The 57,671-nt window shown below is 45.5% G+C and carries 54 protein-coding genes and 1 tRNA gene (1 of these 55 running past the window's edge); 22 read left to right on the top strand and 33 right to left on the bottom strand.

Translation table 11 applies throughout. The features are described 5' to 3' along the window. Positions 1 to 67 carry the 5' end (the start) of a glycosyltransferase family 2 protein gene (locus tag Q0307_RS06525; protein WP_298658323.1) on the bottom strand. It extends 1,421 nt beyond the left edge of the window, so 67 of the gene's 1,488 nt are visible here — the first part of the coding sequence; its start codon is at positions 65 to 67; its stop codon lies off the left edge, out of view. Between the two features lie 188 nt (positions 68 to 255). Between Q0307_RS06525 and Q0307_RS06520 the strand changes: the two genes are divergently transcribed. After that, on the top strand, positions 256 to 453 hold the full coding sequence (locus Q0307_RS06520; RefSeq protein WP_298658320.1) for a cation transporter: 198 nt from the start codon (positions 256 to 258) through the stop codon (positions 451 to 453). Continuing rightward, the gene (locus Q0307_RS06515) at positions 453 to 2,669 is read left to right on the top strand and encodes a heavy metal translocating P-type ATPase (RefSeq protein WP_298658317.1); all 2,217 of its coding nucleotides are present in this window, start codon (positions 453 to 455) and stop codon (positions 2,667 to 2,669) included. Before Q0307_RS06520 ends, Q0307_RS06515 begins: the two co-directional genes overlap by 1 nt. A gap of 56 nt (positions 2,670 to 2,725) precedes the next feature. Here the strand turns inward: Q0307_RS06515 and Q0307_RS06510 are convergent, their stop codons facing one another. Both Q0307_RS06510 and Q0307_RS06505 read right to left on the bottom strand, forming a co-directional pair. Further along, positions 2,726 to 3,343, bottom strand: a complete 618-nt coding sequence (locus Q0307_RS06510) for a DUF302 domain-containing protein (protein WP_298658313.1) — start codon at positions 3,341 to 3,343, stop codon at positions 2,726 to 2,728. 124 nt (positions 3,344 to 3,467) lie between these two features. After that, positions 3,468 to 4,649, bottom strand: coding sequence for a transcriptional regulator (locus tag Q0307_RS06505; protein WP_298658310.1), 1,182 nt, complete (start codon positions 4,647 to 4,649; stop codon positions 3,468 to 3,470). 392 nt (positions 4,650 to 5,041) lie between these two features. Here Q0307_RS06505 and Q0307_RS06500 point away from each other — a divergent pair, with 392 nt between their 5' ends. Next, positions 5,042 to 5,599 carry a cytochrome b gene (locus Q0307_RS06500; protein WP_298658308.1) on the top strand — a complete coding sequence of 186 codons (558 nt, stop codon included), beginning with the start codon at positions 5,042 to 5,044 and terminating at the stop codon, positions 5,597 to 5,599. A gap of 10 nt (positions 5,600 to 5,609) precedes the next feature. Continuing rightward, positions 5,610 to 6,188 carry a YceI family protein gene (locus Q0307_RS06495; protein ID WP_298658305.1) on the top strand — a complete coding sequence of 193 codons (579 nt, stop codon included), beginning with the start codon at positions 5,610 to 5,612 and terminating at the stop codon, positions 6,186 to 6,188. Positions 6,189 to 6,315: 127 nt separating this feature from the next. Here the strand turns inward: Q0307_RS06495 and hppD are convergent, their stop codons facing one another. Then, a complete protein-coding gene (gene hppD / locus Q0307_RS06490) occupies positions 6,316 to 7,395 on the bottom strand; it encodes a 4-hydroxyphenylpyruvate dioxygenase (RefSeq protein ID WP_298658302.1) in 1,080 nt (359 codons plus the stop codon). 372 nt (positions 7,396 to 7,767) lie between these two features. Between hppD and Q0307_RS06485 the strand changes: the two genes are divergently transcribed. Continuing rightward, positions 7,768 to 8,991, top strand: a complete 1,224-nt coding sequence (locus tag Q0307_RS06485) for a toll/interleukin-1 receptor domain-containing protein (protein ID WP_298658299.1) — start codon at positions 7,768 to 7,770, stop codon at positions 8,989 to 8,991. A 7-nt stretch (positions 8,992 to 8,998) separates the two neighbouring features. On the opposite strand, the gene Q0307_RS06480 is transcribed toward Q0307_RS06485, so the two are convergent. Then, entirely contained in the window at positions 8,999 to 10,627 is a 1,629-nt protein-coding gene (locus tag Q0307_RS06480) for a GMC family oxidoreductase N-terminal domain-containing protein (RefSeq protein ID WP_298658296.1), read from the bottom strand. After that, positions 10,608 to 11,825 carry a mandelate racemase/muconate lactonizing enzyme family protein gene (locus Q0307_RS06475; RefSeq protein ID WP_298658293.1) on the bottom strand — a complete coding sequence of 406 codons (1,218 nt, stop codon included), beginning with the start codon at positions 11,823 to 11,825 and terminating at the stop codon, positions 10,608 to 10,610. The genes Q0307_RS06480 and Q0307_RS06475 overlap by 20 nt, the downstream gene beginning before the upstream one ends. Before the next feature lie 268 nt (positions 11,826 to 12,093). Here Q0307_RS06475 and Q0307_RS06470 point away from each other — a divergent pair, with 268 nt between their 5' ends. Beyond that, a complete protein-coding gene (locus tag Q0307_RS06470) occupies positions 12,094 to 12,618 on the top strand; it encodes a MaoC family dehydratase (protein WP_298658290.1) in 525 nt (174 codons plus the stop codon). A 120-nt stretch (positions 12,619 to 12,738) separates the two neighbouring features. Here Q0307_RS06470 and Q0307_RS06465 read toward each other — a convergent pair whose 3' ends face one another. After that, positions 12,739 to 14,163, bottom strand: a complete 1,425-nt coding sequence (locus tag Q0307_RS06465; RefSeq protein WP_298658287.1) for an aldehyde dehydrogenase family protein — start codon at positions 14,161 to 14,163, stop codon at positions 12,739 to 12,741. A gap of 258 nt (positions 14,164 to 14,421) precedes the next feature. Here Q0307_RS06465 and Q0307_RS06460 point away from each other — a divergent pair, with 258 nt between their 5' ends. From Q0307_RS06460 to Q0307_RS06445, 4 genes are all read left to right on the top strand, one after another. Next, positions 14,422 to 16,143 (top strand): ABC transporter substrate-binding protein, encoded by a 1,722-nt coding sequence (locus Q0307_RS06460; protein ID WP_298658284.1) that lies wholly within the window; start codon positions 14,422 to 14,424, stop codon positions 16,141 to 16,143. A 126-nt stretch (positions 16,144 to 16,269) separates the two neighbouring features. Continuing rightward, positions 16,270 to 17,202 (top strand): ABC transporter permease, encoded by a 933-nt coding sequence (locus tag Q0307_RS06455; RefSeq protein ID WP_298658281.1) that lies wholly within the window; start codon positions 16,270 to 16,272, stop codon positions 17,200 to 17,202. Positions 17,203 to 17,212: 10 nt separating this feature from the next. After that, on the top strand, positions 17,213 to 18,109 hold the full coding sequence (locus Q0307_RS06450) for an ABC transporter permease (RefSeq protein WP_298658278.1): 897 nt from the start codon (positions 17,213 to 17,215) through the stop codon (positions 18,107 to 18,109). An 11-nt stretch (positions 18,110 to 18,120) separates the two neighbouring features. Then, positions 18,121 to 20,211 carry an ABC transporter ATP-binding protein gene (locus Q0307_RS06445; protein WP_298658275.1) on the top strand — a complete coding sequence of 697 codons (2,091 nt, stop codon included), beginning with the start codon at positions 18,121 to 18,123 and terminating at the stop codon, positions 20,209 to 20,211. Positions 20,212 to 20,337: 126 nt separating this feature from the next. Here Q0307_RS06445 and Q0307_RS06440 read toward each other — a convergent pair whose 3' ends face one another. Next, positions 20,338 to 20,691 (bottom strand): CU044_2847 family protein, encoded by a 354-nt coding sequence (locus Q0307_RS06440; RefSeq protein ID WP_298658272.1) that lies wholly within the window; start codon positions 20,689 to 20,691, stop codon positions 20,338 to 20,340. Positions 20,692 to 20,730: 39 nt separating this feature from the next. On the opposite strand from Q0307_RS06440, the gene Q0307_RS06435 reads away from it, so the two are divergent. Continuing rightward, positions 20,731 to 25,230, top strand: coding sequence for a caspase family protein (locus Q0307_RS06435; RefSeq protein ID WP_298658269.1), 4,500 nt, complete (start codon positions 20,731 to 20,733; stop codon positions 25,228 to 25,230). A 13-nt stretch (positions 25,231 to 25,243) separates the two neighbouring features. Here Q0307_RS06435 and Q0307_RS06430 read toward each other — a convergent pair whose 3' ends face one another. From Q0307_RS06430 to Q0307_RS06415, 4 genes are all read right to left on the bottom strand, one after another. Continuing rightward, positions 25,244 to 25,510 (bottom strand): hypothetical protein, encoded by a 267-nt coding sequence (locus Q0307_RS06430; protein ID WP_298658266.1) that lies wholly within the window; start codon positions 25,508 to 25,510, stop codon positions 25,244 to 25,246. Further along, complete coding sequence (locus Q0307_RS06425; RefSeq protein WP_298658263.1) at positions 25,511 to 25,672, bottom strand: hypothetical protein; 162 nt, start codon at positions 25,670 to 25,672, stop codon at positions 25,511 to 25,513. It abuts the gene before it with no gap. Next, positions 25,641 to 25,874 carry a hypothetical protein gene (locus tag Q0307_RS06420; protein ID WP_298658261.1) on the bottom strand — a complete coding sequence of 78 codons (234 nt, stop codon included), beginning with the start codon at positions 25,872 to 25,874 and terminating at the stop codon, positions 25,641 to 25,643. The genes Q0307_RS06425 and Q0307_RS06420 overlap by 32 nt, the downstream gene beginning before the upstream one ends. A 124-nt stretch (positions 25,875 to 25,998) precedes the next feature. Continuing rightward, entirely contained in the window at positions 25,999 to 27,303 is a 1,305-nt protein-coding gene (locus Q0307_RS06415; protein ID WP_298658258.1) for an FAD-dependent oxidoreductase, read from the bottom strand. A gap of 141 nt (positions 27,304 to 27,444) precedes the next feature. Between Q0307_RS06415 and Q0307_RS06410 the strand changes: the two genes are divergently transcribed. From Q0307_RS06410 to Q0307_RS06395, 4 genes are all read left to right on the top strand, one after another. Beyond that, positions 27,445 to 28,065 carry a TetR/AcrR family transcriptional regulator gene (locus Q0307_RS06410; RefSeq protein ID WP_298658255.1) on the top strand — a complete coding sequence of 207 codons (621 nt, stop codon included), beginning with the start codon at positions 27,445 to 27,447 and terminating at the stop codon, positions 28,063 to 28,065. Positions 28,066 to 28,128: 63 nt separating this feature from the next. Continuing rightward, positions 28,129 to 29,703: a trimethylamine methyltransferase family protein gene (locus tag Q0307_RS06405; protein ID WP_298658252.1), complete on the top strand. Its 1,575-nt coding sequence runs from the start codon at positions 28,129 to 28,131 to the stop codon at positions 29,701 to 29,703. Between the two features lie 12 nt (positions 29,704 to 29,715). Continuing rightward, on the top strand, positions 29,716 to 32,133 hold the full coding sequence (locus Q0307_RS06400) for an FAD-dependent oxidoreductase (protein WP_298658249.1): 2,418 nt from the start codon (positions 29,716 to 29,718) through the stop codon (positions 32,131 to 32,133). 3 nt (positions 32,134 to 32,136) lie between these two features. Next, positions 32,137 to 32,952: a PhnD/SsuA/transferrin family substrate-binding protein gene (locus Q0307_RS06395; protein ID WP_298658247.1), complete on the top strand. Its 816-nt coding sequence runs from the start codon at positions 32,137 to 32,139 to the stop codon at positions 32,950 to 32,952. On the opposite strand, the gene Q0307_RS06390 is transcribed toward Q0307_RS06395, so the two are convergent. Beyond that, positions 32,924 to 33,808, bottom strand: coding sequence for a fatty acid desaturase (locus tag Q0307_RS06390; RefSeq protein ID WP_298658245.1), 885 nt, complete (start codon positions 33,806 to 33,808; stop codon positions 32,924 to 32,926). The two genes, Q0307_RS06395 and Q0307_RS06390, sit on opposite strands and share 29 nt — an antisense overlap. Positions 33,809 to 33,961: 153 nt before the next feature. Here Q0307_RS06390 and Q0307_RS06385 point away from each other — a divergent pair, with 153 nt between their 5' ends. Continuing rightward, a complete protein-coding gene (locus Q0307_RS06385) occupies positions 33,962 to 34,807 on the top strand; it encodes a helix-turn-helix transcriptional regulator (protein WP_298658243.1) in 846 nt (281 codons plus the stop codon). Between the two features lies 1 nt (position 34,808). On the opposite strand, the gene galU is transcribed toward Q0307_RS06385, so the two are convergent. From galU to pilM, 10 genes are all read right to left on the bottom strand, one after another. Beyond that, complete coding sequence (galU, locus tag Q0307_RS06380) at positions 34,809 to 35,723, bottom strand: UTP--glucose-1-phosphate uridylyltransferase GalU (RefSeq protein ID WP_298658240.1); 915 nt, start codon at positions 35,721 to 35,723, stop codon at positions 34,809 to 34,811. 76 nt (positions 35,724 to 35,799) lie between these two features. Then, positions 35,800 to 36,273, bottom strand: a complete 474-nt coding sequence (ybaK, locus tag Q0307_RS06375; RefSeq protein ID WP_298658237.1) for a Cys-tRNA(Pro) deacylase — start codon at positions 36,271 to 36,273, stop codon at positions 35,800 to 35,802. Between the two features lie 208 nt (positions 36,274 to 36,481). Next, positions 36,482 to 37,630 carry a deoxyguanosinetriphosphate triphosphohydrolase gene (locus Q0307_RS06370; protein WP_298658234.1) on the bottom strand — a complete coding sequence of 383 codons (1,149 nt, stop codon included), beginning with the start codon at positions 37,628 to 37,630 and terminating at the stop codon, positions 36,482 to 36,484. Between the two features lie 12 nt (positions 37,631 to 37,642). Further along, on the bottom strand, positions 37,643 to 38,719 hold the full coding sequence (aroB, locus tag Q0307_RS06365) for a 3-dehydroquinate synthase (RefSeq protein ID WP_298658232.1): 1,077 nt from the start codon (positions 38,717 to 38,719) through the stop codon (positions 37,643 to 37,645). Further along, a complete protein-coding gene (gene aroK, locus Q0307_RS06360) occupies positions 38,700 to 39,242 on the bottom strand; it encodes a shikimate kinase AroK (RefSeq protein WP_298658229.1) in 543 nt (180 codons plus the stop codon). The genes aroB and aroK overlap by 20 nt, the downstream gene beginning before the upstream one ends. Positions 39,243 to 39,312: 70 nt before the next feature. Next, a complete protein-coding gene (gene pilQ / locus Q0307_RS06355; protein ID WP_298658226.1) occupies positions 39,313 to 41,691 on the bottom strand; it encodes a type IV pilus secretin PilQ in 2,379 nt (792 codons plus the stop codon). Positions 41,692 to 41,724: 33 nt separating this feature from the next. Further along, entirely contained in the window at positions 41,725 to 42,177 is a 453-nt protein-coding gene (locus Q0307_RS06350; RefSeq protein WP_298658223.1) for a pilus assembly protein PilP, read from the bottom strand. Between the two features lie 107 nt (positions 42,178 to 42,284). After that, on the bottom strand, positions 42,285 to 42,968 hold the full coding sequence (locus Q0307_RS06345; protein WP_298658222.1) for a type 4a pilus biogenesis protein PilO: 684 nt from the start codon (positions 42,966 to 42,968) through the stop codon (positions 42,285 to 42,287). Then, entirely contained in the window at positions 42,949 to 43,533 is a 585-nt protein-coding gene (locus Q0307_RS06340; RefSeq protein ID WP_298658219.1) for a PilN domain-containing protein, read from the bottom strand. Before Q0307_RS06340 ends, Q0307_RS06345 begins: the two co-directional genes overlap by 20 nt. Then, positions 43,533 to 44,585: a type IV pilus assembly protein PilM gene (pilM, locus tag Q0307_RS06335; RefSeq protein ID WP_298658216.1), complete on the bottom strand. Its 1,053-nt coding sequence runs from the start codon at positions 44,583 to 44,585 to the stop codon at positions 43,533 to 43,535. The genes Q0307_RS06340 and pilM overlap by 1 nt, the downstream gene beginning before the upstream one ends. Before the next feature lie 309 nt (positions 44,586 to 44,894). Between pilM and Q0307_RS06330 the strand changes: the two genes are divergently transcribed. After that, positions 44,895 to 47,525 carry a penicillin-binding protein 1A gene (locus tag Q0307_RS06330; protein WP_298658213.1) on the top strand — a complete coding sequence of 877 codons (2,631 nt, stop codon included), beginning with the start codon at positions 44,895 to 44,897 and terminating at the stop codon, positions 47,523 to 47,525. After that, entirely contained in the window at positions 47,526 to 48,128 is a 603-nt protein-coding gene (locus Q0307_RS06325) for a hypothetical protein (RefSeq protein WP_298658210.1), read from the top strand. It abuts the gene before it with no gap. Here the strand turns inward: Q0307_RS06325 and hemE are convergent. The 4 genes from hemE to fur all read right to left on the bottom strand — a co-directional run bounded on the left by hemE (position 48,125) and on the right by fur (position 50,504). Then, entirely contained in the window at positions 48,125 to 49,204 is a 1,080-nt protein-coding gene (gene hemE, locus Q0307_RS06320) for a uroporphyrinogen decarboxylase (protein ID WP_298658207.1), read from the bottom strand. The genes Q0307_RS06325 and hemE overlap by 4 nt on opposite strands. Before the next feature lie 73 nt (positions 49,205 to 49,277). Continuing rightward, complete coding sequence (locus Q0307_RS06315) at positions 49,278 to 49,724, bottom strand: GatB/YqeY domain-containing protein (RefSeq protein ID WP_298658204.1); 447 nt, start codon at positions 49,722 to 49,724, stop codon at positions 49,278 to 49,280. 27 nt (positions 49,725 to 49,751) lie between these two features. Continuing rightward, entirely contained in the window at positions 49,752 to 49,967 is a 216-nt protein-coding gene (gene rpsU, locus Q0307_RS06310; protein WP_298610043.1) for a 30S ribosomal protein S21, read from the bottom strand. 129 nt (positions 49,968 to 50,096) lie between these two features. Next, positions 50,097 to 50,504 carry a ferric iron uptake transcriptional regulator gene (gene fur / locus Q0307_RS06305; RefSeq protein WP_298658201.1) on the bottom strand — a complete coding sequence of 136 codons (408 nt, stop codon included), beginning with the start codon at positions 50,502 to 50,504 and terminating at the stop codon, positions 50,097 to 50,099. A gap of 68 nt (positions 50,505 to 50,572) precedes the next feature. Between fur and bamE the strand changes: the two genes are divergently transcribed. Then, positions 50,573 to 50,887 carry an outer membrane protein assembly factor BamE gene (gene bamE, locus Q0307_RS06300; RefSeq protein ID WP_298658198.1) on the top strand — a complete coding sequence of 105 codons (315 nt, stop codon included), beginning with the start codon at positions 50,573 to 50,575 and terminating at the stop codon, positions 50,885 to 50,887. A gap of 38 nt (positions 50,888 to 50,925) precedes the next feature. Here the strand turns inward: bamE and Q0307_RS06295 are convergent, their stop codons facing one another. Together Q0307_RS06295 and Q0307_RS06290 are read right to left on the bottom strand one after the other, a co-directional pair. Then, entirely contained in the window at positions 50,926 to 51,243 is a 318-nt protein-coding gene (locus tag Q0307_RS06295; protein ID WP_298658195.1) for an RnfH family protein, read from the bottom strand. Beyond that, positions 51,236 to 51,667, bottom strand: coding sequence for a type II toxin-antitoxin system RatA family toxin (locus Q0307_RS06290; protein WP_298658192.1), 432 nt, complete (start codon positions 51,665 to 51,667; stop codon positions 51,236 to 51,238). The genes Q0307_RS06295 and Q0307_RS06290 overlap by 8 nt, the downstream gene beginning before the upstream one ends. A 103-nt stretch (positions 51,668 to 51,770) precedes the next feature. Here Q0307_RS06290 and smpB point away from each other — a divergent pair, with 103 nt between their 5' ends. The 3 genes from smpB (at position 51,771) to Q0307_RS06275 (ending at position 53,132) form a co-directional block, all read left to right on the top strand. Next, a complete protein-coding gene (gene smpB, locus Q0307_RS06285) occupies positions 51,771 to 52,247 on the top strand; it encodes an SsrA-binding protein SmpB (RefSeq protein ID WP_298658190.1) in 477 nt (158 codons plus the stop codon). A 2-nt stretch (positions 52,248 to 52,249) separates the two neighbouring features. Further along, positions 52,250 to 53,005 (top strand): RNA methyltransferase, encoded by a 756-nt coding sequence (locus Q0307_RS06280; RefSeq protein ID WP_298658187.1) that lies wholly within the window; start codon positions 52,250 to 52,252, stop codon positions 53,003 to 53,005. Between the two features lie 51 nt (positions 53,006 to 53,056). Beyond that, positions 53,057 to 53,132 (top strand) — tRNA-Thr (locus tag Q0307_RS06275). A gap of 381 nt (positions 53,133 to 53,513) precedes the next feature. On the opposite strand, the gene Q0307_RS06270 is transcribed toward Q0307_RS06275, so the two are convergent. The 4 genes from Q0307_RS06270 to Q0307_RS06255 all read right to left on the bottom strand — a co-directional run bounded on the left by Q0307_RS06270 (position 53,514) and on the right by Q0307_RS06255 (position 57,585). After that, the gene (locus Q0307_RS06270) at positions 53,514 to 55,310 is read right to left on the bottom strand and encodes a hypothetical protein (protein WP_298658184.1); all 1,797 of its coding nucleotides are present in this window, start codon (positions 55,308 to 55,310) and stop codon (positions 53,514 to 53,516) included. Continuing rightward, the gene (locus tag Q0307_RS06265; protein WP_298658181.1) at positions 55,307 to 56,206 is read right to left on the bottom strand and encodes a toprim domain-containing protein; all 900 of its coding nucleotides are present in this window, start codon (positions 56,204 to 56,206) and stop codon (positions 55,307 to 55,309) included. The genes Q0307_RS06270 and Q0307_RS06265 overlap by 4 nt, the downstream gene beginning before the upstream one ends. Positions 56,207 to 56,308: 102 nt before the next feature. Continuing rightward, positions 56,309 to 56,509: an AlpA family transcriptional regulator gene (locus tag Q0307_RS06260; protein WP_298658178.1), complete on the bottom strand. Its 201-nt coding sequence runs from the start codon at positions 56,507 to 56,509 to the stop codon at positions 56,309 to 56,311. Between the two features lie 107 nt (positions 56,510 to 56,616). After that, complete coding sequence (locus tag Q0307_RS06255; protein WP_298658175.1) at positions 56,617 to 57,585, bottom strand: hypothetical protein; 969 nt, start codon at positions 57,583 to 57,585, stop codon at positions 56,617 to 56,619. Positions 57,586 to 57,671 lie beyond the last annotated feature (86 nt).

Below are 57,671 nucleotides of genomic sequence, written 5' to 3'. Positions count from 1 at the left end.
ACAAGGGCAAGTAAAAGCCTTCATCCTTAGCAATGGCGGCCAGTTTGATTTTGTATGCTTGAGTCATGCACAAAGTCCTTAAAAACAAGTTCAATTAGGATAGCGTGTTTAGGCTTAAGTTTCGATTGGAGCTAGGCTCTATTTTGATTTAAAACATGAGTGACTAGTCTACAGAATGCTAGAGTTTGCAAGGTCTTTCGCTTCGGCAACGGGTGATTTGTTAAGGTGTAAGTAGTTCTTGTGGAGAGATTTAAGATGAAATTTACAGTAGAAAATATGAAATGTGGTGGTTGTAGCTCAGCCGTGCACAGCAAATTAGACGCTTTAGCTGGAGTTGAGCAAGTATCAGTCGATTTAGCGACTAAAACGGTTGAAGTACACGGTCAACTTGAAGCAGAGCTGATTATTGAAACCTTAACAGAAGCAGGCTATCCGGCGGAATTGATTGACTAATGACTGCCCCCCTACGCCTTTCGATTGCCGGCATGATGTGTGCCGGTTGTGTAAGCTCAGTAGAAGCTGCCTTAAAACAGGTAGCTGGTGTCGAATCAGCAAACGTCAACCTAGCCGAGCGAACGGCTTTGGTCACAGGCAAAGTCCAACCTGAGGCTTTACTCATAGCGGTTAAACAGGCTGGATATGACGCAGCCCTGATGCAGGGTCGGCAAGCTGAACTGGAAAAAGAAGCCGCTGAAGCCGTTTATTATCGCAAGCTTTGGAAACGGGTTTGGGTCGCCGCTATTCCCGGTAGTTTTCTGATGATTGGCGATATGCTCTTACATGCTTTACCGCATCTGCAGGGTTCAGGGCGCTGGTTTTGGTTGTTGATGGGTATCATTACCTTAGGAGTTTTGATTTATTCAGGAGGCCATTTCTTCCGTGGAGCTTGGCAACAACTAAAACACTACTCCAGTAATATGGATACCTTGATTGCACTCGGTACTGGAACAGCTTGGTTCTACTCCATGCTAGTCGTGTTCTTTCCTAGTGCTTTTCCTAGTCTCGCTCAACATGCTTATTTTGAAGCGGCTTTAGTCGTGATTGCCTTGGTCAATTTAGGCCATGCTTTAGAGATGCGGGCGCGGGGGCGAACGACCGCAGCCATCAAGCATTTAATGAATTTGCAACCCCCAATCGCACATGTGCTGCGCAACGGTGAAGAACTGGATCTTCCTTTAGAAGAAGTCGGCTTAGAAGAAATACTGCGCGTGCGTAGTGGTGAAACCATTCCCTTAGACGGCAAAATTATCGAGGGCAACTCGCATGTGAATGAAGCCATGCTCACAGGGGAAGCCCTGCCAGTGGCTAAACTCAAAGGATCACTCGTCACAGGCGGGACGCAAAATGGAGAGGGCAGCTTTTTAATGAAAGTCAGCCATATTGGTGCTGATACTGTACTTGCAAAAATCATCGATATGATTCGCCAAGCACAAAGCTCTAAGCCTGCGCTGGCGCGTTTGGCCGATCAAGTCGCCTCTGTATTTGTGCCTGTCGTAGTGTCGATTGCTGTCATTACCTTTCTATGTTGGCTCTGGCTTGGCCCAGAACCCGCCTTAAGTTATGCCCTAGTCACCGCCATGACCGTATTAGTGATTGCTTGCCCTTGTGCCTTAGGCTTGGCGACACCGATTGCAATTATTGCTGGTATTGGTAAAGCGGCTCAAAATGGCATTCTGATTCGTAATGGCGATTCACTCCAACAAGCCGCTAAACTTGATACGATTGTCTTGGATAAAACCGGCACTTTAACCGCAGGTAAGCCAATCCTAAATGCTATTTATCCCGCAGAGACTTATGAGGCCAATACCGTTTTACAACTTGCGGCTTCTTTAGAAAAAGGTTCTGAGCATCCTTTAGGTCAAGCCTTACGCACTGCGGCTAAAACCGCTCATTTGAAAGATTTAAAGCTGAAAGACTTTACTAGTATTACGGGGCACGGCGTCCAAGCGAGTATTGCTGAGCAAAGTTATTTCATTGGCAATACCCGCCTGATGCAACAGCAACATTTAAATCTAGCTGCTTGGCAGGAAACGTTAAAAATCTTGGATTTCGCTGCACAAACGCCGGTATTTTTAGCCACTCCCACTGAAATTATTGCGCTGTTCGCGATTGCAGATGCACTCAAAACGGATGCTTTAAGCAGCGTACAAAGCTTACAGAAACAGGGTTTAGAGCTAGCCATGCTCACCGGAGATCGACGCGAGGTTGCTGAACATTTAGCGGCTCAGCTTGGTATTCAGCAGGTCTATGCCGAGGTGTTGCCGGCTGATAAATTAGCGGTGATTAGTCAGCTACAGCAGCAAGGTAAAACGGTAGCGATGGTAGGTGATGGCATTAATGATGCCCCTGCCCTAGCACAAGCGGATGTCGGTTTTGCGATTGGTGCAGGTACGGATGTAGCGATTGCCGCAGCCGATGTCACCTTAATCGGCAGCTCTTTAAGCGGCATTGAACGTGCGATTCGTATCTCCAAAGCCACAACTCATAACATTTGGCAGAATCTATTTTTTGCCTTTGCCTACAATGTCGTCGGGATTCCAATTGCAGCGGGCATACTTTATCCAAGTTTTGGAATCTTGCTTGACCCGATGCTAGCGGGTGCAGCTATGGCTCTGTCCTCAGTGACCGTAGTCTTGAATGCAAATCGCTTGGCACGGCTTAAAGTTTAAGCGTGTACCTTACCCCAGCTTTCCTGAGTGCTAGGGTAGATATCATACAGAAGGATTTAGAAATCGCCCTCTGCACCGCGCTTCATGATATCGGTAATAATTTCTTGTACTTTTTTAGCCTCCGCTAATAACTCAGGAGGCAAGGTTTTACCACCATAGATCATCATATCCATATCCAGCGAATACAAATTATATTTACCTTGTTTGTCTTGCACCATTGCGATTCGGCAAGGTAAATAAGCAGAATAAGCATCACTGTAATCGACCATTCGCATGGCGGTCTGAGGATTGCAGAATTGGAAAATTTTTAGGAAGCGTTGCTCTTGTCCAGTTTCTAATTTGACTTGCTCGGATAGAGGCAACTCACCAACGGCTTTGATGTTGTGTTCATTGGCGACCATTTTCATGCTTTGCTCAGCATCTGCAGGGCTAACCCCTTCAGCCAGTGGATATTTTACAATGGTAGCGTCCGCTGAATTTCCGGTCTCTTTCAGCTTATTCCACATATTCAAATAGACCTCTTTAGCTTTAGGGTCTAATTGCGCCAAAGCCTCCTGCTCAGCAGCCATCGAACTCATTTGTGTCAACATATGGCCATACTTGAAATAGGCAAAAGCAATAGCCAGCAATGCGAGTAAGCCAATTAAGGCTAGAATATTCCGGATTAAATTCACGCTTTCCTCTCCACCGAGCAGATTTGAGTTACCAACTTATTGTTTAGTAAAAACCTTTAGGCTTTATATAACTTGCTCTAGGCTACAAAGCAATCTGCTAAAAGTGATAGCGGAACACCACTTCTCAAGATGAAGAACGCTCGGGCAATAACTCAGCTAAGCGATCACGTACTAATACACTACCACGCGAACCTAAGCGCATTTTTTCCAATAGCACTGAAAAATCTCCACAAGCATCTACCGCACGAGTCATGACCGCATCCACACAATAACGCCATTCCTCTAACTCCGGTGAAGTTGAATGGGGCAGAAAAGGCCCGCGATATAACTCTACCGCCTCAGTTACCCGCCCAGAACGTAAGCGCTCCCAGACATCAATAAAGTCCGCCCAAGTCGGCATCAATAAACGATAAGGACGCGAGCCGATTTGCCCATCCAATAGGCGTCGTAAATGTGAAAGCTCTGCTTTGAGCGTCGAAATCGTAATGGGCATATCGCCATATAAAGCCGCATGGAAAGAGTCCAGCGTTAAGCCCTGTGGATTAAGGGCAAGTAAACACAAAATCTCTAATTGCCGCTGGGATAGACGCTGAACTTGACCGCGAAAAATTACTTGCGGTATACCGAGTGCATGTAATTCTAACTCGGCGCGAGGCTGCCAGATCGGTAAATGCTCCGCAATAGCCCGCGCTAACTCACACACTGCCGCTTGACCTAAAGGCGTGTGATGATTCCAAGTACTAGAAATATTTAAAACGCCCACAATCTGAGCTGTTTGTGGATGCACAATAGGTGAAGCATAGCCCACCCAATCATGTAAAAAAGGTAAATAATGCTCGGAAGAAAACACGGTGGTAGCAGCTCCTAATTTCAAACTTAAACCCACCGCATTCGTACCGGCAGCATCTTCCCGCCAATGACCACCGGCTATAAAATTCACGGCTTCTGCACGGGCTTGCATATGCGGGCTTGCAAAAGTCCAGAGTAAATGACCTTGCACATCGGCTAAAGTCGTCACCAAGGAGCCTTCACGAGCTAGTTGCATGATTTGTTCGCGCTCACGCTGTGCAGCAGCACGTAAAGGTGACTCTTGCCAACGCTGTTGGACTAGATAGTTTTCATCAAGGGGAACTTGAGTGTGTTGGCTAGGATTGAGATGAGCAGCACACCGTTGCCAAGAAGCATAGATTTCCGGGCGCACTAATTGCTCACGCACCTTAGCACTGCCAGTAATAAAGCGCGCCCATTGTGTTTCTGTGACACGACGACGCTGCATTAAATAGTCACTGGCTCTGACCGGTATCATTCCAAGCTCCTTCTACAGGATTGGCTACACAAGATCCCTTAACCTTAAGATGATTGAATAGGATTAATTTCGCTATGCTGGCTGGTTATGATATACGGCACGTCCCCCGTCGAGCAGTGCTGACGGGGTTTGTGCCCGATGAACGGGAGCCTCTCCTCCTAACGCGTACATCGTACAACAAAGCTTTTTGTTAAAAAAGGGTTAAGTTTTTTCTAGCATCAAAAAAATTTATATTTTCGATCAAAATAACAAACTCATGCGTTTTCTTAGTTTGAAAAACGCATTTATTAACTAAAAGTTGAAAATAATTAAAATTAAAGCAGCTTCCGTAACAATGAAGAATAACCTAGAGTAGTGCTCAAGATTAAAACAAGCGCACTCAAGGAATTGCGATGCAAACACGGAATACCATAGACGCATACGGATGGGTTTCTATCAGCCTGCATTGGGTCATGGCACTGCTACTCATAGCTTTGTATTTTGTCGGCGACTATATGGTCGAGCTTACTTATTACGATCCACTTTATCACACCTTGCCCTATTGGCATAAAAGTATCGGGATTGCCTTAGGTTTTGCCCTGCTATTTCGCCTTGTGTGGAATTTTAGTAACCCCAAACCTGCCACTATTCAAGGCGCACCTGCTTTTACTCATACCTTAGCCAAATTAGGCCATTTGGCTTTATATGGTTTATTACTGGTGCTGATTATTAGCGGTTATTTGATTTCTACCGCTAAAGGTAAAGGCATCGAGGTTTTTGGACTGTTTGAATTGCCAGCCCTGTTAGCAAGCAATGAGCAGCGCGGCGAAATGGCCGGTGAAGTTCATGAAATTGCGGCCAGTTTATTCATGTTGTTAGTCGCTGTGCATGCACTAGCAGCCATTTTTCACCATGTTTATTGGAAAGATAACACCCTAACACGTATGTTAGGCCGTTCATCAAAAGCTTAGGATAACTATCATGAAACGTTTATTAGCCAGCTCAGTATTAGCTTTAGGTTTATTCGGCAGTGCCGCGATTGCACAAGCCGATGACTACACCATTGACAGCGAAAATATGCATGCCTTCATTAATTTCCGTATTCAGCATTTAGGATATAGTTGGTTGTATGGCCGTTTCAACGACTTCGCAGGCACTTTCAGCTATGACGAAGCTAAACCAGAAGCCGCCAAAGTTGAAGTGACGGTAAAAACCACTAGCGTGGATAGCAATCATGCAGAGCGGGACAAGCATATTCGTAGCAAAGACTTCTTTGAGGTCGAGACATTCCCAGAAGCTAAATTCGTCAGCACTGCTTACAAACCCAACGGCGATGGCACTGGTACTTTGACGGGTGATTTAACCTTAAAAGGTGTCACTAAACCTCTAGAAGTTAAAGTACACGAAATCGGTGCAGGTAAAGACCCTTGGGGTGGTTTCCGTCGTGGGTTTGAAGGGACTGCCAAATTTGCGCTCGCTGATTATGGCATTAGCTATGATTTAGGACCTGCATCTAAAGAAGTAGAATTGATTCTATCTTTAGAAGGCGTGAAGAAATAAGCGCTTAGATTCGGTCTTGCTTGGGGTATTCAAATGAATATCCCAGCAATGCACCTGCCTCGACTCTCACCGCTTCCTTTTTTTCTCAATCAGAACTCAAGCTAAGCTACAAAACGCGTGGAAACTATTACACACCCGCCAAACTCCCCCGCCGAATCTGATCACGCTCTAGGGATTCAAACAAGGCTTTGAAATTGCCCTCACCAAAACCTTGATCATCTTTGCGCTGGATAAACTCAAAAAACACCGGCCCTAATAAAGTCTGGGAGAAGATTTGTAGCAATAAGCGCGGCTGCCCATTGGCGGTCGAACCGTCCAGCAAGATCCCGCGCAGTTTTAACTCATTCACTGGCTCGCCATGATTCGGCAAGCGCTCTTCCAGCATCTCATAATAGCTATCATTCGGCGCATTCATCAGCGGCACACCGGCTTGGCGCAAACAATCAACACTCGCTAATAAATCATCCGATAGCAGCGCTATATGTTGAATCCCTTCGCCATTAAATTGCATCAAGAACTCTTCAATCTGCCCTGTACCACCATGCCCGGCTTCTTCATTTAAGGGAATACGGATTAAGCCATCCGGTGCAGTCATCGCACGCGAAGTCAGTCCGGTGTATTCGCCTTTAATATCGAAATAACGAATATCACGGAAGTTGAATAATTTCTCATAATACGCACCCCAAAATGCCATGCGCCCGCGATACACATTATGCGTGAGGTGATCAACAACTTTAAAACCATAGCCTTGTGGATGACGTTCCACCCCTTCTAGCCATTCAAAATCAATATCATAAATCGACTTACCCTCTTCAAAGCGGTCGATTAAATACAGCGGTGCGCCACCAATGCCTTTGATTGCGGGCAAGCGTAATTCCATCGGGCCAGTGGGAATGTCAAGCGGTTGTGCACCCAACTCCAAAGCACGCTTGTAAGCTTTATGCGCATCTTTAACACGGAAAGCTAAGCCACAAGCACTGGAGCCATGTTCGGCGGCAAAATAAGCCGCTAAGCTTTTAGGTTCGCGATTAATGATGAAATTAATATCACCTTGGCGATACAGCAGTACATCTTTGGAACGATGCTGAGCAACGAGGCTAAAGCCCATTTTTTCAAATAAAGGCTCTAAGACATTCGGAGTGGGTGAGGCGAATTCGACAAACTCAAACCCCATCAAACCCATCGGGTTTTCAAATAAATCAGACATGATCAAGTCTCCACAAGTATAAGATTTCGTGACAACTAAGCGAGAGCTTATTTTGTGAAAGGTGGACTCACTGGCCGCCCGCGAATACTGCGCGCGAGGTGTTGTCCCATGATCAAGTGAGTATTGAGCACTAAGTCGGGTTCCTTATGATCAGGCTGCCTATAGTTATACAGCAGAATAGCACTAAGCGTAAAAAATATTTGTTTTCAATAAGAAATAAGCTAGGTTTACGCTTATCTACTGCTAGATGCTTTCCCGATACTTTTTCCTGCGCATTCACTTAAGCCTCTTGAAAATATACTATGCTCAAGTTGATCGTCCTTAGAAATTAATCGTTAGCTAAGCTTAACTACAATCAACAAAGGCTCAATCATGCCCCGCATTTTCATATCCTATCGACGCGATGATTCTGGTTATATTGCAGGTATGCTCGCTGAACGCTTAGAAGCGGTATTTGGCTCTGATTCAGTGTTTATTGATGTCGATGCTATTCCTTTGGGAGTCGATTTTCGCGACTACTTAAATCAAGCCGTTGCTAAATCTGAGTTAATGTTAGCCCTGATGGGGAATGAGTGGCTAAATGTTAAAAATTCGCAGGGGCTAAGACGCCTTGACGACCCCGCCGATTTTGTACGCATTGAAATTGAAGCAGCTTTGAAACGGCAAATTCCTGTGGTTCCTGTGCTGCTAGAGCAGGCGCGTATGCCATTGGAGGCTGAGTTGCCGCCGAGTTTGCAGCCTTTAGCGTTTCGGAATGCGGCTGAAATCCGCTCAGGGCGTGACTTGAATTACCATATTGAACAATTGATTCGAGGGATTAAAAATCAGTATGGCAACACGGCCTCAGTAGTTGCGGCTGATACCCAAGTACCTGAAGCTCAACCAGTAAAGGTCTCAGAGAAAACTACAGAGAAAGCTACTGAGCAGTCAGCAGAGATAGCTAATCTGAATAAGATGCCTGTTAATACGCAGCGCAAGCCTTTATTGTGGTTATTAGGTGCAGCAGGGGTTTTAGCGGTGCTAGGTTTGGGCATTAATCTCTGGTTGAAGACAGTCTCAGATCCACCTTATTCGGCGCCTAGCTCAAATAATCTCCCCATGAATAACTTAGATGCTAGCAAGGATTTGAACAGCCTGAGTGTTCAGCAAATTCCTAATGTTCAACAATCTAAGCTTCCACCTGTTGAGCAACTACCCCTACCTAGTTCATTTGATATTAACTCGATTACACCCAGCAAAGGTGGCAGCTTGCCAGCGATTACCCCTAACCTATACAGCTATTTCCAGCCTTGCCTAGCCGGCACACGGAATGTGATTGTGGGGTCTGGCTATGACAACCGTGCAGAAGCACTGGCACGCTTACAAAAATTTCGGGCTAGCTATCCGAATTATAAATTTAAGCTGCTCAATACAGTAGCCAGTGGAGCACCCTACAGCAATGAGCAAGTCGCGATTATTGTGGGACATGGCTTAAATACCGAGCAGGCTATGCAATTACAAGCGCAAGTACGTAATGCTGGAGTAGCAGCAGATGCTTATATCAGCAATCAGACCGTTAGCTCTGATTGTATTGATTTGTCTGGGGTTGAAAAATAGTCAGTGCTTAGTGGGCTTGTAAAATCAAATCCGCTGCCCGCTCTGCTAACATCATCACAGGCGCATTCGTATTGCCTGAGGTCACATTGGGAAACACCGAAGCATCCACTATGCGCAAACCTTGCACACCATGTACGCGCAAGTGGCTGTCCACCACCGAATCAGTTTCGCTTTTGCCCATCGCACAACTGCCACAGAGATGATAAATCGAGCCAGCATTAGCGCGGAAAAACTCCAGCATCTCCGCCTCAGTTTGCACGTGCAGACCCGGAATCGTTTCTTCGGTAATCACTGCTTTTAAGGCTGTTGTTTGCGTGATTTTGCGCATTAATTGGCTACCTGCAATCGCCTCTTGCTGGTCTTGTTCAGTGCTTAAATAATTCGGGTCAATCGCAGGGCGATCTTGTGGAGCATTACTCGTAGCATGCACACTGCCACGACTCGTCGGGCGACAAGCCGCAAACGCAAGTAGTACCCCGGGATAGGGATCAGTCTTAATAGCGACCTTGCCATCTTTGGGAATGGTGTAAGACAGCGGATTAAAATAAAGCTGTATATTGGGTGCAGAAAGTGTCGGGTCGCTTTTAAAAAAGCCACCTGTTTGATTCACACTTAAGGCTAAAGGGCCAGAGCGAGTGAGTAGATATTGTAAGCCCATGCGCGCTTGCCCAACGAGCGAATTGAAGCTTTCATTTAAGGTCGGTACTTTAGTTTTGTAATAGTAACTAGCACATAAATGATCTTGTAAGCGCTCGCCAACCTGCGGTAAATGTTTAACCACCGGAATGCCTAAGTTTTGCAAATGTGCAGCATTCCCAATACCGGACAGCTCTAATAATTTCGGACTATCAATCGCACCGGCACAGAGCAAAATTTCCTGACGTGCTGAATAGTGGCGCTGAGCCTCTCCTTGCAAAACTTGCACCGCAGTCGCTTTTTTGTACGCATCAAAACGAATACCTTGTACCAGCGTATGCGTGAGTAGGGTTAAATTGCGCCGCTTTAAAGCGGGTTGCAAATAAGCCCGTGAGCTAGAATCACGAATGCCATCTTCGATATTGACATCATAAACCCCGAAACCTTCCAGTTGTCCGCCATTGAAATCCGTGTTTTCGGAATAAGCTAATTCGTGACAGGCTGCTAAAAAGTGGTTGCATACAGGATGCATGCCAGAACGTAGAGAGTTGATATGGATTTTACCCGCATGTCCATGCCAGTTTGCATCGGGATTCCAATGGGTTTCGAGCTTCTTGAAATAAGGTAAAACGGAGTCATACGACCAGCCAGTATCACCTGTCGCAGCCGCCCAATCATCAAAATCGCGTGCCGCACCGCGCACATAGATCATCGCATTAATCGCACCCGAACCACCGCGTACTTTGCCACGTGGTACGTAGAGCTTGCGGTTTTCTAGTGCAGCTTGAGGCATGGTGTAGTACATCCAGTTATAGCTCGGGTTATAATACAATTTGCCATAGCCCATCGGCAGCTTGAACCACGGATGATTGTCTGTACCGCCCGCTTCCAGCAATAGCACACTAAACTCACCTGATGCACTCAAGCGCTCTGCTAAAATACACCCCGCTGAACCTGCACCGATAATAATGTAATCGTATTCAACCTTTGGCTGGAGCATGATCTTTCACGTCATAAGGGGTAGGGTGCATTTGCAGATGCAGGCGCTCGCCGGTATAAGGGCTATGGGCTTCGACGACTTCCCAGTTCACTTCAATACCTAGGCCGGGTGTCGTGGGGGGAATAATATAGCCATCTTGCCAAGCAATAGGCTTGTGTAGAATCTCGGCATAGAAACCACCCCAAGTTTCGATACTTTCTTGAATTAAAAAGTTAGGGGTAGCTGTTCCTAATTGAATACTGGCTGCAGCGCCTACCGGGCCGTTATAAAGATGTGGCGCAATTTGTGCGTAATAAACTTCGGCTAAACTGGCAATTTTTTTGCCCTCTAAAATGCCCCCGACTCGCCCTAAGTTCATCTGTAAAATGCTTGCACCACCGGCTTGTAAGAGGGCTGCAAATTCATATTTGCTAGTTAAGCGTTCACCCGTCGCAATTGGAATACTGGTTTTGCGTGCGACTTCGGCCATCGCTTCGGGCTGCCCGGGGGGGACGGGTTCTTCAAACCAAAGTGGGTCATAAGCCTCTAGGCGTTTAGCAAGCCGGATTGCAGAGGCTGGTGTCATTTGCCCGTGTGTGCCCAATAGCAAATCGCATTGATCACCCACCGCTTCGCGAATCAATTTGCAGAATAGCTCGCAGCGTTCCATTATCTCCAAGGAAAGATGATGTCCTGAATAGGCGCTATAAGGCCCTGCTGGATCAAACTTCACTGCAGTGAAGCCTTTTTGCAGATTCTCAGCAGCCGATTCTGCCGCTAAGTACGGGTCGCTATAATCGTATTCACCCGCTGCATTTTTTGGATAAAGATACGTATAGCAGCGCAGTTTTTCGTGTATTTTGCCACCGATCAATTCATAAACAGGCTGATTTGCGGCTTTGCCAATCATGTCCCAGCAGGCCATTTCCAGACCGCTCATAATCCCCATCATGCTCAAATCAGGACGTTGGGTAAAACCGCTGGAATAGCATTGCCGATAGAAACGCTCAATATGATGCGGATTATGCCCATACAAATAGCGCTGAAACACATCTTCAATCATCGGTATTTGTGCTCTGGGATGGAAGGTCGCAGAGTAAATCTCACCCACGCCTTCAATCCCACAAGCCGTTTTTAAGCGTACCACCATCCAATACATACCGCCGATATGGGGGTAAGGAGTGGCGACAATATAGGTATTTAATTCTGTTATTTTCATCAGCTAACCTGTGATAAGCACTACTATTTTTGTAAAGAGCAAAACCGCTTGATTAGATCGCTCACCTAGAACAGCTCATCTTTTGAGATGTAGGGTTGCACAATCCAATTGATAGAAAACTGCACTATGTAAACTAATAGCATATACGAACCTCTATACTTAGAAAATGGGTGCTTATCCATCTTTCCTTCTATTAGCGGGGATTAATGAAATACTATTCATGCAGAATATAATGACTCTGAATCCTACATCCTCTATTTGTTAGACTATGTTATATTTAATAATTAACCAAGACAATGCTTCAAATGTTGGAGGAGTAAATACTAAAATGATAGATAAGAGCCTATCAAATCATGCAGCTACTTTTAATGGGGTAGCCATTTATTCTGGCTATTCGTTTGAGTCATTAGTCGCTATTTCTAAAGAAGATATTTCAAAATTTGCGATGCTTTTGCAGGATGAAAATCCTTTACATCATGACGAGATATATGCAAACGCTTCACGCTTTGGTGGCATCATTGCTAGTGGTCCTCACATCATGAGTTTGTTTACCTCAATGGTAGCCTCTCATTTTTCAAAACTATGCCCTATGGTAGGTACTCATTTTGAATTTGATTTTCTTTTGCCAGTAAGATCTGGGGATAGCTTAACAATGTGTTGGACGATCTCAGCACTTGATCTTTCAAAACTATACAAGATTCCAATTAAGTTAAATGGCACAGTAGGATCATCACGTGGGGTAGTTATTAAAGGAATGGGTGAAATATTGCTATTTCCTAGCAATAACTCCTAGATGTATTTAATAGGCATAATCCAAAGTAGCATTACTTTATTGATATTAAGTATTTTACTTAAAGCTGTAAAAAAATGCAGATTTTAAATATTTTAGGCACGATTTTTGTTTTCGCTTAAGCTAAGCAAAATTCAAAGCCACCATGCGGGTTTGGGTGAATTCCAACATACCATGCTTACCATCGTCTCCACCTAAACCCGATTGTTTCCAACCCGCATGAAAACCTTGGTAAGGATCGGCTGGGGTGCGATTAATATAGAGCTCACCCGCTTCAATACTCGTGGCGACACGCATCACGTCTTTATAGCGCTGGGTGAATAGCACCGAGGACAATCCATATTGATGATCATTGGCAAGTTCAAGTGCTTCATCTAAATCTTGATAGGGCAGGATGCAAAGAACGGGCGCGAAAGTTTCCTCTTTTATCACTCGCATACTGTGCTTGACATTCGTGAGCAACGTAGCGGGATAGAAATAGCCCTTACCTTCTGGTAAATACCCCCCCACTTCACAGCTTGCACCCGCTTGAATGGCCTCTTGAACTAAAGCATGGGTACGCGTTTGTGCCTGTTTACTAATTAAAGGCCCCATAGCGTTTGGATGCTTGAAGCGATTCGCAAATTGACGCGCTGCTAAAGCTTGCCGGAGTAAAACGACCATCTGAGGATAGATACTGCTCTGAGCATAGACGCGCTCGACAGCGGTGCACAGTTGTCCGCAGTGAGTCGTTTTTGAATTCACAATGGCAGTAGCCACCGCTTTTAAATCGGCATCATCCGCCACAATCGCTGGAGTTTTTCCACCTAATTCTAAGGAAACCTTGGCAATATGCGTCTTGCTATAATCCAATACCTGCCGCCCCGCTTCTACACTACCGGTTAGCGAGATCATACCGACTTCCGGTTGACGACACAGGGTTTCACAGACCGCATGATCCATCACGGCTATCTGTACTACACCGACTGGCAATCCGGCTTGCTCCAGCGCTGTTGCCAAAGCGAGGGCTGAACAAGGAGTGTGATTGCTCGGACGGATTATCACAGTGTTACCGGTGATTAAAGCTGGGGCGAGTTTGCGTAGCAGTGTATAAATCGGATAGTTAAACGGAATTAAGCAAACCACTACCCCTATGGGTTCGCGCATCAGCAGCAGTTGCTCAGTGGGAGAGTCGCTTGGAATAATTTCACCTTCAATTTTGCGACTCCACTCGGCATGATAACGAGTGATTTCTGCACCATAGCGAACTTCCGCTTCTGCATCCGCTAGACTTTTGCCAGACTCTTGCGCGAGTACCGCTCCAATCTTCTCTGCATTCAGTAGAAGCTGATCGGCCAGTTTGTGTAGATAAGTAGCCCGCTCATAACTGGCTAGTTTGGCCCAAGCTTTTTGTGCCTGTTTAGCTAATTTAACGGCGGATAGGATTTGCGCTTTACTAACGAGATTAAACTCAGTCAGTATGGCTTCAGTGGCTGGATTATCCACTTGCAATACATTTGCTTCACCGCTCAGCCATTGGCCGCCTAAATAATGTCGGTCATTTGCCATTGCTTGCTCCTCATGCCCAATGGATGATCTACGGTACTCACTATATAAGTTTTTAGTCGTTTTACTAGTAGTAAATAGCATTAAAGAAATCGGTCTTTGGCAAAGAATTTAGGAATTTTTGTGCGCCGCACTAAGAAAAATGCTGCAGTTTTTGCTTTCTTGAACTTGTAATTTTAAAGGAGTAGCATCGAGACCATCTCTCTTCTCTGCTCTGCCGTTTTTCAATTAAATTCACTCAAAGCTGAATTGGAGCATGTTATGTCTAAATTTCCGGAAGCTGATAAGCACCCCATGATTCCCACGCTTATCGCTGACCTTGATAATAAGAAAATTTCACGCCGTGAATTTTTGCGTACTACCACTTTATTAGGAATGTCAGCAGCGGCGGCCTACACAGTGGCGGGAACTATTCTGGGTGAAAAATTGATGCCATCCGCCATGGCAGCCGAAGAGACCCCCAAAAAAGGCGGGATCTTAAAAATCTCCATGCCGGTACAAGAAATCACCGATCCAGCTTTATTTGATTGGACAGAAAAATCCAATGTAGCGCGGCAATTCTTAGAGTATTTAACCATTACTGGTCCTGATAATGTTACGCGTCCAATGCTAGCAGAAAGTTGGGAAGCGAATGCGGATTTGACTGAATGGGTGTTTAAGTTACGCAAAGATGTGAAATGGAGCAATGGTGATCAATTCAATGCGGATGATGTGGTCTTTAATTTCACGCGCTGGTTAGATCCAAAAACTGGTTCTTCCAATGTCGGTCTATTCTCTGCCATGGTGAAAGATGTCGATACCGGCGAGAAGGATAAAGACGGCAAGCCAAAAATGACCAAGCAGATGATTGAAGGTGCGGTCACTAAAGTAGATGACTACACCGTTAAGCTTAAAATGAGTTCTCCACAACTGTCTATTCCAGAGAATCTCTATAACTATCCAACCGCCATTGTGCATCGTAATTTCGAGAAAGATGGCAAGGATATGATTAAGAATCCGATTGGGACGGGGCCTTATAAATTAGATAAGTACAAAGTCGGTGAAATCGCTATTCTCAAACGTTCTGACCAACCTTATTGGGGCGGCGAGGTGTATCTTGATGAAATTCATTATATCGACCACGGCCCTGCTTCCACAGCGCAACTAGCTGCCTTCGCTTCAGGCCAAGTTGATCTGATTTATGAGTTTGATATTGCTTCCTACGCTTTAGCGGAAAGTGTGCCGAATTCGACCATTTATCCAGCGCAGACTGCACAAACGGGTTGTATTCGCATGCGGATTAGTGAAAAACCGTATGACAACAAAAAATTGCGTCAAGCTGTACAAGCTTGTGTCGATGCGGATAAATATATTTCCACTATTTATCAAGGCAAAGGCGGCTTAGTGGGTGAGCATCACCATGTTAGTCCGATTCATCCGGAATATGCTGAGCTACCTAAGCTCAAGCAGGACTATGAAAAGGCTAAGAAGCTGTTAGAGGAAGCGGGTTATAAAGATGGCGTAGAGTTGACTTTAGATTGCGGTAATACCAACGGCCCGTGGCAGCAACAGGCTTGTGAAATCCTCAAAGAACAATGTGCTCCGGCTGGAATTAAGATCAATATTAATTTGATGCCAGCGGCGAAGTATTGGGAAATTTGGGATAAAACTCCATTTGGAATCACGGCATGGACGCATCGTCCCTTGGGTACGATGGTGATGAGTGTTGCCTATCGTGCGGGCGTGCCTTGGAATGAAACCAACTATAATAATCCTGAGTTTGAGGCAGCTTTGAATAAAGCGGAAGCGCTAATTGATGTTGCTAAGCGTAAAGAGGCAATGAAGGATGTGCAGCGGATTCTGCAAGAGGATGCGGTGATTGTGCAGCCCTTGTGGCAGTCTAATTTCTTTGTCGCTTCCAATAAAGTGAAGGGTTTGAAGGCGCATCCAACGCAGTATCATCAATTTAGTACCCCATATAACAAGGTATGGCTAGACGCTTAAGTCGTAGTCGCTAACTGAAGGCCCGCTTTTTAGCGGGCTTTTGGTCTTACCACCAAAAACCACAGGAAGTCTAACTGCATGACCTAGCAGAGGGAGAGCAGCAGGCTGGTAGAGGAGTGTTAGCTTATGATCGTATTAGCTGCGAAACGGCTAGTAGCGATGCTGCTGATCATGTTGGTCGTGTCGTTTATTCTCTTTTCCCTTTTTGAAGCCGATAAAATGGCTGTCGCTGGTAAGGTACTAGGGCCTTATTCTTCCATTGAGCAACGTGAAATTTGGTTGAGTCAAAATGGTTATGATGAGCCGTTCTTAAGTCGTTATACCCAATGGGTGGGTGGGGCGTTGCACGGTGACTTTGGTGATTCCTTGCAATATAAAGTGCCAGTTTCTGAATTATTGGCTGATCGGCTGAAAAATACGGGTATTTTGGCGCTCATCTTTTTTCTGATCATGATCCCTCTTTCCCTCACACTAGGCGTACTAGCAGGGATGAAAGAAGGCTCGTGGTTGGATCGAATCATTTCAATTTTTTCAGTCTTGACGACCTCGATTCCAGAGTTTGTCACGGCTACTTTTTTAACCGGCTTATTTGTCTACACATGGCAACTTTTACCGGGAACCTCCAGCATGACGGGGGGCTTTAGTTGGCAAGAGATGATTTTGCCAGTGATGGTCTTAGTGATTTATGACTTCGGTTATGTCACGCGCATGACGCGTGCTTCCATGGCAGAGGTGATGACCTCGCAATATATCCGTACCGCGATTCTGAAGGGTTTGCCATATAAGCGGGTGATTATGCGGCATGCCTTGCGTAATGCCTTAATTGCACCGTTCACTGTGATTGTTTTGCAATTGAACTGGTTGTTGTCTGGCTTAGTGGTCGTCGAGGTATTTTTTGCTTACAAAGGCTTTGGTTCTTTATTAGTCGATGCGGCTTTATTTGGTGATATTTATGTGATTGAAGCTTGCGTGATGGTGGCGGTGTTTATTGCGGTGTTCTCGCAGTTTATCTCCGATATTGGTTACACCTTATTGAATCCACGGATTCGCTTTAGTTAGGAGCCTCGCCATGACTGATGCTGTGAAATTTGATACTGCATTGCCTGCCAAACGCGAATCTAGGCTCAAGCGCTTCTTTCAAGCCTTGGCTTTAATGCGTGAATCACCGGTAGGGATGATCGGCTTATTACTTATTTTATTCTGGGTGATGATGGCGATTTTAGCGCCGTTTTTGCCCTTGTATGATCCGAATGCAATTATGGCTCCTTTCCAAAAAATCGGTGCAACTGCTCCGGATGGCGGCATATTCTGGCTTGGTACGGATCATAAAGGTCGTGATATTTTGTCGCGGATTATTTGGGGTGCACAAAAGGTTTTAATTTGGGCAACCTTCGCCACTTTTGTTGCTTATGTTGTTGGTATGTTAATGGGGGTACTGGCGGGTTATAAAGGCGGTTGGGCGGATGAGATCGTCTCTTTCATTGCTAATATTTTCCTGTCTTTCCCCTTTATTATTCTCTGCATCATTATTGTGGCGACTTTGGGGGCAAGTGGTTGGACGGTGGTTGTGGCAGTCACTTTTGCTTCAGCCCCGCAAATCATGCGGATTGTGCGCGGTCTGGTGCTTGATTTAAAAACGCGCGATTATATTTTTGCCGCACAAACCCGTGGGGAATCGCCTTGGTACATTATGCTGGTTGAGCTATTGCCAAATGCGCGCGGGCCGTTGATTGTCGATGCTTGTTTGCGTTTGGGTTATACGGTGGTGGCGATTGCTACTTTAGGTTTCTTAGGTTTGGGGTTGCCACCACCCGATCCCGATTGGGGTTTAATGCTCAAAGAAGCTGTACCTTTAGGGGCTTTCGCGGGGCATTCGATGTATTTACCGGCTGCTGCCTTAGCCTCGTTAATTCTAGGCTTTAACTTGCTAGCCGATGGGTTACGCGAAATTTCACTACGGGATTAAGGAGCGCAAGCATGTTGCCTACTACAGCAGTGACTCCAGTTCTGGAGTGCAAAAACGTCAATATTTCCTATTACACACGAGCGGGCGAAATTCCGGCGGTGATTGATTTCAATCTCACCTTGATGCCCGGTGAGTCGATGGGAATTGTCGGTGAATCGGGTTGCGGTAAGTCCACCGTCGCGCTTGCTATTATGCAGTACATGGGCAAAAACGGGCGCGTGAAAAGCGGGCAAATCCTCTTCAATGGCCGCGATTTGCAAACCATGGGCGAGGATGAATTGCGCAGCATTCGCGGCTCGCAAATCAGTATGGTCTATCAAGAGCCAATGGCTTCGCTCAACCCGTCGATGAAGATTGGCGAGCAACTCATGGAAGTGCCGCTTTATCATGAGAGTGTCACCGAAGCTGAAGCCAAGCAGCGTTCCCTCGATATGCTTGCTGCTGTGCGTTTACCTGACCCGCAGCGGATTATGGATGCTTATCCGCATCAGATTTCTGGTGGGCAGCAGCAGCGGGTGGTCATTGCGATGGCCTTGCTCTCTAAACCCGCTTTATTACTCTTGGATGAGCCAACGACGGCGCTGGATGTAACGGTTGAAGCAGGAATTGTGCAGCTTATTAAGGATATTTCTAAGCAGTTCGGCACCTCGATGATTTATATCTCACACAATCTTGGTCTGATTCTAGAGACTTGTGACCGCATTACCGTCATGTACTCGGGTGAAGCGGTAGAGGCGGGTGCAGTGCAAAGCGTTTTCAATGAAATGCGCCATCCTTATACGCGTGGTTTGTTTGCCTCGATCCCTTTGCCCGGAACCAATAAAAACTCTCGTCCTTTAGTGCCGATTCGTGGGCAATTACCTTTGCCACAAAATCGTCCACAAGGTTGCTATTTCAGTCCACGCTGTGATTTTTTTCAAGCAGGTCGTTGTGATACTAAAGGTGGAATTAGTATGCGTCCGGTGTCTGACGAGCAACGTCACGACGTGCGTTGTGTACGTTTCGAGGACATTGACTGGGCCAATTATCGCCCCATTGGCTTGAGTGGTGACAAGGTTGAGATTGGTAAAACCGTGCTCGAAGTCAAGCACATGAAAAAGTATTACGAGCTGAAAGACAGCTCGCTCATAGCGATGATTAAGGGTAAAAAAGTTCAATATGTGAAAGCGAATGAAGATATTAACCTCGTCGCCCATGAGGCGGAAACCGTCGCTATTGTGGGTGAATCAGGTTGCGGAAAATCGACTTTCGCTAAGGTTCTTATGGGCTTAGAGGAAGCGACTGAAGGTGAAGTGATTTTAAATGGTTTAGAGTTAAGCCATACGCCAGTGCAGCAGCGTAAAGCACAAACAGTCGCACTGTTGCAGATGGTCTTCCAGAACCCCTTTGATACCCTCAATCCTAGCCATACAGTGGGTTCACAAATTGCACGGGTGATTAAGAAGTTCGATATTGAATCCGATCCCGACAAAATTAATCAGCGCGTGATGGAGTTGCTGGATTTAGTCAAATTGCCACGTGATTTTGCCTTGCGCCGTCCACGCCAATTATCTGGTGGGCAAAAGCAACGCATTGGGATTGCGCGGGCTTTTGCAGGTCGACCTTCGGTGGTAGTGGCTGATGAGCCGGTATCAGCCTTAGATGTGTCGGTGCAAGCGGCAGTGACTGGCTTGCTCACCGATATTCAACGCAATCTAAAAACCACCTTATTATTCATAAGCCATGATCTATCAGTCGTGCGCTATGTATCGGATCGAATTGTAGTCATGTACCTCGGGCATATTATGGAACAAGGCACGACGGACGAGATTTTTAATCCGCCTTATCATCCTTATACTGAAGCCCTGCTCTCTGCTGTGCCCATTGCAGATACTTCGGTGAAAAAGCGCCATATTGTGCTTGAAGGTGAATTGCCTTCGCCAGTGAATCCCCCCTCAGGTTGCCCCTTCCAAACCCGCTGCCCACGTAAAATGTGCGCGATTTGTGAAACCCAACTACCAGCACTGCAACACACCGATACGGGGCATGCGATTATGTGTCATATTCCAATAGCTGAGTTGAGAAAAGTCGAGCAGGTGTTTCAGGTAGAGGCGGCTAACTAACCTAACACCGAAAAACTACTCTCCTGATTAATCTCCCGATTACGGGAATAGAAGCCAATATTCATAGATACTGATGAGAAGGTATATTTTTCTTTAGGACATTATCAGGATTAAGCGTTACTTGAATTAATCCGTCTTTTTCTGTGCAAACTCCACCGTGACATTCACTGAGCCTTCGGCTTTGCCACTGGTGATGAAGGGAATACCAGCTTCCCCGCCGAGAGTAACTCCAAACTCCAGTGTTACCTTTTCTACATTGCCCAAAGTGGAATTCTGCACGGCTTTGGCGGCAGTGTCAGACATGGCGCGGATCAGATCACCGAGCTTGTCCACGGCTTTGGCTGCCTGTTCTTTCACGCCTTTGTGTTCAAAACCGCTGTCTTGTGTGTCGGCTGGGGTGTTAGCAAAGTGGATGTTTTCATCGACTTGCATATAAACCCTTTGTCCGTTTTCTAGTTCTATTGCCTTGAGGGTTGCCATCGCCTATACCTTTGGTGATTGTGGGGTTTTCATACTATCATGGACGCGTTTACTGCCGCAGAGAAAACCCTTATGCCCCGCCGTATCGCTCTGATTGTTGGTGTCAGCCAATATGAACCACACACCAAGTTAGGCAATCTTTCTGCGCCAATTAATGATGCCCAACGGGTTTATGATGTGCTGTCCACCTACGGTGGTTTTGACATGTTGTACCCCTTGCCGTTGGCGGATGGGAAGGTGGGCAGTTCAGGCAAGGTGAACGCACAAACCTTACGGGAGGAATTGCGCAAAATACTGAATCCGCAAGCCAGCGAAGAGGTGGAACTGGCAGTCTTCTATTTTTCTGGGCATGGCGTATCCCATCATGGCATGGCTTCGTATTTATCCGCTACCGACGAGCCATTAGCCGTTCCCTTGTCGTTTATCATCGAGTTGGTGGAAAACAGTACCGTTAAAAATGTCTGTGTTTGGCTGGATTGTTGCCACAGTGGTGAGGTATTGAAATTCAAAACCTCTGAGAAAAAAAGTTTTTGTATTGTGGCAGCTTCCACCGCCGATGAAGAAGCCCTTGCCAGAAAAGGGCAAAGCCTGTTGACTGAAATACTCTGCGAAGCACTGACACCGGATCAGGACAGGCCAGAAATCCGCGTGTTGGAGTTTGTTGACTACCTTGAAGCTCACCGCAAAAATCTGCCCCAGCAAATATTGTTCCGGGGCGATACGCCCTTTACCCTCACGCAATACCACGGCGAAGTTAGCGTGAAATCGCCTTATCCGCCTGAGCATCCGCCATACAAAGGCTTGCTCACCTTCACACAAGCCGACCGGGAATTCTTCTTCGGGCGTGACGGCATGATCCAGCAATTGCTTGACCGGCTCAGTGCCAGCCGGTTTGTGCCGCTACTGGGGGCTTCGGGCAGTGGCAAATCGTCGCTGGTGCTGGCGGGGCTGTTGCCGCAATTACCGGAAAGTGATTGGCAGGTGTTGGTGATACGTCCGACTGCCCAGCCGTTGCAGAATGTGCGGGACACGCTGGTGCGCGGTTTTCCTGATGCGCAGGTTGGCACAGTGGCAACAGGTACGGATTTGCAACGCGAAGTGTTGAAGCTGGTCGCGGCAGACAAACGGCTGCTGCTGGTGGTTGACCAGTTTGAGGAAGTGTTCACCGAATGCCGTGATGAGGCGGCACGGACGGCGTTTATCGCCTGCCTGCTGGAAGCCTTGGACGGCGACAATCCGCTGCATCTGGTGCTGACCTTGCGGGCGGATTTTCTGGGGCATTGCACCGAACAGGCATACGCCGGGCTGGGGCAACGTCTGCAACACCACGCGCTGCTGCTGGTTGCTCCTGCTGCGGCTGAGTTGCGCGAAGCCATTGCCCGCCCGCTGGCACTGGTAGGAATGCGCTGCGAACAGGCACTGGAAGATGAACTGGTTGATCAGACCCTGTACGCCAAGGGCAGCTTGCCGCTGTTGCAATACGTGCTGGAAAAGCTCTGGCAGTCCGCCCGACAGGAACGCAGCCGTGAACTGACGCTGGCGATGTACCAGCAACTGGGCGGGCAACACGGCGGCGGTTTGCGCGGCGTGCTGAACGAAAAAGCCGATGCGTTTTACCAGCAACTCGAACCCCAACAGCAACGCCTGATGGAATGGCTGATGGTCGAACTGGTGCAGGTCAATGAGGGGCAGGAAGACACACGCCGCACCGTCACCCTGCAAGAACTCCACACCCGCCAACCGCAATACACCGCAGCCCTCGACGCACTGCTGACACAACTGGTCACGCACGAACGCCTGCTGACCCAAGACCACGACGACCACGGGCAAGCCACCATCACCGTAGCGCACGAAGCCCTGATCCGCGACTGGCAACGGCTGCGGGGTTGGTTGGAAAGTAACCGCGAAATTAAAAGCTGGCGACTGCGTTTGGAAGACAGTATTACTGCATGGAAAAACAACGTCAGCGGTAGTCTGTTACGGGAAAAACGGTTGGCAGAGGCGCAGCGGGTATTGGATAAACACCCCGATTCCTTACTGATTGGGCAAGACGAACGGGCGTTTATTGTTGCTGGCATCAAACAACAACAAAATGAGCAAGCCAAAGCTCAGCGTGAAAAACGCATTAAGAGGAATGGTTTAATTGCTTTTATTTTTATATTGTTATTGGTTTTTTTAGCTACTTATTGGCAACGTAATGAGGCTGTGCAACAACGTGAAATAGCCGTTCAGCAAAACCAAGAAGCAAAGCGTCAACAGCAAATTGCAATCCAGAAAGAACAAGAAGCAAAGCGTCAACAGCAAATTGCAATCCAGAAAGAACAAGAAGCAAATCAGCAACGGGTAGAAGCCAATTTTCAAGCAAAAACCGCATTTATTGGTAAACTTGCAGCACAGGCTGAAACAGCAATAAACTCACCATCATTCGCAAATGGTTATCTCACTCATGGAATGTTATTAGCTGTTCAAGCATTTCATGAAAATAATACTTCTATTGAAGCAAAAGCAGCTTTGCACCATTGTTTAACCTTAGCTAAAAACCTGGAAAAAACATGGTATGGACACAATGGAGATATTATGGATGTTGCCTTTAACCCCGAGGGTAAGTTTGTAATCAGTGCAAGTAGAGATGACACATTAAAATTATGGGATGCTAAAACAGGTAAGGCTATAGGGCAACCATGGCATGGGCACAAGAATGGATCTATTTTAAAAGGTGTCTCAACAACAGCCTTTAGTCCAGATGGCAAGCTAGTTGTTAGTGGGGGCGTAAATCATACTTTGATAGTGTGGCTTGTAGAAACAGGAATGCCGATTCATCATCTTTTGGGGCATGAAAATATAATATTTGATGTAGAATTTAGTCCAAATGGAAAACAAATAATTAGTGGAAGTGCTGATGGAAATTTACGATTATGGGACGTTGAAACTGGTAAACAAATCGGTAAACCTTGGGGGTTGCATAAAGAATTTTTTAGATATGTGAAATTCACACAAGATGGCAAGTATGTGATTAGTGAAGGATCTGATTACTCAATACAAAAATGGAGCGTTGAAACAGGGAAATCTATAAAAAAAATATGGCAAGGAGATAAAAATGGTCGTCACACATCATTTAGTTCAGATGGCAGGTACATGGTTAATGCCCAGGAGAACAAATTATTACAAATATTAGATATTGAAAAAGGTAAAATTATTGCTGAAGCTTTATTTAATTACGAGGGTGAAATTTCAGCATTGGCATTTAGTCCAAATAGAAAATCTCTGGTCAGTGGGAGTTCTGGTGGAATAATCCAGTTATGGGATGTTTTTACAGGAAAAGCCATTAGTAGACCACTGCGTGGACATGAAGGTGCTGTTTCAGCGTTAGCATTTAGTCCAGATGGCAAGCATTTAGTAAGTGGAGGAACAGATTGGTCTCTAAAAACATGGGACTTAGAAAATGAGCATCTTGTAAGCAAATCATGGATTGGTCATGAAAAGAGTGTTAGATCAGTTGTGTTTAGCAACGATGGGAAATATGTGATCAGTGGCAGCGAAGATGGAACTTTGCGATTATGGGATATGTTAAGAGATCAAACTATCGGTAAGGCACAACAGATCAGTACGAGTTATGTTCTTACCTTAGCCGTTAGTCCTGATGGTAAGTATATAGCTAGCGGGGACATGAATAATGCTTTACGCCTATGGGATAGCATAACAGGAGATCCTCTAAGCGAATTACCGATGGAAGATAGTAGAGAATCAAGTTACGGTGCTATTTCCGCATTGGCTTTTAGTCCTGATAGTAAATTTATAATCGGAGCAAACTGGAATAAAACTTTATCTTTATGGAATATATCAGAACAAAAAATTATAGGGAAATCTTGGCGTGGACATGAAGACAGAATTCAATCTGTTGCATTTAGTCCTGATGGAAATCATGTGATCAGTGCTGGTGGAGCAGACAGAACTTTGCGTCTATGGGATATAAAAACAGGGAAAATTATTGATGTAATAGACCTCAAGGGAATTGTGAAGGATGCCGCATTTAGTCCTGACGGCAAATATATAATAATTAGCACTGTTGCAGCACTTGGTGAGGGTATTGATAGTAACACTCTACAAAAATGGGATATTAAAACCAAAGCATTCGTAGGTAAACCTTGGTATGGAAATAATGATGGTGTATATAGCATTTCATTTATTCCGAGTGGTGAATATATAATCAGTGGCGGCGGTAACACATTGCGTTTATGGGATGCTGTAACCGGACGATTTATCGGCGAACCGTGGCGTGGGCATGAAAGTGGGGTTAATGACGTGGCATTCAGCCCGGATGGCAAATTCGTGGTCAGTGGCAGTGATGACACCACCTTGCGGCTTTGGGATGCAGACCCCGAAAGCTGGGCAAAAAAAGCCTGCTCCATCGTCAACCGCAATTTCAGCCTTGCCGAATGGCAACGCTTCATCGGTGATGCATTGCCCTACCAGAAAACTTGCCCAGATTTGCCAGCCCCCGGCGAAGACGGCTGGGTAGAGCCGTATGTGGGCGGGTAATGTCCCAGAATGCTTACTCGCCTTTCAACATCTCTGCGGTTAAACGCTGTACTCCTTGCAATTTCCCCAACTTGCGATCAAATGTCCAAAGTGCCAAGTTTTCCTGCTGACTTGCCGCGAGGATCAGACAATCCGCAAAACCTGCATTACTGCTGGCAAACTGCTCCAGTGCCGCCACAAAACAGTCCGCGTGTTGCAGTACCCACGATTTATTGGCAAGCATGGCTTGTAGCACAGCCAAGACCTGCGATTTTTCAAAACCATAAGCACTTTCCAACACCTAAACCGTTTCAACCTGCACAATCTGACTGACAAACACGCTCCCTGCCGTCTTTGCCAAGGCACGCGCAAGCAGACTCTGTTCTGGCTCAGAAGCATCATTGATCAAAATACGAACGCAGACATTGGTATCAATCGAAATCATGCTGGCTAACGCGTTCACGAATGGCTAGATCCATTGCTTCCAGACTAACGCCCTGCGATGCCGTTAGGATGCCGAACAAATCTTCAATATTATCAATTTCTTGTGCATTGGTAGGAGCGAGAAATGTCACCAGAATTTTCGTCGGCCGGCTAATATTCACCTTTTCCAGCCAATGAATAACTCCATTTGGTTCGAGCATAGCCTCAATGGTTTGTAACATGAGCGTTATTCCCTCAAAAATCACTAAACTAACATATGAGCCGACTTCACACTGTAGCAAATCCCCCCCTGATTTGCCCTCGCTTAACGAACCCTGCTGGATAAAAGTACAGGCGAAGGCTGCACTACCCCAACACCGAAAAACTACTCTCCTGATTAATCGCCCGATTGCGGGAATAGAAGCCAATACTCAAAGTACGCCCCAGATATTCCATCGTATACTGCACAGGGTCTTGGTCGTGATCTTGCCCTGCTTCACAGGCAGTAATTAGCGTTGCCATCATCTTGCCCGCCACAGCGGTATTCTTGAACTGATTACCGCTCGTGCCAATCGCAATATAATAGCCGGGCAAATCAGTTTTATCGTAAATGGGAATCCAATCCTCAGTGACATCATAAGCCTCTACCGTGCCGCGTACTTGGTTAGGAATACCTAACTCCGGATAGCGCTGCGCCATCCGCATAATATGCGTGACCGCATGTTCACTTAGATCACGATTCATGGTATCAGGGTCAACCCACTCTTTTGGATCACACTCTGGGTCTTCACTACCCAACAGCATCATCCCACCACTCGCAGGGCGACTATAAACAGCGACATCACTATCTGAAGTTACCTTACCTAGTTTCACATAATCATAATGCAGCGGTGGCGGTACATGCGGGATCTCTTGGCGAAGCGCACGAGTGCTCATTTTCATCTTATCTGCCAAACCGACTAAAGCATTAATTTTCGATGAGTGTGGACCACCTACATTCACAACCACGGGTGCATCAATCTGTTCGCCATTTTTTAAGGTAATACCACAAACACGCCCATTCGCTTGGCGAATATCCACTACTTCAGCATTGAAACGGAAAGCTCCACCGGCTGCTTCAGTCGCCCGTTGCAAATTATGCGCTGCCAATTGCGGATCGTTCACATAACCACCTTGCGGCCAATGCACTGCCCCACGCAGAGTGCCAGTGGTCGGCTCAGCAAAACCCTCTTGGTCGGGGCGTTTTGGTGGGTAATACAAACGCGCATCATAGCCCGGAATAAACGCCTGCAATTCCTCCGGGCTAATTTCACGATAAGGAATCCCTAAGTCCTTAGAAAGTTGCATGGCTTTTTCTAAATAGCCATTGTGTTCTACTTTCATCACTAAACAGCCACATTCATGAAATTGGGCAAGGCCGGATTCGTCCTCTACACCTATATATTTCGCCCAATCCCGCCAATAATGGTAACCTTCATAAGCCATGGCCGTACCATCTAGGGTTGAATAGTAGGTACGAATGATAGCACTAGAATTGGACGTGGAACCAAAACCAGCCGCCCCTAATTTGTCCACATTCAGGGTTTTCCAGCCGCGACGCGCGAGCTCTAAACCAATCGCTGCGCCTATGATGCCAGCACCGATAATAATCGCGTCATATTGTTTGCTCATGCTGCTAATCTCCTTGCCAAATCTTGGTGGCGGCTGAGTCAATCTTCGGTTCTAAACTATTTTTGCTTCAACATACATTAGTGTTTGGAGTTGTCAATACAATAGTGTATGTTAAGCAATAGAGAGAGTAGAGAGAAAGGCATGAGCGATGAAAACCGCGCTAACCTTGAACGTCAAGACTGGATTAGGGCTGCGTACACCGTATTCACTCAAGAAGGCGTGGAGCGGGTACGCGTCCTAACTCTAGCCGAGAATCTGGGAATCACGCGGGGTAGCTTTTATTGGCACTTTAAAAATCGCGACGAGTTATTGCAGGCTTTAATAGCTGTCTGGCAGCAAAAAAACACCGGTGAATTATTAGCTGCCTGTGCAAGTAGTGATGATTTTACGGATCGCATGTTAGCGATAGCTGATTGTTGGACTAATGAAAACCTCTTCGATCCAGCTTTAGACACTGCGATGCGCAATTGGGGAGCACATGACTCCAAAATCGGTCAATTGGTACATGAAGAAGATCAAAAACGGTTGCGCGCTTTCCAAAAAATGTTTGCAGAGCATGGCTGTGGGCACGCAGAAGCGATGATTCGCGCCCGTGTTTTTTATTTTACCCAAGTGGGCTATTACGCCTTAGACCTAGGCGAAGATTTAGCGCAGCGCTTAAGGCTTTATCGGGAGTATTTTTGGGTATTCACCGGCGAAAAAATCGATGAAACCCGTTTCCAGCAGTATTTAGCAAAGACACTGCCGAACAACTCGGAGTGAAGCAGCACCGTCACCATCTCACTCTGATTGGCGCTCAACCTTTTCTAGTGGAGAGTGTATTTTATGAGCCAAGAATCCGCCGTTTCTGCCGAAACTGCTTCTGTTAAAGCTCGCCCACGCCGCAGCAAGCGACCAGAAACCAGCACTAGCTCGCAACTCCAGCAGTTACCGTGGCAAATCCTCAAAAATCCTTACAAACCCATCGAAATTATCTACGAAGAACAAATCGAGCAGATTCATCATGCCTCCATGCGTATTCTCGAAGAAGTTGGCATGGATATTTTAGATGAGGATGCACGCGCTTTGATGAAGCAATGCGGTGCAAAAGTCACCGAAGGTAGTCATCGGGTTCATTTTGATCGCCATCTGATCATGCATTACCTTGCCAGCGTACCTGAAAGTTTTACGCTACATGCCCGTAATCCAGCTCATCATTTACAAATCGGTAAAAACTTTACCAGTTTCGGCACGGTCGCCAGTGCACCGAATGCCAGTAGCATGGATGGGGGTCGCCGTGCGGGTAATCATGCCGATTATCAAAACTTTCTACGCTTGATGCAGAGTTTTAACATTCTGCAATTCACAGGCGGCTATCCGGTAGAGCCAGTGGATATTCATGCTTCGGTGCGCCATTTGGATTGTTTAGCTGATTGTGTGACCTTAACCGATAAAGTATTTCATGCGTATTCGCTAGGACGGCAGCGGAATCGTGACGGGATTGAAATTGCCCGGATTGCCCGTGGGATTAGTCATGAGCACCTCGAGCAAGAACCCAGTTTATTTACCATTATCAATTCCAGCTCGCCCCTGCGCCTTGACCAACCCATGCTGCAAGGCATTATGGAAATGTCGGCGCGGAATCAAGTCGTTATGCTCACGCCGTTTACCTTGGCAGGCGCGATGGCTCCCGTCACCTTAGCAGGCGCGATTGCTCAGCAAAATGCGGAAGCCTTAGCAGGTATTGCTTTCACACAAATGGTACGCCGTGGTGCGCCAGCGGTTTATGGGGGCTTCACCTCGAATGTCGATATGAAATCCGGTGCTCCAGCCTTTGGTACACCCGAATATGTGTTGGCCGCGCAAATCAGCGGTCAATTAGCTCGCCATTATCAAATTCCCTTCCGCTCCTCCAATGTCTGTGCTTCGAATACTGTGGATGCCCAAGCCGCTTATGAATCCACCATGGCTTTGTGGGGCGCGATTATGGGTGGTGCGAATTTCTTAATGCATGGCGCGGGTTGGTTAGAGGGTGGTCTATGTGCCTCGTTTGAAAAGCTCATCATTGATGCTGATTTACTGCAAATGATGGCTGTCTATCTACAAGGTGTCACGGTGGATGAGGCGACACTGGCACTTGAAGCCGTCAAAGATGTTGGCCCCGGCGGTCACTATTTTGGTACAGCTCACACGATGGCACGTTACAAAGAGGCCTTCTATGCACCGCTAGTGTCCGATTGGCGTAACTTCGAGACTTGGCAAGAAGCAGGCAGCCCGACCACTTACGAGCATGCACACCAGTTGTATAAACAGATTCTGCAACATTATGAACCACCACCCTTAGACGCTGCGATTCGCGAAGAGTTAGACGCTTTTGTCGCACGGCGTAAAAGTGAAGGTGGCGTGGCAACAGACTTTTAAGAAGGATGCTTTATGAAATCACATGTTAGAGTCGCTGTGATTGGCGGTGGTGTTGTGGGCGCGAGTGTTTTATACCATCTGACTAAATTAGGCTGGACAGATCTTGCTCTAATCGAGCGCTCCGAATTAACCTCTGGCTCGACTTGGCACGCGGCGGGCGGTTTTCATACCCTAAATGCCGATACCAATATGGCCGCTTTGCAAGGCTATACGATTAATTTGTATCGCGAACTGGAGCAGATTTCTGGGCAAGCTTGCGGATTGCATCATGTGGGTGGGATTACCCTAGCGACCACGCCTGAGCGTATGGACTACTTGAAAGCGGAGCGCGCTAAGCATCAATACATGGGCTTACACACTGAGATTATTGGCCCTGAAGAAATTCGTCAACTTTCGCCCATTACCAATACCGATGGTGTCATTGGGGGCTTATACGATCCACTAGACGGTCACCTTGACCCTTATGGCACAACGCATGCTTATGCGATTGCGGCGAAAAAACGAGGGGCAGAGATTTATCTGCATACCAAAGTTGAAGCCTTAAATCCACGCCCTGATGGCAGTTGGGAAGTGGTCACGAATAAGGGCAACTTGATTGCTGAGCATGTGGTGAATGCAGCAGGTTTATGGGCACGTGAAGTCGGGCGCATGGTCGGGATTGAGCTACCTCTGCATCCGATGGAGCATCAATATCTAGTCACCGATGAAATTCCCGAAGTATATAACCATGGCTCCGAATTGCCACACGTGATGGATCCAGCGGGCGAAAGTTATCTACGTCAGGAGGGACGTGGCTTAGTCATTGGCTTCTATGAGCAACGTTGCGATCCTTGGGCAGTCGATGTGACCTCTTGGGATTTCGGCCATGAATTACTCCCTAATCAATTAGATCGGATTAGTGAATCGTTAGAATTTGCATGTAACCGTTATCCTGTTTTGGGTACGGCAGGGATTAAAACCATTATCAATGGCCCCTTTACTTTCGCTCCCGATGGCAATCCCTTGGTGGGGCCTGTGGGTGGGTTACGCAATTTCTGGTCAGCTTGTGCAGTGATGGCGGGTTTCAGCCAAGGAGGAGGTGTCGGCTTAACACTAGCGGAATGGATGGTTGAAGGTGAGCCTTCACGTGATGTGTTTGCGATGGATGTGGCGCGCTTTGGCAAATTCGCCACTCGTGCTTATACCCGCAAAAAAGTCACTGAAAACTACCAAAAACGCTTCTCGATTTCCTTCCCGAATGAAGAGCGCCCTGCTGGACGTCCTTTGCATACCACGCCGATGTATAGCCTGTGGAAAGAACAAGGTGCAGTCTTCGGCCAAGGCCATGGCTTAGAGCATGTGAACTATTTCGCTCGTGAAGCCGAACCACGCTATGAAACCCCAACCTTCGTGCGCTCTAATGCTTTCGATACCATCGGCGAAGAATGCCGTCATGTACGCAACCATGTGGGCATAAACGAAATTCATAATTTCAGTAAATTTCTTGTCACTGGCAGCAAAGCACGTGAATGGTTAGATGGGATAATGGCGGGGCGTATTCCGGAAATCGGGCGCTTGAGTTTGTCGCCGCTGTTGAGTCCCAAAGGGCGGATTATTGGCGATTTTACGATTAGCTGCTTAGCGGAAAACCAGTTCCAACTCACGGCCTCCTATGGCGCACAAGCTTATCATCAGCGTTGGTTTGAACAGCACTTACTCGAATCCGGTGTGGAGCTGCGCAATATTTCCCTGCAACGGATCGGCTTCCAAATCGCAGGGCCTAAAGCGCGCGCGCTTTTAAGCAAAGTCACCAATATTGACCTCAGTACCACAGCTTTCCCGTTTATGAGTGTACGCCAAGGTGAAGTTGGCTTAACGGATGCTATTGTACAACGAGTGAGTTATACCGGCGATCAAGGCTATGAAATCTATGTGGATAACAGCCAACAGCTCGCTTTATATGCAGCCCTCGCTGAAGCAGGCCAAGAGTTCAATCTTAAACCCTTCGGGATGCGTGCAATGATGAGCTTGCGCTTAGAAAAAAGTTTTGGCTCATGGCTACGGGAATTTAAACCGGATTATACCCCACTCGAAACGGGCTTAAGTCGCTTTGTCGCCTATAACAAACCTGCCGATTTTATTGGCAAAGCTGCAGCCTTGGCAGAGAAGGCTCAAGGTGTAAAACGTAAACTTACCACCTTCATCCTTGAGGATACTGATGCTGATGTCCATGCGGATGAACCGATTTGGCATCATGGCAAAATTGTGGGTGCGGTGACGTCGGGTGGTTATGCACATTGGGCGCAAAAATCAGTGGCGATAGGCTTCTTACCACCAGATTTGATTCAAGCTGGTACACAAGTAGAGATTGAGCTATTAGGTAAAAAGCGCCCTGCCACCGTGATAACTGAGGCTTTATTCGATCCACACTTAAGTTATTTACGAGCTTAAACAATGCAAACAGCGCTCACCCTGATTTCCTGTTTAGCTGAAAATACTTACCCGATTTGCGCACAATTGGCTGATTATTTAACCGCGCAAACGGGCATTCAGGTGAGCTTTGATCAAAGCATGCCGTGGCTAGAAGCTAGCGAAAAGCTCGCGAAGGGTCAGATTCAAATGGGTTGGATCTGTGGTCTGCTCTATACCCTGCAACAAGATCGCCAAGTTCGTTATCAAGTGCTGGCTAAACCGATTTTTGCAGGGCATCACGAGCCACTGTATTTCTCATACTTAGTGGTGCATCAGGACAGCGGAATTCAGTCAATTGCGGAACTAGTCAATAAACGTCTGGTGATTAATGATCCAGACTCGTATTCGGGCCATCATGCTTTATGGGCGCATTGGGCTAAACTCTCTAATCCGCCACAGTTTGCCAGTATGACCACGAGTGGCTCGCACTCTAATTCTCTGCGTATGCTTGCTGCAGGTGAAGCGGATGTAGCAGCGATTGATTGCACCGTATTTGATTATTGGCTGCAATCTAACAAACCGGAAATGCAGGAGATACTAAGTCAACTTCGGTCTATTGCGCAGATAAGTCCTGCACCGACTCCACCCTTAGTTATACATAACACTGTTGGTATAGAAATCAGCACTATGATTCGGCAAGCCTTATTACAGCTCACTTTATTAGCGCAAGTTCCGATTGAAATTAAATCTGCAGGCTTAAGCAGTTTAGTGACGGCACTGGATCAAGATTACGACTGCATGCGCCAAAGCTACAGGCTAAGTACAGGCTTTATAAAGGATGTGCTACATCTTCTTTAGGCTTCCATGCATAGTGCTTAAATAATTCTAAGTAACTTTTGAATACATAGTGACCATTCTCTTGCAGAATACTTTCCTTTTCCTGCTGATAGGTTTTGCGCAACTCATACCAAGGCAAACCTGGATATTTGTGATGGACTGAATGCAGATTATTTTGCAGAAATACATAGCTCAAAAAGCCATTTGCCTCAATCACAATAGTACGCTCTGTTGGTGTGTTGACGGCTTGATGCTCAGCAAAAATACGAATCGCGGTCAAAGAAATGGAGAAATAACAGATAATTGCATATAACCAAAGTGGAAAATGCCAATAAACTAACCAAGCTAATACTAAGGCTAGCCACGGCAAATAAGCCAACCAAGCATGAATAGTGTATTGATCACCTGCACGCAGCTTTTTGAATTCTACTTTTAGAAAACAACTGACCCCCAGTGCAGGGCCAATCAGAAGGCGACCTAGCAAGGTATTGTTCCACCTATACAAACGCCACTGCCAAGCAGGCATCCTTGCCCAATCTTCTCTATTCAGATAACACGACTCAGGATCAATACTGGGATAAGTTAGATGTTCTAAGATGTGATGTTGACGATGCGTATCGCGGTAAATAATAAAGGGTAGGTATAAAGCGAGTGGTGGTGAAGCTAAGGCTTCATTCAAACGTTGTGAGGGTGTGGGATGATAATGAATGACTTCATGCTGCAAGGAACCATGAAAACTCAGTATGACCGTTAACAAAGGAACTAACAACCAAACAGGCAGTGAGGCATGCAGAATAATCAACATACCCCACAGAAAATAACAAGCCAACAATAGGCTTAAGGTTAGGTATTCTATTTTTTTAGATTCCGCTCGCATTGTGCTTACCCCTAGAATATCCAGAAAAATTCTAAGGTTTAATACCTAACTTGCCTACGAAACACTGGTACACATTTGTTATTAATAAATAACTAAACTAAGATTCGTTCACTAAATTCAACTACTGTTAAGAATAAACAACATAGAGATCATATGTTAGTTGCGAAGCGTGAAATGGGAGAGACTTTTCAAAAACGTCTACAGATCTTACTGCAGCGCTCAGGCTTAAACAAAGCCCAGTTTGCAGAATCCATTGGCGTCAACCGCTCTGCCCTTGCCCAATTAATGTCTGATCAATTGTTGCGGCTACCACGAGCCGAAACTTTGTGCAGTATCGCTTCAACCTATAGTGTCAGTATTGATTGGCTACTGGGGCTATCACAGGATGAACATGTAAGCTCTGCAGTATCTTCAGCAATGGAAATCGAGCAGGTCATTAATGGTCAACATACCAAGCTAGGCCAATGGCATCGTGATGCGATTGGTTACAAAATCCGCTATGTTCCCGCAAATCTGCCTGACTCTTTAATGATTGAAGCCGTGATTGATTACGAGCGCCAAGCGACCCAAGTTCCCCTAGCCGTGCGTAAACTCGAAACCAACTCACAGCTTGCGTATAACCGAATTGATGAATCTGAAATGGAAGTTTGCTTACCTTTGCAGCGCCTGAAAATGCTCGCGCAAGGGGTGGGGATTTGGGAGAAACTACCTAAGCATTTACGGCGGCAACAATTAGAGCATATTCAGCGCTTGTTAGATGATCTTTATCCAACTTATCGTTTATTTCTTTATGATGGTCGCAAAATCTTCTCAGCGCCTCTAACCATTTTCGGCTCACAACGGTCGGTGATTTATGTAGGCGATATGTATATAGTAATCAATACTTTAGAGGAAATTCGCGCCTTAACCCGCCACTTTGATCGTTTGATCCGCAATACTGAGGTTAACCCGCATGAGAGTGCTGAATTTATCCAGTCACTCCTTGAAACTTACGGATGATTTATAAAGATTTTACCTGTTCTTTCAGATATTTAGCAAAGTCTTTAGCAATACTCGGATGACGCAAACCATACTCAACATTCGCCATCATATACCCGAGCTTTGAACCACAGTCATGACTTTTGCCGCTTAAATGGAAAGCATTCACTTGATACTCACGCATCAAGAGCGCAATTGTATCAGTCAGTTGAATCTCATCGCCTGCTCCCAAGGGAGTACGCTTCAACCAATCCCAAATATGGGGAGATAAAACATAGCGTCCGACTACCGCAAGATTAGAAGGCGCACTGTCCATATCAGGCTTTTCAACAATCGCACTCATCGCCACTGAACAACCCGGCTCTAAGGTATGCCCGTTAATATCCACTACGCCATAAGAGGAAACCTTATCCATAGGTACTGGCTCAACCATGATTTGACTAATACCCGTTTCGTCATAGAGGCGCAGCATTTCAGCTAAATTATCTGTTTTTAGATTACACGCAGCATCATCAATCAACACATCGGGCAATAACACAGCCACTGGTGAATGCCCAACCACAGGATGTGCACACATAATCGCATGGCCTAAACCTTTAGCCTCACCTTGGCGCACATGCATAATCGTGACATTTTTCGGGCAAATGGAGCGCACTTCATCCAATAACTGCCGCTTGACACGTTTTTCCAGCATAGTTTCCAGCTCGAAACTTGTATCAAAATGATTCTCAATCGAATTTTTACTATTGTGAGTGACTAACACAATTTCACGAATCCCAGCCTCAACACATTCATTCACGATATATTGAATCAATGGCTTATCTACCACTGGAAGCATTTCTTTAGGGATAGCTTTAGTCGCAGGTAGCATACGTGTACCTAAGCCCGCTACGGGAATAACGGCTTTGCGAATTTTATGTTTGCTCTGCTCCAGCATAGTAGTTCCTTCCAATCCTCAAATGTTTGAATAGTTTATTAATTAATCAGTGGTGCCGCATTGTACAGAATTTTTTTCACCGACAAATAGCGACCGCATCGGCTTGACAGAGTTCCATTAAAGTCGTGGGGCACAATTCAATTTCTAAGCCGCGTCGACCAGCACTGACAAAAATCGTCTCAAAGTTTAAAGCGGACTCATCCAGCACCGTAGGTAATTTACGCTTTTGCCCTAAAGGACTAATACCGCCTACCAAATAGCCCGTAATCCGCTCTGCTTGTTTGGGATCAGCCATTTCAGCTTTTTTTGCTCCCACTGCTTTGGCTAAGGCTTTAACATCAAGCTGCTGCGTCACAGGGACGATGCCTATCGCCATTTTTTTCATGTCACCTTCTAAAGCCACCACCAAGGTTTTAAACACACGTGAGGCATCAACCTGTAAAGCAATCGCTGCCTCTAAGCCATAAGAGCTGACTGCAGGGTCATGCGAGTATTCATGCGTTTGGAAAGGCAAACCGGCTTTGCGAACCGTGAGAATGGCAGGTGTCATGGAAGATTAAGTCAAACTTTTCGTCGTGCGGCGTATTATGCTGCATTTGCACAGAGAATGTTAAATTATTGAGATTGAAAGTAGATGGAAGAAAACACCTGGATTATGTTGCCATAATCCAGGCCAACGACTTAGGGTCGATATGTAGAGAGAGATTAAATACTACAAGATAAAGTGTAAGCTGCGGTTTACACTTTAGTGATTTTTTTCAGAATTTCACCCTATCCATATCAAATAGCTCGCCATACTGTTTAAGTGCATAGCGGTCTGTCATTCCTGCAATATAATCAGCAATCGCGCGCGCGCGCCCTGCTTCACCAGCAGTCTGCTCATACTGTTTCGCAAATACTTGGTATTTGGGGGGTAAAAGACGCGAGTCCTGCAAATAAGCTTGAAATAGCTCCCGAACTACTCTTTGCGCTCGCCACGACATACGATAGACCGTCGGATGAAAATAGAGATTTTCCCGCAAAAAACGCTTTAGCTCATTTTTCGCAGCCCACATCGCAGCGCTATATTGAATCAAAGGTTGAGCCTGCTGACGCACTTCTTCTAAAGTTTGTACACCGGATACAGCAATTGCTACCTGACTCGTTTCAATCAAGTCCACCACCATCGTGCTGATTAAACGACGCAGCGTTTCGCGCACTAAACTGCGACCTTCTAACTGCGGATATTTTTTCAAAACCAATTCATATTGTTGCACAAACACCGGCACCTGCTGCATTTGTTCTAAACTAATCAGCCCAGAGCGCAATCCATCTTCAATATCGTGGTTATTATAGGCAATCTCATCAGCTAAATTAGTGAGTTGCGCCTCTAAGGAAGCTTGGGTTTTCTGCAAAAAGCGCTCACCTACCTCACCTAACTGCTGCGCATGTTTGACGGCACAATGCTTGATAATACCCTCCCGCGTCTCAAAGGTCAGATTCAAACCCGCAAACTCAGCATAACTGTCTTCTAGACAATCAACTACCCGTAAAGATTGCAAATTATGCTCAAAACCACCATAAGCTTGCATACAAACATTGAGTTCATCTTGTCCAGCATGTCCAAACGGGGTATGCCCTAAATCATGGGCTAAGGCAATTGCTTCGGTCAAATCCTCATTTAAGCCCATACTACGCGCTACTGTACGTGCAATTTGTGCAACTTCAATCGAATGGGTCAGGCGTGTTCGATACAAGTCACCTTCATGATTCACAAACACTTGTGTTTTGTATTCTAACCTGCGAAAGGCTTTGGAGTGAATCACGCGATCACGATCACGCTGAAACTCTGAACGGTAGGCTGGAGCTGCTTCTGGAAAACACCGCCCACGGGTAAGTTCAGGTTGCGCGGAATAGGAAGCAGTCATTTTGTTTTATCCTTATAGCTCTCGATGTAAAACTCGTTTGAGTGCATCTGCATCAAAATCAGCAGTGACTATCGACTCACCTAAAGATTTCATGAGGATCAAACGCAAGCTACCGTCCAGCACTTTTTTATCCACTGACATATAGCGCATAAAGTCATCACCGGTCATAGTAGGAGGTGGGTCAACAGGTAAATGCGCCCGTTCTAATAGTTGGCGAATATAAGAGACATCGGCGGGTCCTAGCCAAGCCATTTGTGCTGACAGTTCAGCAGCCATGACCATACCGGTTGCTACCGCCTCACCATGCAACCATTGCCCATACCCCATCGCTGCTTCAATCGCATGTCCAAAGGTATGACCTAAATTCAATAAAGCGCGCTGACCAGATTCACGCTCATCCGAGGCCACCACTTCGGCTTTATGTTGACAAGAACGATAGATTGCATAGCTTAAAGCCTCTGGTTCACGTGCTAATAAAGCAGCCATATTCGCGTCCAGCCAAGTGAGGAACGCTGGATCACGAATCAAACCATACTTAATGACCTCAGCGATACCAGCACTCAGTTCTCGATCTGCTAAAGTGCTTAAGGTATGGGTATCAATAATGACGGCTTGCGGCTGATGAAATGCACCGATCATATTCTTGCCTAAGGCATGATTCACACCCGTTTTACCACCGACTGAAGAATCGACCATTGCCAAGAGAGTGGTAGGTACTTGAATGAAATTGACCCCACGCTGATAACTAGCGGCAGCAAAGCCCGTCATATCGCCCACCACACCACCGCCCAAGGCAATAAGCGTTGTTTTCCGATCAGCTTTAACTTCCAATAAATGAGTATAAATCTGATTGAGCGTATCTAAATTTTTATAAGCTTCACCATCCGGCAAAATCACCGCAGATTGCTTATAAGACTTTAGGGCTGCATTAATCGCTTCCAAATACAAAGGTGCAATCGTTTCATTGGAAACGGTCACACAGCTTCTGCCTTGCACATGTGCTGTTAATAACTCGGGCTGCTGTAACAAGCCTTGACCAATATAAATAGGATAACTGCGATCACCAAGATCAAGATTGAGCGTTTGCATAAGTGATATCCTGGAGCTGATTCAATTTTTGTGCGATGAGGTTCACGATATGTGCCACTTTCTGCTTGCCAGTGGGCACAATCAAATCAGCCACTTCTAAGTAATAAGCTTCACGGGCTTGTAAAAGATTCCGAAGAGTTTGCAAAGGATTGTCAGTTTGCATCAACGGGCGATTTTTGTCGTGGTGAATACGGCTATACAAATGTTCGGCTGAAGCGCGTAGATAAACAACCTTGCCACCCGTTTTTAAAGCGGCTCGATTAGTAGCTCGCAGTACACTTCCGCCGCCAGTCGCTAAGACGATGCCGTGTAATTGAGCCAGCTCAGCAATAACCTGCTCCTCGCGATCCCGAAAGCCTTGTTCGCCTTCCATTTCAAAAATCGTTGGAATCGGCACTCCAGTGCGCGTCTCAATCACTTTATCTGAGTCATAAAACTCCAAATTAAAACGCCGCGCTAATTGCCGACCAATAGTCGATTTGCCTGCCCCCATGAGGCCAACTAAGATGATGTTGTCTTGCATGGTGGAGTTATGCCAGCAGTGCGCAAGGGAATCAAGCCAAATCGTGTGGCTTGATTCCTAAAACTAGCAATTACTTAGATTTACTGTCGATAATTTTTGGCGTAACAAAGATTAATAGTTCGCGCTTGGTATCACTACGATTGGTATTGCGGAACACTTGACCAACCATCGGTAAATCCCCTAGGACAGGCACTTTGGTCGAACCCTTAATGCGGTTTTCTTCATGAACCCCGCCTAAAACCACCGTTTGACCATTCTCTACCAAGACTTTGGTTTGAATTTCACGGGTATCAATACTTGGAATATTGTTATACACCGCTCCCACTGTATCTTGATTCACTTTCAAATCCATGGAAATGTGTTCATCTGGCGTAATTTGTGGCGTAACCTCCAAGCTCAACACAGCTTTCTTAAAGGAAGTGCTGGTGTTACCCGCAGAACTTGCCTCTTGATACGGAATTTCCACACCTTGCTCAATCACTGCTTTAGTTTGATTCGAGGTGACTACTCGTGGGGTTGCAATAATCTCCCCCTTACTTTCCGCTTGCAGTGCCGATAACTCTAAATCTAGCAGGAAGTCAGAAGTAAGGATGGAGAAACCAAACTTACCCGCTGCGGCTGAGGTTGGTAAGTTCACGCTCAAACGATCTGTCAGACCGGGGAGCTTGACTTGTCCTGCTGTTCCTACAGTGCTACTCGCTAGTGAGTTGTAATAGCTATCTGTTGAAGAACCTAAACCCGCACCTGCAATCCCACTAGAACCACTATTCGACCAATGCGGTGTGACGCCAAACCGTGCCCCTAACTGCTTACCAAACGAGTCATTCGCAATTACGATCCGTGACTCAATCGCTACTTGTTGAACTGGCACGTCGAGTACTTTAATCAAGTCACGAATTTCAGCCACTTGTGTGGCAGTATCTTGGATTAAGAGCGTATTCGTCCGATCATCGGAAGATACACTACCACGAGTGGATAACAGCGAATGGCTAGCATCACCTTCTGAGACTGTTTTACTTTTAATTAGAGTCGCTAAATCCGCCGCTTTAGCAAAATTCACCGGAATATACTCAGTGACCAGAGGCTCAAGCTCAATTTTGCGTTTAGCAATTTCAATTTCTTGAGCATCTTTGGCATCTAACTCAGCATTCGGTGCTACCCAAATAACGTTACCATTTTCACGCATTCCTAGATTTTTCGACTCTAGAACAATATCTAAAGCCTGATCCCAAGGCACGTCTTTGAGGCGTACAGTGATATTGCCATCAACGCTATCACTGACCACAATATTTTTATTAGTGAAGTCTGCCAATAACTGCAAGACTGAACGTACTTCAATATCTTGGAAGTTCAGCGACAGTTTTTCACCCGTGAAGGTTTTCTTCTTTTTATCACCAATTTTTTCTTTTTTAGGCGCTTTGATTTTGTCGATATAAACCGTATAGATATTCTTATCACGCTCAGTGCGATACGTGAAATCCTCGCTAGCCATGATACTCACGCGCCCATTCATATCACGCTGAGAAATCTGAATGGTAGAAACTGGTGTTGCGAAATCAACCACATCCAGACGCTTTTGCCAGCCCATAGGCACATCTATGTCTTCTAAGGTTAGATTTAAAGTATTCGCTATTTTGTCATCGGTAATCTTGGTTTCACTGTCTGGCAAAGTGATAATGACTCGCCCCCCCCCATCGGGTTCACGCCGAAAATCAACAGAGCGTAAACCGTAAATAGATTGGGTCTCAGCTAATGCAGTAACAACAGGTGGTTTAACTGCCTTTTTAGGTTGTGCAGGTGGCACTTGTACACTAGGTTTATACACCAAAGGCTGAGTGACTTTAGGCGGTGGTGGAACTTCCTCAAGTTTAACAGGAGGAACTACCTGAGTAATCATCTGTGCAGCGGGGTTAATTTTTTTCGGTTCAACCGCAGGCGGTACAGGTTGTTGACCAGGTTTATTATACCAACTATAAGATTCTTCAGCTTTTAGCGCAGCAGGTGGAGCTATCTGAGTAGAGCCTACTGGACGGCTAGCTACCGTTTTAGCCCCTTGACTTGGTGAGAAGAGCAGCACCATATCATTGCCACTGCTTTCAACCGTGTAATCGACTAAAGAATCCAAGTTAAACACGAGACGCGCTTGATCTTTGGAACCAGCCGCTTGTACTGCATTAATGACACCACGCTTGGTCTTATTATGCCGCGCATTCGGGGCAATTTCGACGCCCGGAAAATCAAACACAAGTCGTGGCGGATTGTCCATTACAAAACCCTTGGGAATGGCCACAGGAGAGGAAAAGTTTAATAAAACCTCCACTTTACCTGCCGCTGCTTCATTAACGCTAATATTTTCCAACTGATTATTAGCAGCTGCAGCAACTGCTGCCCACGATAGACACGATAACAATACGACATTACGTGCAGTGGTTTGCTTTATTATTTTCATTATAGCTAACCTTAATCAATAAAATTATCAGGGCTAATTTAAAGTAGAAATAGCCAATTCATTATCATGCTCTTTATAGCCACCAAAACCATTATCTATCACTTCAGATAATGAAAGCCCTACGTCTTTAATACTTATAATTTTCCCATGATTTTTACCAATATAATTACCTGTCTTTACTCGATGTACTGCACCGTCAGGAATCTTAATCAGTGCCCAGAGTTCTTTTTCTTTAAAGACCGTCCCCACCATGCGTAAACTATCGAGTGGGAAACTTTCTAAAAACTCGGGTACTCGATTTTTATCAATCAACACAGATTCAGGAATTTCTGCAACAGTCTTCGCTTCTAAAACTGTGCTATCAAAAGGATCTGCATCATGGCCGGGGTAAATAAAGCGTACATAAGGTTTGATCGCTGGAATTGGCTCAATAGGTGCTGGTGGGCGCGCCTTAACTTCATTCATATAAACATGAAGATCAGACATATTGTCGCCACAACCTGTTAGTAGTAAAGCACTCACTACTATCGGTAAGCTTGACATTCTGAAATTATTTTTAATCATGATTATTCTCTGCAGGCTCGCTTAATTCATTATTTTTTTGGAGCAGATGCTGGAACGGTTGCTGCTTTATCAGTCGGGCTAGTTTTTAGATCACTATCCTCTAAATAACGATAAGTTTTAATCAATGCATCCATTCTTAAGCGGCGTGGCCCTTCTTGTTCAGCTGAGTTGCTTGGCTGAGGCATAGCACTTCTATTAAGCTCGGGTAACAGATTAATATTATGAATAGTTACAATTCTAGGTAGTCCAGAAATATCACTCACAAAGGTAGCCAACTGCTGATAAGTACCCATAGCGATAAGTTTAATCGGCTTTTCTGCATAGAACTCTTTCAAAACCTCTGCTAAAGGCTCGAATAGCTCAATTTCCAACCCATTAGAAACCCCCTTCTCAGAAATATCCAAGATCAATGCTGGAATTTCAGTACCACTAGGCAATTGCTGCATTAAAGTACCGAAGGAATGCTGCATTTCCTCTAGCTGTTTTTCATAGGCAACTAACTGGCTAGCACGTTTTTGTTTAGTTTCAAAAGTAGCTCGTAACTCTGTTTCTTTACGCTGCAAATCTTCTAGTTCTTCAATACTTCCAGTAATGACTAATTTGTAACCCAAGAATAAAATCACTGCCATTAAAGCTGCCACTACAATAGCCTTGAGAGGCCAAGGCACACTACCCGGATCATCCGCGAGATTGTTAACCTCCTGCAGATTCATTTTTCTTCTCCTCGTCCTGTTTTAATAATTGTTGGACATCGAGTTTAAAATCGCGCAGTGGCGTTGGTCGCCCATCTTGACGGGCTACAGAAATAATATTTAGGTTGGAGGAGTTCAACCATTGGGAAGCATCTAAACTGTCCATATAAGTAGAAACGCGTGCGTTTGATTCGGCCTTACCCTCGATGTGCACTACCGTATCACTTTGCCTGAGTGCCTCTAAATACATACCTTGAGGCAGGGCTGTTGCCATCTCATCAAATAAGTGCACAATCGCCGGACGAGTACTTTGTAAAGTTTCAATGATTTGCATGCGATCTAGTAAAGCTTGCTTAGTAGCATCAAGCTTTTTAATTTGCTCAATTTGTTTATCTAGATTCGCGATCTCATCGGTTAATAGTTGATTCCGTGATTCTTGGTAACTCACTGCGTTACGCATATAAGTATGGCCTGCGAAAACTATTAAACCTGCTAGAGCCACTGAAGCACCTAATAAAGCAAAGAACTGCTTCTTCTTCAGTTCGCGTTCTTTATCACGCCAAGGTAATAAGTTTAAACCAGCCATTAGTCTAACCCCCGTAAGGACAAGCCTGCGGCAATCAACAGAGCTTGCATATCGTTAGTAAACCGCACAGGACTGACCTTAGAACCAAGACCGACTTGTGTGAAGGGATTAACGACTTTTACAGGTGTGCCAATACCGGCTTGAATTTGCTCATCAATCCCCGGAATCCGCGCACAGCCACCCGAAATCAGAATTTGACTGACACTTTCACGTTGGCTAGAAGCATAGTAAAACTGCAAGAAGCGATGTAACTGACGCACCATATTATCTTTAAACGGATCTAGCACTTCCGAAATATAGTTCTCAGGCAAGTTACCCTCTTTTTTTGCTAAGCCAGCTTCCTGCCAAGTTAAACCATAGCGTTGCATGATTTGCTCGGTTAGCTGACGACCGCCAAAGGATTGTTCGCGGGAGAAGGTTAAACGCCCTTGCTCGAAGACAGTGATACTGGTCATGGTTGCGCCGAAATCGACGACGGCTACGGAGTCATATTGTTCTAACTCATTCGTGAGTTTACGTAACACTTTTTCTAAAGCATGCGTTTCTGTATCCACAATATCGACCGTTAATCCCGCCATTTCCGCTGCAGCCACCCGTACCTCAACATTCTCAGAACGCGTACCTGCTAAGAGAATATCGATCATGTCTGGATTATTTATAGAGGGACCTAAGACTTCAAAGTCATAGCTCACCTCCTCCATAGCATAAGGAATATGCTGATCAGCCTCCAAAGCAATCTGCGCTTCCACCTCTGCTGGTGGGATCGAAGCTGACAAGGTAATAATTTTATTGATCGCCATCGAGGTAGGAATAGCCAGAGCACAATGCTTTAAGCGAGTACGACTTTCTCGTAAGGCACGCCGAATCGCCTCACCAATCGGTTCAGGCTCAATGATATCTTTTTCATTGGAGACCCCGTCCGGCAAAGGTGCGACTGCATAACTTTCGATTCGATATTCACGACCCTTTTTGGACATTTCCACTAGCTTAATCGCAGAGGAACTAATATCGATACCAAGTAGGTTGGGTTTACGGCTATAAAATGAAAACACGGCGACTCACATTTATATTTATTTTTATTTTTATTTTTATTTTTATTATTCAAGTTTCATAGCATGGTAGCGTTGTATCTAAAAATAGTCTACTCTGACTATCTTTACAGCGCGTCGGTTTCAGATGAACGGGGAAGACGAATCGCAGCCTAGCAACACTGCTTTCAGTACCTTATCTATGGCTCTCTCCTCGTCTAAGTCTTAAGAAGTTTACCGTTTGACAGCGCTTAATTACTAAAAAAATAGATTCAGGCTAATACGGGCACTATGCGTTTTTTTATTCATTTAATCACTTTCTTACTGAGCTCTATGCTTAGCCTTAGTACGGTAGCACTGGCGATCTTAGCGGGTTTGTATTTCATTTACTCACCACAGCTACCAAACAGTGAAGAACTCCGCAAAATCGATATCCAAGTACCGCTACGCATCTACTCACGTGATGAGCGCTTAATCGCAGAATATGGTGAGAAGCGTAGTCGCCCAGTGAATTTTAATGAAATACCTGAGCGCCTACGTCAAGCCTTCATTGCCATTGAAGATGCTCGGTATTATGAACACCAAGGCATTGATCCCAAAGGAGTCGCGCGTGCTCTATACAATGTAGTAGCCACTGGACACAAATCCCAAGGCGCTAGCACCATCACTATGCAATTAGCCCGTAATGCTTTTCTTGACAATGACAAAACCTTTGCGCGTAAATTTAAAGAAACTTTATTGGCGATTCGTTTAGAACAGACACTGACAAAAGAAGAAATTCTAGAGCTTTATTTAAATAAAATCTTTTTAGGTAATCGCTCCTATGGGATTGCTGCAGCGGCTGAAACCTATTACGGCAAAACATTAAAAGATTTAAGTCTCGCAGAAATGGCTATGATTGCCGGCTTACCAAAAGCACCCTCTCGCTATAATCCAATTGTGAATGAGCCGCGTGCGATGATACGGCGTAATTATATTTTACAGCGGATGGCTGAACAGGGCTTTATTACGCCAGATGAATTTAAACTAGCCATTAAAGAACCTAATACAGCATCCGTTCATAAGACAGATATTGAAACCTATGCGCCGTATTTAGCAGAAATGGTACGTGCTGCTATTGTCGAAAAATATCAAGATAAAGCTTATACCCAAGGATATGATGTTTATACTACACTTGATTCACAAGCTCAGCTTTATGCCACGGATGCTTTACGTAAAACTTTAGAAGATTATGATCGCCGCCATGGTTATCGTGGTGCGGAAGATCATATCAATCTTGAGGATTACACGAGTCAAGATGAACTATTGGATAAACTTTCGAGCTATCAAGCGGTTGGCGACTTACAAGCAGGCTTAGTATTAAACAGCTCTAAAAACTCAGCATCAGTCTTGTTAATGGATGAAAACATCATTACTTTACAAATCGATGCTGTGAAATGGGCTAGTAAATTCATTAGTGCTAATCGCCGTGGATCCTCTCCGCGCCGTGTCTCAGATGTGCTGCTGGCAGGAGATATTATTCGAGTACGACCACAAAATAAGTCTAATCTAAAGCTTGAAAGCAAAGAAATTACAGATAACCATAGCTCCATATCTACAACTAATCGAGTTAATTGGCAACTCACTCAAATTCCAACAGTGGGTGGAGCTTTAGTGCTCATGGATCCACACAATGGTGCAATTCGCGCAGTGATGGGTGGCTATGACTTCTATCACAGTAAATTTAATCGTGCCACTCAAGCAATGCGACAACCCGGCTCTAGTTTTAAACCGATTATTTATTCAGCCGCACTTTCCCGTGGATTTGCACCCACTAGTGTAGTGAACGATGCACCTATTAGTATTCCTGGTAGCAATTGGCAACCCAAAAACTTTGGTGGCTCTTATATTGGCCCCACTACTTTAAGTGAAGCTTTGGCAAAATCACGCAATTTAGTTTCAATTCGCTTATTAAGAGATACTGGAATTCCTTATACTATTAATTATGCGACTCGCTTCGGGTTTCCGCAAAAGGACTTACCGCCGAATCTAACCTTAGCTTTAGGAACTGGATTGACGACACCAGTGCAAATGGCTACTGCTTACTCTGCTTTTGCCAATGGGGGGTTTAAAATAGATGCACATTTTATTAATCGAATTCAAGACAGTAATGGACAAGTCTTATTTGATGCGACTAATGAAACCCGCCAAGTCTGTGGAGATGATATTAAATTGTGTCCAATTAGAAAGCCTAAGAAAGAAGCTGAAATTTTAACTCAAAACACTGACGCCACAGGGGATAAAGATAAAAATACTCAACCTGAGAATAAAGAAACCAGTGATGCCAGCAGTACTGCTAGTGAAGAGTTTGAAACCGAACCTGGCAAAATTGCTCCCGCTGCCACACGAATTATTGACTCACGTACTCAATATCAAATCGTCACTATGATGCAAGGTGTCACTCAATTCGGTACTGCGGCGGCTGTGAGCAAAACCTTACGTCGTAGCGATATAGCTGGCAAAACAGGTACTACGAGTGATGAGCGTGACTCTTGGTTTTGCGGATTCAATCCCATTTATGTAGCCGTCGCTTGGGCTGGCTTTGATGATATGGCTGAATTAGGTGAAGGTGAAACATCAGGTAAGGTGGCTGTACCGATGTGGATTAGCTTTATGCAGAAAGTCCTAAAAACTGTGCCAGAAAAGAAATTTGAGAAGCTAGACAAACTGCAATTAGTTAAAATTGATGCTAAAACTGGCTTACTGGCTGATGACACTACTATGGATATTGATATTATTGATGAAGCCTTAGTCTCACAACCCGCAGATGAGGTCCCTCAATCAGACCAAGCTCAAACTGAAAAATTTGAATTTACTAGTACCGCTACTGAACCCGATGCTCAGCCTGCTGCTCGCCAACCAGCAGCACGCCCAGCACCAGCTCGTAAACGTGAAGTGGTTGAAATTCCTGAACAAATTTTCTAAATGTATATTGAAAAAAATCTCCGGCAGTTAGTCGCCGATGAAACGGCACGTTTACTTTATGAAGAAGGCTATCGTGATTACCGAGTCGCTAAACAAAAAGCAGCTCAGCGTTTAGGTGCAGATAATCAAGCGAAAAATCAACCGAGTAATGAAGAAGTTGAACAGGCTTTGCAGGACTATGTGCAATTGCTTGATCAAGCAGAACACCAAGCGAATTTAAAGCTGCACCGTGAAATTGCCTTGGAGGCTATGGAGTTTTTACAGCCCTTTCAGCCGTATTTGACCGGTTCTGCATTAGAGGGAACCTCAGGGCCACTTTCAGCCGTAACTTTGCACTTATCGGCGAATCGAGCAGAAGATGTGATTTTTCATTTAGAAGAACAAAATATCCCTTTCCAAATCCAAGAACGGAAAGTCAAAGCAGGTAAAAAGCAAGATTATTTCCCGCTCTTGCGCTTGTATGTGGATAACGTGGAGGTGGAATTAATGATCTTCCCTGATGACGGACATGCGAGTATATCTGCGTTAAACTCAATGACCGGAAAAGCGCTTAAACGGGCGGACGCTAAGCGCTTAGAGGAAATCTTAGCGGCAATGCCTTAAGTAGCAGCTTTGCCTAATTTGCCAAATTCATGGACGGCATCTACCAAGACTTTGACATGTTCAGGATTAATATGCTGATGAATGCCGTGACCTAGGTTAAAAACATGACCGGTCGGATGCGGGAAATCACGAATAATGTTGGCAACTTGCTCACGAATGGCCGCAGGTGAGGCATAAAGTACACAAGGATCCATATTCCCTTGTAAGGCTACTCGCTCTCCCACACGCTGAGCTGCCTCAGCAATATTGATTGTCCAATCTAAACCTAGTGCATCACAACCGGTGGCGGCCATGGACTCTAACCATTGTGCGCCCCCTTTGGTGAACATAATGACCGGCACCCGACGACCTTCAGCTTCGCGCTGCAAATCTTCCACAATCTGCTGCATATAAGCCAGAGAAAACTCACGATAAGTACTCGGTGTTAAACTGCCACCCCAAGTATCGAAAATCATCACCGCTTGTGCGCCTGCTGCTATTTGTGCATTCAAATAGCGGGTCACACTTTTAGCTAATTTATCTAAGAGCACATGTAAGCTACGTGGATCACCATAGAGCATCCCCTTAACTTTGGCAAAGTCCTTGCTGGATGAACCTTCCACCATATAAGTAGCTAAAGTCCAAGGGCTACCGGAAAAGCCAATCAGGGGCACACGACCTTGTAAATCACGGCGAATGGTGCGCACAGCATCCATGACATAGCGCAATTCATCTTCAGGGTCAGGAATCGGTAAAGCATTAATCACCGCACGATCTTGTACAGGACGCTCAAAACGGGGGCCTTCTCCTTCCGAAAAATACAAACCTAAACCCATTGCATCGGGAATCGTTAAAATATCGGAAAACAGAATAGCTGCATCTAAGTCAAAGCGCTCTAAAGGCTGGAGTGTTACCTCACAAGCAAGGTCTGGATTTTTACACAAATCCATGAAGCTACCAGCACGCTTGCGGGTTGCCCGATACTCAGGCAAATAACGACCTGCTTGACGCATAATCCAAATCGGAGTGGTATCCACAGGCTGCTTCAGTAAGGCACGCAAAAAACGGTCATTTTTGAGTGAGCTAGCAGTACTCATAGAGACACTCCTAATCTAGTAGGCTTGAACAAATACAGAAGATGCAGGCGAACACCAACGGCTGATTAGTAAATCAACCGCCTAAGCTAGCTTTGATCAGACCGCTAACCTTACCCATGTCAGCGCGTCCTTGGGCTTTAGGTTTAACCCAAGCCATGACTTTACCCATGTCTTTTACCGAAGCAGCACCCGTAGCAGTGACCGCTTCAGCCACTAAAGCAGCTAATTCTTCATTACTTAAAGCTTCTGGCAAGTACTCTTGAATCACATTGATTTCAAACTGCTCTTGCTCAGCCAACTCTAAGCGCCCTGCTTCAGTATATTGGCGAATGGATTCACGCCGCTGCTTGACCATTTTATCGAGCACAGCTAATACGGCAATATCGTCTTGCTCTTGGCGGGTATCAACTTCCTGCTGCTTAATCGCTGCTAAAACCAAACGAATTACACCCAAACGTGCTTTATCTTGAGCACGCATAGCCTGCTTCATAGCTTCAGTAAGTTGCTCTTTTAAAGTCATTGCAAATCGCCAGAGTGAAAGCAGTGATTAGTAGAGTCTTACGCGACGGTTCAAGTCACGAGAAATACGCTTCAGATTGCGTTTAACCGCAGCAGCACGTTCACGTTTACGAATAGCAGTTGGTTTTTCGTAAAATTCGCGTGCGCGAACTTCAGCAACAACCCCTGCTTTTTCACAAGTACGTTTAAAACGGCGCACCGCAATTTCAAATGGCTCTGAATCTCTTACTCTTACACTTGGCATGGACAACTAATCTCAAAATTTAAGGTATACAAATGAATGCCATTACTGGGATGACATTTTCAGTAAATGCGCGATTATACCGGCCTAAGCGGTAAATGCAAAAACTACTGGCAGGTTTTCAAGAATTTTTTAAGTTTTTTCGACAAACCGCCCATATAAAATCAAAGAATGCCCAGTAATTTCAAAACCATGCTCGCGGGCAATGGCTTGTTGGCGCTGCTCAATCACCTCATCACAAAATTCGACCACGCGCCCAGTGCGTACACAGACCATATGATCATGGTGTTCATCTGAAGACAACTCAAATACCGCTTGTCCACTTTCAAAGTGATGGCGCGTGACTAAACCTGCAGTCTCGAATTGGGTTAATACTCGATAAACCGTAGCCAAGCCAATATCGTCACCATTAGCTAACAAGCTTTTATAGATATCTTCAGCACTGAGATGGCGATCCGCTGAGTTTTCCAACAATTCGAGGATTTTCACCCGAGGCTGAGTGATTTTTAGACCAGCTCGCTTAATATCTTTTCCTTCCACTCTGCACTCTCCACGCTGAATGATCTATCATGATCTTCGCTTTTCTCTAGTATAAGACCAACACTACCATGAAAAAACCTCTCATCACACTGACTCTTGTTGCACTCTTAGTTTCAGGCTGTGGTCTGTATCGTATGAATATTCAACAAGGCAATTTAATTACCCAAGAAGAACTGTCCCAATTACGTCCGGGCATGAACCAAGCTCAAGTCCAAGACATTTTAGGGACTCCGCTACTGACTGACGATTTCCGCCAAAATCGCTGGGACTATGTATTTTATTTAAAAGAAGGCAATAAAGAGGCCAAACGGAGTGGGCTAACTGTATTTTTCAATCAAGCCGGACAAGTTACCGATATTAAGCAAGATAAACCGGCTAGTTAAGCCCTATAGCCCCTTCGACATTGGAAGGGGCTTAGCGCTTATTCTTCACTACTCCCCTTTTTCATTTTTTTGCCCTCAGCTGCACGCTGTTTGCGGACTTCTTTAGGGTCGGCGAGTAAAGGGCGGTAGATTTCAATCCGATCTTTAGCACGCAAGGCCGTCTCTAGCGTGGCTAATTTGCCAAAGATGCCAACATCCGCTGTATCCAAGACTAGTTCAGGATAATGCTTCAAAATACCGCTAGCTAAAATGCCCTCTCTAAGAGTAGTACCTGCTGGAACCTTCGCCTTAAATAACAGTTGCTCATGCGCAAGTGGATAAATCACCTCGATAGGAATTAAATTTTTATTAACCATAAACTTGTTTTGCCCGTGCTACAAAGGAATCGACTAAAGTATTTGCAACTTGGTTAAATATCGGCCCAATGGCTAGACTCACCAACCTATTCGAAAACTCAAAGTCCAAGTCCAACGAGACTTTACAAGCACTCGGCCTTAGCTCATCAAAACGCCAAAAGCCATGTAAATGCCGGAATGGTCCATCCACCAAGCTCATTTCAATCACTTTATTTTTCTGCATGCGATTGAGGGTCGTAAAGCTTTTATTGACTGCGCCTTTAGCAATTTCAATCGAAGCTTTCACTTCGTCTAGATCGCGGCTCAGCTCGTGGGAACTACGACACCAAGGTAAAAATTGAGGATAATCACGAATCGCATCCACCAGCACAAACATTTGTTCGGCTGAGTACGGGACTAGAGCGCTTCGGCTAATATGCGCCATGCAACCTTCCTTTCCTTAGGGTTTGAGATCAAACACTCGCAAACGTTCATATTCGTGATAGAACGCGCTATTATCTGGCAGATTCGCCACTATTGTAATTCAAATGACTAAGCAAAAGAAAAAATCTGCTCCCGGTGATAAAACCATTGCACTGAATAAAACTGCGCGCTTCGAGTATTACATTGAAGATACTTACGAGGCTGGTTTAGTCTTGCAAGGCTGGGAAGTGAAAAGCATCCGCGACGGACGAGTCCAGCTCAAAGAAGGCTTTATTCAGTTTAATAAGGGCGAAGCCTATTTATTCAACGCCCTGATTACGCCCTTACTTTCTGCATCGACGCATGTGATTCCTGAGTCCAAACGCACTCGCAAGCTGCTGCTACATGCTCATCAAATCAGTCGCTTGCAAGCAGATATTGATCGCAAAGGCTATACAGTCGTGCCAACCGCGATGTACTGGAAAAATAATCGAGTCAAGCTCGAAATTGGCTTAGGCAAAGGTAAGCAAATGCATGATAAGCGCTCAACTGAGAAAGAGCGTGACTGGAATCGTGAAAAAGCTCGTGTCATGAAGAAATAGTGATGAAAAGCTTACTTGATCAACTTTGTATTGTGATGATCCATACTTCGCATCCAGGGAATGTTGGCTCAGCGGCTCGCGCTATGAAAACGATGGGTATTCACGATTTACGCCTTGTTAATCCTACGCGCTTTAACTCACCTGAAACCAAAGCACTGGCTTCTGGCGCGGATGATATTTTAGCGAATGCGCGTTTATGCACGACTTTGCAAGAAGCACTTGCGGATTGTCATTATGTGATTGGTACCAGTGCGCGTTCAGAACGGAGTTTGAGGTGGCCACAAATGGACGCATGTGAGTGCGGAATTTGGGTTGCTGAGCATTTACCTAAGCAGAAAATCGCTTTAGTGTTTGGGCGTGAGCGTACCGGTTTGACTAATGAAGAACTGGAGCATTGCCAAGCCCTAGTGCATATTCCAATGGCTTTCGACTTCTTTTCTTTGAATATTGCGGCTGCTATTCAAATCCTTTGTTATGAATGCATGATGGCAGTGCGCCGAACTGCGCAAACTTCTGCTGCTAACCATGAGCTTGATGAGGAACCGGCTACTGCTGCTGCGATGGAAAACTTTTTCACTCATTTAGAAACAGCTTTAGTTGAAGTGGACTATCTTGACCCGGACAATCCACGCTTGTTGATGCGCCGCTTACGGCGTTTATTTGGCAGGATTAACCCAACACAAAGCGAAGTGAACATCCTACGTGGTATGCTTGCAGCCTTTCAAGGTAGAAAATTCGCCCGTCGATCAAATTCATAAACGAAATACTTGCATCAGGAAAAAAGATCGAATAGTATACGCGACTTCAACGCCGGTATAGCTCAGCTGGTAGAGCAACTGACTTGTAATCAGTAGGTCCTCAGTTCGATTCCGAGTGCCGGCACCAATTTAAAAGCCTTGTGAATGAATAGTTTACAGGGCTTTTTGCTTTCTGGGATTTAACACTTTTTCTCAGGTTTTTGTGTTTACGGTGTACTTTGCGGTGTACTTTTCCTGTTTTGACTCCCTAGGAAAGTACAGAAAATAAATTTCAGGCACTCGACACACAGCGCGACCCCTACCCCCCCTTTATAGGAATACAAGTACACCATGTACACCAAGTACACCGAATTGATTAAATAATAAGCAAATCACCCTCGACACACAGCGCGACCCCTACCCCCCTTTATAGGAATACAAGTACACCATGTACACCAAGTACACCGGATTGAAAAAGAAAAAGCCGGATTGCTCCGGCCTTCACATAAAAGAGAAAGTGATTTTGCTATTAAGCGATAGCCGCCACCTTGGGCGCACTTGACTGGAACGCGGGTGGATGAATGATCTTATTTAGGTTTTCTGGCATGCCTGCTTTAAATGGCTCTAAGGGCTTAATGATGACCGGGTAGCCATTTTTATTGCGCTGCTTGCCGACTTCCACCTTAATTCCAATTTGCCGAAAGGCGGGTGACAAGCGTTTAATCGCTTCCGTAAATCCTTTGGCAGATCGTGGCCAAGCTTCACCATCGGTATGGGATTGCACTAATACATCAAGCGCATTTTTCGCCGTGATGAACTCAGCACCTAGCGGATGCTTATCTAAGTAAGCTATCACTGCCGAGGCTACAGGTGAGCTATCCAACGTCCGATAAATCGCTTCTTGGCGCATGTGCTTATAATCCTGCATAAAAGCAGCCGTTGGATTCTCAACCCCACGCGCTGCATACACTGCTGCCCCCAATAAGCAAAAGTCAGCCATACGCGCTTTCTGCTCAATCTCGATACTGGGCAGTAACGCCAAGGCTTGAGCGAATAAATCCAACAAACCAGTGAAAATGCTCGCTTCTTTCTCCGCTAATAAAGCATCTAGCTCCGAATCGGTTTTACGTGCTTCGGGTCTTAGTGGATTGAGTTCTAAATTAATTAAGCGGTCGACTAAATCTTGACGGGTTGCGAGTGTACCAATCCCATTCATAATCACCGGACGTTTAGCCGACAGCGTGCTTTCTTCAGCATCCTTGAATAACTGGCGCTTAGCAAAGCCGCCCCCTGTAGCGAGTACGCAAAAAGCATCCTGCATTTCATCTGTCAGGTGAGAGAGGTTTTCATAACTGATCAGCAGTGAGTTGCAAGCCGCTATATAAATATCTTCCACAGCCTTAGGTTTACCCCGTAGATTGACCGCGCTAGGGTCAATAAAGCGCTTTAGTGTACTTTGGGCGCGTGATTTACCGCTGCCTTGCTCTGTGTTGCCAATCTCAGCGACAGGGTACGCGGTATCGGTACGCCAGCATTCCAGCATCCAAGCGAGTAGCATGTTTCTGGATTCTTCAGGGCAATTAATCAACTGGAACAAATCATCAACCTGACCCGCCCCCTTCGCCAGTGGTACAGGTAAGGCTTGCATCGTCTTGGTACGCTTAAAAGCCACAGTCTGCTGGTTATCAAGCTGCCAGTCGCCCGCCTCAATAATCACCGCTTGCCAATTGTCATTACACAAATCCAGTGCATAGCTACCTTGTGCAGTTATCCCCGATCTTAAGAAAACCGGCTTTTGCTCAATCGCTTGGTGAGCAGTACCGTATTTGGCAATCCCAGCTAAGGCTAGAATGGCATCTTTAATAGGTTCAGATTTAGGTAAAATACTGGTTTCACGGTATAACTCAGCCGCTAGCCACTCTTTAAAACCACTGGATTCTAAAGCCCATGTCTCCCAGTGCTCTGCTACTCGAATCCGTGCATAGGCTTCTTTATCGGCATCTAGGAATAAAGTAGCGCGTGATTGCACGAACTCAACTATTTGCGCAGCTATCGAATGATCATCGTAACCACTACTCCCTTGGGGACGCTGTGCTTTCACCGCTTCATCAAAATCGCGCATCACCACTAACTTAGAGCGCTTGATCTCTTGGCGATACCTTGCATAGTCAACCATGTCTAAAGCGGCCAGTGCTGCCAATACTTCTGGCTCAAATACCGCCCCCACATCAAGGCTTAAGCGTGCAATCGCCTCCTTGATCGGGTCGGCGGGTGCGGTGCTGTAATCTTCGAGGGTGGTGAGATTGTCTAGTGCGTCCGTGCTCATACATGAACCCCTGTGAGTAAGTCATTAAAATCAGCTTTTGTTGTCGTGTTAGGTATCATCACTTTGGCTCGACAAGCCTTTGCGGCTTCCCTTGCAGCTTCAACACCCGTATTTTTTAGATTGCTATCCGGTGGTCTAATGTCGTTATCTGCGGCAATAATAAGATTAGCTTTCAGGTATTTGTGGCGGATCAATAGACCCACACGTGTTAAGTTGATGGCAGCAAAAGCGATTGCAACCGGTTGACCTGTAGCCTCAAAAATACTAGCTCCGGTGGCGTAACCTTCGCATAAATAGATAGTTTCGTCGGGTTTACTGACTTTGCCGATGTGATGAAAAAACCCCATCAGTCCACCATGCGTGCGTTTAGTCCCATCGGGGTAAATGTACTGGACACCTTGGATGACTCCAGCAATATCGCGTAACGGTATCAGTAAAGCGCTGCGGTATTGGCGTAAACCATAAGCACCTACCTGCTTTTTAACTAGGTAAGAATGATTAGGTTCTGCGGGGGCTGCTGAGTGCCAGATAGCGCGTTGCTGTTCAATTTTGCGGGCTTTTTCGGCTTGCTCAGCAGCTTTAAGTTTAGCGCGTAAAGCTTGGCCTTCGATTAAGTCCGCTTTTTGCGTGTTAGTGAGTTGGCCTTGATAGCGCCAAGTCTGCTTAGTTCCAGTACGCCAGTCGCCAAATACACCAAACGGTGACGGGGTTGCATCAACATCAAGTTGATACCAGCCAGTGAGATCGCCTTTTTTGCCTGAGCTGCTGAAGCGTTTAGTCGGGCAAGATTTACCAATTCCCGTATGATCTATTTTGGCGGGTGCATGTCCAAAGGTTTGCAAGATCGCCGTATAAAAACTGCCCGTGATTTCATTCAGTGAGTGTGTATAATGCATAGTGTCTGCGCCGCTTTGTGGATAGATTAATAAACCCTGCTGGATTGCGCCCTAGCGGGGTTTTTGCTTTTGGGGGCATTGCCCCCACTGCTGCTCGTTGCATTAGGCTGCTTGATCTTGCTTGGTTGGCAAATTGGCTAACCATTCGTCAACCTCAGATTCCATCCAATACACGCGCCCACCATGTACGCGACGCAAAGGAAACTTCCCTTCTTTCTCCAGCATCCATAAAGTGCTACGTGCCATCTTGATCTTTTCTTTGCGTAGTTCTGTGTAAGTCAGTAAGCGAGTTTTGTTAGTCATCTGTTTCGTACCTGTCGGTAGTTGATTTATCAGGTTTAAGCATGCACCACTTTTTTAGAGCTGAAAGTAAACTCGCATAAAACAACAAAAAACGCAGAAAAAAGCACTTATGATTGATCAGAAGCACTTTTTTTATATTTATCAATGGCTTGCTTTATATACCTTGTTTGCACACTCTGCTTACTATGTATATCACCCCATTCAACTTTGTTTTTTACCCTTCTAAAGTTTTCATAACCTTGAGGCGGTTTTGCCTCGCACAGTCTTATAAAATGATTAACATCCGTTGGTTCAAGCCCACCATCTTGGAAATAAGCCTTAACTAATAACAACGATTTGCCGTCATTAGCCTTTTTAACCTTGGCTAAATCTTGATTGGCTAAATCAGACATCTCTCCAACTACTACCGCTTGTACTTCATTGGTTATTGGTGTTTGAATAAGGGTTGGCTCTATGTGGTGAGGTACATTTACCGTCGCTTGAGAAGGATCAGAAACCGATTGAACTGATAAGCTTGATTTCAGCCGTTCAAAATCAGCAAAACTGATCAGTAAGTCCTTGAAAGAAACAGCTATATTATTATCTTCATTGGACTGGCTATAAGCCCGCTCCAGCATCATTTTTCTTTGCTGATGTTGTACAATTCGACTTTCATCTTCAGAAGCACCAATAACTACTAACGGAGGTAGCTTAATATCTCTTTCTAAAAATTGATCAATCGCTATATCTCTACTCGAAGATACGCTTAATTCATGATAGTTAACCTCATTAGGTTGAATACCATCTAGTGAAAATAAACGGCAAGGTACTGTTTTAACACCATCCTCTAACAGCTTATGAACATACTCATTCAGCATAAAAATAACAGGGTTACCCTCCACTTTTATGGGGCTACTCCTATGATTATTTGCTAACAGTTTTCTTAATGGACGCGGATAAGTCCAAGCAATTGCCGTTTTTATATTTAAATCTAAGCAGTGCTTGAGTATTTCTCTTTTTTGAAAAGAGGTGTGGGTCAAAATACTTAATTGCTTTTTTGCATCGACTAAACTAATACAATCTTTTCGCTGGTACATTGCATTCCCTTCTCTGCCTAGCCCTTCAATTAAGGGTCATGCACCAGAGGAGTTGAAGAGCCACTAAAGCGGTAGTAACTTAAGCG

It is taken from the genome of uncultured Thiothrix sp. (assembly GCF_937873765.1).
Classification (GTDB): domain Bacteria; phylum Pseudomonadota; class Gammaproteobacteria; order Thiotrichales; family Thiotrichaceae; genus Thiolinea.
This window is presented reverse-complemented; position numbering and strand designations above follow the sequence as displayed.

Excerpts from the sequence above, each read along its gene's own strand:
- Q0307_RS06520 (WP_298658320.1), top strand. The coding sequence starts at position 256 with ATGAAATTTACAGTAGAAAATATGAAATGTGGTGGTTGTAGCTCAGCC.
- Q0307_RS06515 (WP_298658317.1), top strand. The coding sequence starts at position 453 with ATGACTGCCCCCCTACGCCTTTCGATTGCCGGCATGATGTGTGCCGGT.
- Q0307_RS06505 (WP_298658310.1), bottom strand. The coding sequence starts at position 4,649 with ATGATACCGGTCAGAGCCAGTGACTATTTAATGCAGCGTCGTCGTGTC.
- Q0307_RS06500 (WP_298658308.1), top strand. The coding sequence starts at position 5,042 with ATGCAAACACGGAATACCATAGACGCATACGGATGGGTTTCTATCAGC.
- Q0307_RS06495 (WP_298658305.1), top strand. The coding sequence starts at position 5,610 with ATGAAACGTTTATTAGCCAGCTCAGTATTAGCTTTAGGTTTATTCGGC.
- hppD (WP_298658302.1), bottom strand. The coding sequence starts at position 7,395 with ATGTCTGATTTATTTGAAAACCCGATGGGTTTGATGGGGTTTGAGTTT.
- Q0307_RS06485 (WP_298658299.1), top strand. The coding sequence starts at position 7,768 with ATGCCCCGCATTTTCATATCCTATCGACGCGATGATTCTGGTTATATT.
- Q0307_RS06480 (WP_298658296.1), bottom strand. The coding sequence starts at position 10,627 with ATGCTCCAGCCAAAGGTTGAATACGATTACATTATTATCGGTGCAGGT.
- Q0307_RS06475 (WP_298658293.1), bottom strand. The coding sequence starts at position 11,825 with ATGAAAATAACAGAATTAAATACCTATATTGTCGCCACTCCTTACCCC.
- Q0307_RS06470 (WP_298658290.1), top strand. The coding sequence starts at position 12,094 with ATGTTATATTTAATAATTAACCAAGACAATGCTTCAAATGTTGGAGGA.
- Q0307_RS06465 (WP_298658287.1), bottom strand. The coding sequence starts at position 14,163 with ATGGCAAATGACCGACATTATTTAGGCGGCCAATGGCTGAGCGGTGAA.
- Q0307_RS06460 (WP_298658284.1), top strand. The coding sequence starts at position 14,422 with ATGTCTAAATTTCCGGAAGCTGATAAGCACCCCATGATTCCCACGCTT.
- Q0307_RS06455 (WP_298658281.1), top strand. The coding sequence starts at position 16,270 with ATGATCGTATTAGCTGCGAAACGGCTAGTAGCGATGCTGCTGATCATG.
- Q0307_RS06450 (WP_298658278.1), top strand. The coding sequence starts at position 17,213 with ATGACTGATGCTGTGAAATTTGATACTGCATTGCCTGCCAAACGCGAA.
- Q0307_RS06445 (WP_298658275.1), top strand. The coding sequence starts at position 18,121 with ATGTTGCCTACTACAGCAGTGACTCCAGTTCTGGAGTGCAAAAACGTC.
- Q0307_RS06440 (WP_298658272.1), bottom strand. The coding sequence starts at position 20,691 with ATGGCAACCCTCAAGGCAATAGAACTAGAAAACGGACAAAGGGTTTAT.
- Q0307_RS06435 (WP_298658269.1), top strand. The coding sequence starts at position 20,731 with ATGGACGCGTTTACTGCCGCAGAGAAAACCCTTATGCCCCGCCGTATC.
- Q0307_RS06420 (WP_298658261.1), bottom strand. The coding sequence starts at position 25,874 with ATGTTACAAACCATTGAGGCTATGCTCGAACCAAATGGAGTTATTCAT.
- Q0307_RS06415 (WP_298658258.1), bottom strand. The coding sequence starts at position 27,303 with ATGAGCAAACAATATGACGCGATTATTATCGGTGCTGGCATCATAGGC.
- Q0307_RS06410 (WP_298658255.1), top strand. The coding sequence starts at position 27,445 with ATGAGCGATGAAAACCGCGCTAACCTTGAACGTCAAGACTGGATTAGG.
- Q0307_RS06405 (WP_298658252.1), top strand. The coding sequence starts at position 28,129 with ATGAGCCAAGAATCCGCCGTTTCTGCCGAAACTGCTTCTGTTAAAGCT.
- Q0307_RS06400 (WP_298658249.1), top strand. The coding sequence starts at position 29,716 with ATGAAATCACATGTTAGAGTCGCTGTGATTGGCGGTGGTGTTGTGGGC.
- Q0307_RS06395 (WP_298658247.1), top strand. The coding sequence starts at position 32,137 with ATGCAAACAGCGCTCACCCTGATTTCCTGTTTAGCTGAAAATACTTAC.
- Q0307_RS06390 (WP_298658245.1), bottom strand. The coding sequence starts at position 33,808 with ATGCGAGCGGAATCTAAAAAAATAGAATACCTAACCTTAAGCCTATTG.
- Q0307_RS06385 (WP_298658243.1), top strand. The coding sequence starts at position 33,962 with ATGTTAGTTGCGAAGCGTGAAATGGGAGAGACTTTTCAAAAACGTCTA.
- galU (WP_298658240.1), bottom strand. The coding sequence starts at position 35,723 with ATGCTGGAGCAGAGCAAACATAAAATTCGCAAAGCCGTTATTCCCGTA.
- ybaK (WP_298658237.1), bottom strand. The coding sequence starts at position 36,273 with ATGACACCTGCCATTCTCACGGTTCGCAAAGCCGGTTTGCCTTTCCAA.
- Q0307_RS06370 (WP_298658234.1), bottom strand. The coding sequence starts at position 37,630 with ATGACTGCTTCCTATTCCGCGCAACCTGAACTTACCCGTGGGCGGTGT.
- aroB (WP_298658232.1), bottom strand. The coding sequence starts at position 38,719 with ATGCAAACGCTCAATCTTGATCTTGGTGATCGCAGTTATCCTATTTAT.
- aroK (WP_298658229.1), bottom strand. The coding sequence starts at position 39,242 with ATGCAAGACAACATCATCTTAGTTGGCCTCATGGGGGCAGGCAAATCG.
- pilQ (WP_298658226.1), bottom strand. The coding sequence starts at position 41,691 with ATGAAAATAATAAAGCAAACCACTGCACGTAATGTCGTATTGTTATCG.
- Q0307_RS06350 (WP_298658223.1), bottom strand. The coding sequence starts at position 42,177 with ATGTCTGATCTTCATGTTTATATGAATGAAGTTAAGGCGCGCCCACCA.
- Q0307_RS06345 (WP_298658222.1), bottom strand. The coding sequence starts at position 42,968 with ATGAATCTGCAGGAGGTTAACAATCTCGCGGATGATCCGGGTAGTGTG.
- Q0307_RS06340 (WP_298658219.1), bottom strand. The coding sequence starts at position 43,533 with ATGGCTGGTTTAAACTTATTACCTTGGCGTGATAAAGAACGCGAACTG.
- Q0307_RS06330 (WP_298658213.1), top strand. The coding sequence starts at position 44,895 with ATGCTTAGCCTTAGTACGGTAGCACTGGCGATCTTAGCGGGTTTGTAT.
- Q0307_RS06325 (WP_298658210.1), top strand. The coding sequence starts at position 47,526 with ATGTATATTGAAAAAAATCTCCGGCAGTTAGTCGCCGATGAAACGGCA.
- hemE (WP_298658207.1), bottom strand. The coding sequence starts at position 49,204 with ATGAGTACTGCTAGCTCACTCAAAAATGACCGTTTTTTGCGTGCCTTA.
- Q0307_RS06315 (WP_298658204.1), bottom strand. The coding sequence starts at position 49,724 with ATGACTTTAAAAGAGCAACTTACTGAAGCTATGAAGCAGGCTATGCGT.
- rpsU (WP_298610043.1), bottom strand. The coding sequence starts at position 49,967 with ATGCCAAGTGTAAGAGTAAGAGATTCAGAGCCATTTGAAATTGCGGTG.
- bamE (WP_298658198.1), top strand. The coding sequence starts at position 50,573 with ATGAAAAAACCTCTCATCACACTGACTCTTGTTGCACTCTTAGTTTCA.
- Q0307_RS06295 (WP_298658195.1), bottom strand. The coding sequence starts at position 51,243 with ATGGTTAATAAAAATTTAATTCCTATCGAGGTGATTTATCCACTTGCG.
- Q0307_RS06290 (WP_298658192.1), bottom strand. The coding sequence starts at position 51,667 with ATGGCGCATATTAGCCGAAGCGCTCTAGTCCCGTACTCAGCCGAACAA.
- smpB (WP_298658190.1), top strand. The coding sequence starts at position 51,771 with ATGACTAAGCAAAAGAAAAAATCTGCTCCCGGTGATAAAACCATTGCA.
- Q0307_RS06280 (WP_298658187.1), top strand. The coding sequence starts at position 52,250 with ATGAAAAGCTTACTTGATCAACTTTGTATTGTGATGATCCATACTTCG.
- Q0307_RS06270 (WP_298658184.1), bottom strand. The coding sequence starts at position 55,310 with ATGAGCACGGACGCACTAGACAATCTCACCACCCTCGAAGATTACAGC.
- Q0307_RS06265 (WP_298658181.1), bottom strand. The coding sequence starts at position 56,206 with ATGCATTATACACACTCACTGAATGAAATCACGGGCAGTTTTTATACG.
- Q0307_RS06260 (WP_298658178.1), bottom strand. The coding sequence starts at position 56,509 with ATGACTAACAAAACTCGCTTACTGACTTACACAGAACTACGCAAAGAA.
- Q0307_RS06255 (WP_298658175.1), bottom strand. The coding sequence starts at position 57,585 with ATGTACCAGCGAAAAGATTGTATTAGTTTAGTCGATGCAAAAAAGCAA.